Consider the following 54,182-nt stretch of genomic DNA (forward strand, 5'->3'; position numbering starts at 1 on the left):
AAGGGGGGGGGATTCATCGATATCGATGAGTCCCGCCTCTTTGTCTGTGTCAGCTGCGACGCGTGTCGGCGAGCTCGCTGTCGGCGTCGGCAGCCGGGTCCGTGACGGGGGCGGATTCGTCCACGACCTCGGGGTCGGCCTCCGCCGCAGTCGTGCGCTCTGCGGCCTCATCCAGCGGGGCGTCGGCGGCGGGCGTGCTCCAGTCGATCGGCTCCAACGGCGCCGGAGCGGCGGCCGGGATGATCGAGCGCACGGCGACGAGCGCCAGGGCGATGAGGATGCCGAGGACGCCGGCGCCGATGAGGGCCGACCCCAGCACGGCGAGCGACTGGCCGACGTAGACCTCGACGCCGGTCGCGGTCCCGTCGAGGATTGTGGTGGTCATCCTGGTCAGCTGCGAATTGACCAGCCAGCCGCCCACGGCGCCGGTGGCGAGGGACAGGACGATGAGCAGCCAGAAGCCGATGCTGCGAGTGAGGGACTTGTTCATGTCCACCACTGTGGCGGACGGATCATGGCGTCGCCGATGAGCGAGCTATGCGTCGGCTGAGCCGCTCAGCTGTTCTCCGCCACCGGGCGCTTGAGGTTCAACACGACGACGGTGTACGCCGCAGCGGAGAGCGAGGCCAGGATCATGTGGATCCCGACGAGGATCTCGGGGAGTCCCTCTCTGGCCTGCCATACGCCGACGCCCACCTGCACGAGGATCGCGACGACGAGGGTCAGGAGCCACCTGCGCGGCCTCAGCCTGAGCATCCACGCAGCGACAGTGAGCACGGCGACCAGGGTGGCGAGGATGTAGCCGGGCCATGAGTGCACGTGGGCGAGAATCGTGGCGTCGAAGCCCACGCGCTCGATGTTCGCGTCGCCCGAGTGCGGTCCGTTGCCCGTCGTGAGAACGCCGAAGAAGATGGTCGCGGCCAGCGCGACCCCTGTCACATGAGACATGACCGCGAACCACGTCGGCACCGCGCTTTCACGCCGGCCGGGCTCGGCGTACATGCGCACGAGATAGGCGGCGGTCACGCATACGAGCAGCAGCGAGGATGTGTAGTGGAAGCCGACGATGAACGGATTCAGATCGCTGATCACCGCGAACCCGCCGACGACGGCCTGCATCATGATCCCGACCAGCGTCACCCAGGCGAGCACCGCGAGATCGCGGCGCCGGGTCGTACGGCGCAGGGAGTCGACGGCGCCGGCGAGAACCGAGAGCAGCAGCGCCGTGGACATCAGAGCCGCACCGAGGACGGGACCCATCGCCGCGGAGGCGATGTAGACCACGACGGCGAGGACGATGCCGCCGAGCGCGAACCACAGGGCGCGCACGAGGAGGCGGCGTCCGCCGATCGCGTGCAGCGTCAGCAGCAGGACTGCGAGTGCGAGGAGTCCGACCACGCCCGTCATCGTGCGGTTGCCGAATTCGATCAGGCCGTGCACGCCCTGGTCGGCGTAGATCGGCACGAGGGAATCGGGCGTGCACAGGGGCCACTCCGAGCATCCGAGTCCCGACCCGGTGAGGCGTACTGCGCCCCCGGTGCCGATGATCACGACCTCGGCGAGGAACGACAGCCAGGCGAGGACCCGCAACGGCGTTCCGAAGGCACGAGGACCAAGAATCTGGACTCGACCCAGGAATCCGGCGTCGGTCGCGGTGGATTCGGGAGCGGCTGCGTCGGGCATGGCACCTCCGGAACCCTCTGGACGCAGACACGGCGGCCCGGATGTCAGAGGGAACCTGTAGAATCGGGATGTTGGGATGGCCGCGAGACTGCGGTACTCATCCCTGACAGTTTAGGCGCGATGGAAGCGCCGGTGATGAGGGCCCACCAGCGGCACCCGCTCCCGCAGACTCGACGGGGATCAGGTGTGTCGGGGCGGATGACACCGTTTGGGACCTAAAAGGAGAGTGTGTGATGTCGGATGTGCTGATCGACCGCCCGGAGCTCGAAAGCCTGGGGGTGTATGAATTCGGCTGGCATGACGAAGATGCGGCTGGAGCCATCGCCAAGCGCGGGATCTCTGAAGAGGTGGTCCGCGGGATCTCGGCTCTCAAACACGAGCCCGAATGGATGCTGAAGACCCGCCTCAAGGGGTACCAGCTCTTCGGCCGCAAGCCGATGCCCACCTGGGGTGCAGACCTCAGCGAGATCGACTTCGACAACATCAAGTACTTCGTCCGCTCGACGGAGAAGCAGGCGCAGTCCTGGGAAGACCTTCCTGCTGAGATCCGCGAGACGTACGAGCGCCTCGGCATCCCCGAGGCCGAACGCCAGCGTCTCGTCGCCGGCGTCGCCGCGCAGTACGAGTCGGAGGTCGTGTACCACCAGATCCGCGAGGACCTGGAGCAGCAGGGCGTCATCTTCATGGACACCGACACGGCCCTGCGCGAGCATCCCGAGTTCTTCGAGGAGTACTTCGGCACCGTGATCCCGGCGGGCGACAACAAGTTCGCCGCCCTGAACACCGCCGTCTGGTCGGGAGGATCGTTCGTGTACGTGCCCAAGGGCGTGCATGTCGAGATCCCGCTGCAGGCGTACTTCCGCATCAACACCGAGAACATGGGCCAGTTCGAGCGGACCCTGATCATCGCGGACGAAGACAGCTACGTGCACTACATCGAGGGCTGCACGGCGCCGATCTACAAGTCTGACTCGCTGCACTCGGCCGTCGTCGAGATCATCGTGAAGAAGAACGCCCGCGTTCGGTACACCACGATCCAGAACTGGTCGAACAACGTCTACAACCTCGTCACCAAGCGCGCGGTCGCCCACGAGGGCGCCACGATGGAGTGGGTCGACGGCAACATCGGCTCCAAGGTGACGATGAAGTACCCGTCGATCTACCTGATGGGCGAGCACGCCAAGGGCGAGACCCTGTCGGTCGCCTTCGCGGGTCCCGGTCAGCACCAGGATGCCGGCGCGAAGATGATCCATATGGCGCCGTACACGCAGTCGTCGATCGTCTCGAAGTCGATCGCCCGCGGTGGCGGTCGTGCAGGTTACCGCGGCGAGGTGCGAGTGGACGCCAACGCGCACCACTCCGCGAACACGGTGCGTTGCGACGCGCTGCTGGTCGACACCAAGTCGCGCAGCGACACGTATCCGGCGATCGACATCCGCGTCGACGACGTGCAGCTCGGCCACGAGGCTACGGTGTCGAAGGTCAGCGAGGAGCAGCTCTTCTACCTGCAGTCCCGAGGCATGCCGGAGGACGAGGCCATGGCGATGATCGTGCGCGGCTTCATAGAGCCGATCGCGCGCGAGCTGCCGATGGAGTACGCGATGGAACTGAACAAGCTCATCGAGATGGGCATGGAAGGCAGTGTGGGATGACCGTCCCTCTGACGATGATTGGAAGTGTCGGCTAGTGACGGCCCCTACGACCGCGCCCATCGAGGCGCAGCACGACAACGCCCATGTGGACCCCGCCGCTCAGGTGGCCGATGCCGGATTCGTACCGGTGCAGACGCGCTCCGAGCGGCCGCACTCCTTCGAGCCGGCCGACTTCGGTTCTCCCTCCGGTCGCGAGGTCAATTGGAAGCACACCCCTGTGGCGAAGCTCGCCCCGCTCTTCGCGGTGTCGGAGGCGAACGACGGCGTGAGCTACACGTTCACCTCGGGTGAGCAGTATCTCGCCGCGCCCCTCACGGCCGCCGACGCGCCCCGTGGCGAGGTCTTCCTCGCCGAGGACGTGACTGCGGCAGTGGCGTGGCAGGGAGCGAAGGATGCGCTGCACATCCGGATCCCGCGCGAAGAAGAGGTCGCAGAGCCGATCCTCCTCGAGATCGCGGGACTCGGAGCCGACCGTCGCGCCGACGCGCACATCGTGATCGAGGCGCTCGAGCACAGCTCGGCCACAGTGGTGCTCCGGCACACGGGCGCGGCGCAGTACGCGCAGAACGTCGAGATCATCGCTCGCGACGGGTCCACGCTGTCCGTGGTGAGCCTGCAGCAGTGGCAGGACGAGGCGATCCACACGGCGGCCCACCAGGCCCGTGTCGGCGCCGACGCGACCCTCAAGCACTTCGTCGTCAGCTTCGGGGGCGGCATCGTCCGCGTGAACCCGAATGTCGAACTCGCGGGGAACGGCGCGGAGGGATACCTCTACGGTCTGTCCTACGCGGACGCGGGGCAGCACCTCGAGAGCCAGGTCTACCTGCATCACAAGGGCGCCCACACCAAGGGCGACGTGCTGTACAAGGGTGCGCTGCAGGGCGAAGGCGCGCACAGCGTCTGGATCGGCGACGTGCTGATCGGCAAGGACGCGACGGGCACCGATTCGTACGAGGCGAACCGCAACCTGGTGCTCACCGAGGGTGCGCGCGCGGATTCGATCCCGAACCTCGAGATCGAGACAGGCGACATCCTGGGCGCGGGCCACGCCAGCGCCACCGGTCGCTTCGACGACGAGCAGCTGTTCTACCTGCAGGCACGCGGCATCACCGAGGAGGAGGCACGCCGCCTGGTCGTGCTCGGCTTCCTCACCGACATCGTGCAGCGCCTCGGCATCCCCGCCCTCGAGGGCGAGCTGCTCGCCGCTATCGAGACGGAGCTCGCGGAGGTGAGCGCGTGAGCGCCGAACGCGTCTGCGGCGTCGCCGATCTCGAGACCGATACGCCTCTGCGGGTCGATCCCGCCGGCGTTCCCATCACCGTCATCAAGGACTCCGAGGGCGTCATCCACGCGATCGGCGACACCTGCACGCACGGTGACATCTCCCTGTCCGAGGGCTTCGTCGAGGGTGACACGGTCGAATGCTGGGCTCACGGCTCCGCGTTCTCGCTGCTCACCGGCAAGCCCCAGAACCTCCCTGCTTTCGAGCCCGTCCCTGTCTACGTCGTCGAGATCGACGGCGACGACGTGCTCATCGACCCGACTGTCACGAAGGAAGTCTGAATGTCTGTTCTCGAGATCCGCGACCTGCACGTCACGGTTGAGACCGAGGCGGGGACCACCCCGATCCTCAACGGAATCACCCTCACCATGAGCACGGGCGAGACCCACGCCATCATGGGCCCGAACGGCTCTGGCAAGTCCACCCTGGCCTACACGATCGCCGGTCACCCCAAGTACACGGTGACCTCCGGCTCCATCACCTTCGACGGCCAGGACGTGCTCGAGATGACGGTCGACGAGCGCGCACGCGCGGGACTCTTCCTCGCGATGCAGTACCCGGTCGAGATCCCCGGGGTCACGGTGACCAACTTCCTGCGCACCGCGAAGACCGCGCTCGACGGCGAGGCGCCCTCGATCCGCTCCTGGACCAAGGACGTCAAGGCTGCCATGGGCAACCTTCGCATGGATCCGAAGTTCGCTCAGCGCAACGTGAACGAGGGCTTCTCCGGCGGCGAGAAGAAGCGCCACGAGATCCTCCAGCTCGAGGTGCTCAAGCCGAAGTTCGCGATCCTCGACGAGACCGACTCCGGTCTCGACGTCGACGCGCTGAAGATCGTCTCCGAGGGCGTCAACCGCGCCAAGGAGTCCACCGGCCTCGGTGTGCTGCTCATCACGCACTACACGCGCATCCTCCGCTACATCCGCCCCGACTTCGTGCACGTCGTCGTCGCAGGGAAGATCGTGGAAGAGGGCGGACCCGAACTCGCGGATCGCCTCGAGGAAGAGGGATACGACCGCTTCCTCGACCCCGCCGCTCCGATCGAAGCGTAGGCTGATCGCATGACAGCCACCCTCACGGACCAGAAGTACGACGAGGTCACCGAGGCTCTCAAGGACGTCATGGATCCCGAGCTCGGGATCAACGTCGTCGACCTCGGACTCATCTACGATCTCGCATGGGATGACGAGAACGATGCTCTCGTCATCCACATGACGCTGACCAGCGCAGGCTGCCCGCTCACCGACGTGCTCGAGGAGCAGACGGCGCAGGCTCTGGACAACGTCGTCGACCGCTTCCGCATCAACTGGGTGTGGATGCCGCCGTGGGGTCCGGAGAAGATCACCGACGACGGGCGCGACATGATGCGTGCGCTCGGTTTCGCGATCTGACGCCGAGCAGCCCTTTGCCGCACAGCGGCCTCGGCGCTCTGGCGTCCCGAGGCCGGTCCGGCTGTGGCGAGTCGACACCCGGAGGAACATGCACGAGGTCACAGCGCTGACGCTCGCCGAGCTCCGCGAGCGCAGCAGCGAGAAGTGGCGGGAGTATCCCGCAGACGTTCTGCCGCTGTTCGTCGCCGAGACGGACTTCCCGTTGGCGCCCCCTGTGGCGGCTGCATTGCAGCGTGCGATCGACACGGGAGACACGGGCTACATCGCCTCTCGCAGTCCGCTTGCCGAGACCTACGCGGCGTTCGCGAAGCGCCGCTTCGATTGGGATGTCGATGCGGGCCGCATCCGCTCGACCGCGGACGTCAGCATGGGGATCGTCGAGATCCTGCGGCGGGTCGTCCAGCCGGGGGAGCGTGTGATCGTGACGCCGCCGGTGTATCCGCCCTTCTACGACCTGGTCGAGGAGGCGGGCGCGGAGGTCGAGCGCGTGCCCCTGCGCGACACCGGCACCACCTGGAAACTGGATCTCGACGGCATCCGCACAGCGTTCGAAGACGGAGCGCGCGCGATGCTGTTGTGCAACCCTCACAATCCGACCGGGACGGTGCACGACCGGAGCTCGCTCGAGGCCCTCGCGGAGCTCGCCGCGGAGTTCGACGCGATCGTCGTCTCCGATGAGATCCACGCGCCTCTTGCGCAGCCGGGCGCCGGTTTCACCCCGTTCCTCTCTGTCGGAGCCGCCGCCCAGCGCGTTGGCTATGCGGTCGTCAGCGCCAGCAAGGCGTTCAACCTCGCCGGTCTCAAGTGCGCGCTCATGGTGGCGGCGCACGAAGACAGCGCTGCCGTGCTGCGCGGCCTTCCCGTCGAAGTCGTCTGGCGCACCGGTCAGTTCGGGCTTCTCGCGGCTGTCGCGGCTTTCAGCGAAGAGAGCGACGCCTGGCTCGACGGCCTGTTGCACACGCTCGACCGCAACCGCGTGCTGCTCGAAGATCTTCTCGTCAGGCACCTCCCGGAGGCTCGCTATCGGATTCCGGACGCCGGCTATCTGGCCTGGATCGACGTATCGGCTCTCGGACTCGGCGACACCCCCGCCCGACGCATCCTGAAGGAGGCGAAGGTCGCGCTCAACGACGGGAGCGCGTTCGGCGCCGAGGGTGAAGGTTACGTGCGGCTCAACTTCGGCACGAGCCCCGAGATCATCACCGAGGCCGTCGAGCGCATCGCGTCGCTCACACGTCGATGAGTGGAGTGCAGAGCGCCGCATCGATCTGGGATCGGGAGCGCATCTGGGTCACAGCGGGTGCCTCGGCGCTCATCTTCTTCGCAGCGATCGAGGCCCTGGCGGTCACCACGGTGATGCCGGTCGTGAGCGACGCACTCGACGGCGATGCGCTGTACGCCGTCGCTTTCGCGGGAACGCTCGCGACGAGCGTGATCGGCATGGTCGCCGCCGGTGCGTGGTCGGATGCGCGCGGCCCTCGTGGCGCGCTCTATGTGGCCGTCTCGCTGTTCATCGCCGGCCTGCTGATCTCTGGATTCGCGACGACGATGCCGCAGTTCCTGATCGGGCGCCTCGTCCAGGGGCTCGGCACCGGTGGTCAGACGGTCGCTCTGTACGTCGTGGTGGCTCGTCTGTATCCGCCGCAACTGCACGGACGGGTGTTCGCCGCATTCGCCGCTGCCTGGGTCGTCCCGTCGATGATCGGGCCCTTCCTCGCCGGCGCCGTCGCCGAGTATCTCGACTGGCGCTGGGCCTTCCTCGGAGTGGCGGTGCTGACAGCCGTCGCGTTCCTCGTGATCGTGGTGCGCCTGCGCCACCTCGACCTCGGGCACGGCGCCCCGCAGGACCGGCGCGCGCTGCGCCGACGGCTGCTTCTGGCGGTGGTCGTGGCGGCCCTCGCGGTCCTCGTCGGCTTCTCGGCCGACATGGCGCCGCAGGTCGGCTGGCCTCTGGCGCTCGGGTCGCTCGTCGTCATCGGGTTCGCCGTCGTGCCCCTTCTTCCACGACGCACTCTTCGTGCGGCTCCCGGCCTGCCGAGCGTTGTGCTCACCCGGGGTCTGGCCGCGGGTGCGTTCTTCGCCGCAGAAGCATACGTGCCGTACCTGCTGATGGAACGGTTCGGATTCACGTCCACCTGGGCGGGCATCGCGCTGATGCTCGCGGCGTTCGCCTGGGCGGGAGCGTCCGACCTGCAGGGGCGGATCGGGGATCGCCTCGGCAACCGCCGCATCGCCGCCATCGGACTGGGATCGATCGTTCTGGCTCTGGTGTGCGTCCTGCTCGCGGCGCTCTTCGGCATCTCGCCGCTGCTCGTCATCGTCGGGTGGGGATTCGGAGGGGGCGGGATGGGTCTCCTCTATCCGCGCCTGACGGTGCTGACCCTCGCGTACTCGGGCGAGGGCGACCAGGGGTTCAACTCATCGGCGCTCTCGATCGCCGAGAACACGGGCTCTGCCCTGGCTATCGCCGTGGCAGGGCTCGGGGTCGCAAGTCTCGGCGGCGGAGCGGGAGCGTTCAGCGCCGTCTACGCGTTGTGCATCGCACTCGCGCTGCTGGCCGTCGTCCCCGGCCTCAGGCTCGGTCACGCGGCTGAGAAGCGCTGATCCCAGCGATAGCAACGACTCCCAGGTCGAAGACGCTGTCAAGGCCCGCGGTGGGATCGATCTCCTCTGCTGCTGCAGCGGCGGCGGCCCCGTGGCTCTCGGCATGCATGCGCAGCTGGGCGAGGGTGGTGTGCCCAAGGATGAAATGAAGCAGGGCGGTGGCGCGGTCAGTGCTCTGCGGGCCTAGCGACGCCTCGAGTGCGATCTGGGCGTGAGAGGAGCCCAACCGCAGAGCGTAGGTGCTGAGAACCAGCTCGGCACCGTCGCGGTACGCGAAGAGAGCATCGCGGATGCTGCGGGCGGTCGTGAGGACGTCGTCGTCGGTCACCGGGATCCGGGCCGTGATGCGGTCGGCCAGCTCTGCGAGAAGCTCCTGCTTGTTCGCGAAGTGCCAGTACAGGGCGCTCGGCTGCACGTCGAGACGCGCGGCGATGCGTCGCATGGACAGATCCGCGAGCCCGACCTCGTCGAGCAGCGCCAGAGCGGCACGGGCGACGCTGTCGCGATCGTGACGGGCCGGGTTGTGATCGGGGCTCATGGACTCACTATAGTGAACACCGTTCAGGTGAACAGTGTTCAGGAAGGAATCCGCATGCCAGACAGCGGCCGCAGCATCGCCCGCATCGCCATCTTCGCCGCACTCATCGTGGTGCTGGGGATGGTGACGATCCCCCTCCCCGGCGGAGTGCCGATCACCGCGCAGACCCTGGGGGTGATGCTCGCGGGCACCGTTCTCGGCCCCCGACGAGCCCCTCTTGCCGTGCTTCTCGTGCTCGTACTGGCTGCGATCGGCTTGCCCGTGCTCGCCGGGGGCCGAGGCGGTCTGGGCGTCTTCGTGGGTCCGACCGCCGGATACCTCCTGGGTTGGATCGCAGGAGTCGTCGTGATCGGTCTGATGACCCGCTCCGCGGGGATCACGTGGGGGCGTACGGCGTCGGCGGTCGTGGTGGGAGGCATCCTCGTCGTCTACCTCTTCGGCATCCCCGTTCAGGCGCTCGTCCTCGGCATCGATCTCGCTCCCGCCGCACTGTCCACGGCTGTCTTCGTTCCTGGCGACCTCCTGAAGGCTGCCGCCGCGACCGTGCTCACCCTGGCGCTGAGCCGGGCGTATCCGCCGGCGTTCGGTGATTCACCGCGCATCGAGCGGGCGACGACAGATGCGCGGACTGCGGCCTGACACAGCGCACCGCGGCATCGCTCTCGACGGTGTCACGGTGCTCGGCGGCGGACACCGCATCCTGTCGAACGTGAGCGTCGGACTCGATGCGGCGCGCATCGCCGTGATCGGCGCCAACGGCTCGGGGAAGTCGACCTTCGCCCGCCTGCTCGACGGACTGGTCGAGCCGACGTCGGGAAGCGTCCATGTGCACGGGCTGGACGTTCGACGTCATCGAACCGAGATCCGCCGGCGCGTCGGCTTCGTGTTCACGGATCCGCAGGCGCAGATCCTCATGCCGACGCCGGCAGAGGATCTCGCCTTCTCGCTCCGCGGTCTGCCGCGCGACGAGGTGAGAGCCCGGGTGGCGGAGACACTCGCCCGGCACGGCCTGACGGACAGAGCGGACGCCCCGGCATCCGCTCTGTCCGGAGGGCAGAAGCAGCTGCTCGCCATCGCCTCGGTGCTGATCACCGACCCCTCTCTCATCATCGCCGACGAGCCGACCACTCTGCTCGACCTCCGCAACGCGCGCCGCATCGGCGACCTGCTGCTGTCGCAGGCCGCGCAGGTCGTGCTCGTCACGCACGATCTCGAACTCGCGGCACGGTGCGACGCGGCACTGCTCTTCGACGGCGGCGAGATCGCCGCCGTCGGGGAAGCGGATGACGTCGTCTCGCACTACCGGAGACGGTGCGAGTGATCCAGCTGTACTCGCCGGGGACGAGCGCCGTGCACCGGCTCGGAGCGGGCGTGAAGCTTCTGATCCTGGCCGCAGCGGCACTCGCGCTCTCCCTCGTGCCGCCCTCTGAGTGGAGCATCGCCGGGGCGCTGGCGGCGGCGAGCTCGCTCTATGCGCTCGCGCGTCTTCCGCTGCGCGTGCTGGTCGGGGAGATCTGGCGGCTGCGATGGCTCGTGCTCGTCCTGGGCGGCGCGCTGCTCGTGTTCGTCGGCCCGGTCGCCGCGTGGATCAGCACGGGCCGCGTGATCGCGATCGTGCTGCTGGCGAGCCTGCTGACCCTCACCACGCGGACGGGCGAGCTGATCGAGGTGCTGCGCGGTCTGCTCGCTCCGGCGCGGCGATTCGGCATCGACCCGGAGTCGGTGACGATGACGATCGCCTTGACGATCACCATGATCCCGGTCGTCGCAGGGTTCGCCGCCCAGGTACGAGAGGCTCAGCGTGCACGCGGAGCACGCTCGGGTCTGCGCGGCGTCGTGCCGCTCATGGTGCGCACGCTCCGCCACGCCGACGAGGTCGGTGACGCGCTGGCCGCTCGCGGTGCAGTCTGATCGTGCGCCACGAGGCGCTGAGCCAGCAGCATGGCCGCGACAGCCGCTGTCGCTGTGAACGGGGTCGTGCCCACGACCAGGAGGAGTGCGACGGCGCCGACGCCGAGACCGACGGCGCCGACCGATCGGCTGATGCCGTGGGAGAAGGCGGGTGCCGCCTTCTCCTCGAAGCGTGAGAAGGCGACGGCGACCGCAGCGGTCAGGGCCAGCGCGGTCAGGAGCCAGAGGGGGCGGCCGAGCCACCACAGGGCACTGCCGGGATCCGGGAGCACCACACCGTGGTTCATCGCGAAGATCGCAGATGCTCCGGCCATCGCGAGAAGCACCGGCATGTGCCAGAGATAGATCGTCATGGTCCGGCGATTGACGAAAGCGCTGACCGCGGCGATGCGAGGACGCGTGCTGAGCAGCGCGATGCGCTCGCGGAACAGCGACAACAGGCTGAGATGCACCAGCCCGACCAGCAACAGTGCGCCTGTCGGCGGATTGATGTTCGCGATGAGATCGGGTGAGTAGACACCTGTCGCGAAGGAGAGGAGGAGGGTCGCCGCGGCGCCCGCCGCGATGAGGCCCCTGGTTCTCGGGCGGAAGGCGTCGACGCTGCCGTCGGCGAAGAAGAACCCGAGCTGTTGCAGTGCGAGCCAGACGAAGGCGAGATTGACGAAGCCGATCCCGTCGATCCCGGTCACTGACCGCGCGAGGTCGACGGCGAGTGCGAGGCCGGCGAAGACAGCGATCGTGCGCAGCGGGGCACGATCGTGCAGAGCGGAGAGTGCGGGAAGGAGTGCCTGGCAGAACAGGAACACTCCGAGGAACCAGAGAGGCTGCCCGTACCGGAACCCGGCGACGGCCACCAGATCGAGCGGAACGCCGGCCAGAGTCAGCACGGCGAGCGTGGCGCCGACGACTCCGATCACTATCATCGCCGGACGCAGGAGCCGATGGATTCGGGCGGCGACGAAGGCCGACGCGGTACCGCCGCGTTCGCGCTGTCGGCGGTAGGCGACGAGGCCGGCGAAGCCGCCGATCACGAAGAACAGCGGCATGACCTGCAGCAGCCAGCTCAGGGGCACGATCCACCAGGCTCCGTCGCTCGCGTTCGCGAAGACCGGGCCGGTGTCGGTGACGGTGACGCCCACCATGATGGCGTGCAGCAGGACGACACCGGCGACGCACACGGCGCGGACGAGGTCCACACCGGTGTCGCGGACGGGGATGCGGGGCGCGGTTGGGACTCCGGTCGACGGTGCGTGCACGATGGCCATGGTTCCTCCTCGGAAGCGGTGTCCTCGGAGACTATGGACGTGGTGTCCATGCAGACATCACACCGCGGTGCGGTTTCGCCCCCTACCGTGGAGGGACATCGCGCCGGAACAGGCCATGGCGGTTCAGGCGGAGGGCTCGACCAGACCCGTGTCGTACGCGAGGATCACGGCGTGCACCCGGTCGCGCAGGGAGAGCTTCGCGAGCACCTTGCCGACGTGGGTCTTCACCGTCTGCTCAGCGATGAAGAGGTCTGCAGCGATCTCGGAGTTCGATCGGCCTTTCCCGATCAGGACGAGCACCTCCCGCTCGCGTTCTGTCAGATCGTTCAAAGCCGAGTTCGCACGTGTTGTCCGAGGGCGTCGACCGGCGAACTGCTCGATCATGCGACGGGTCACGCTCGGGGCGAGGAGTGCGTCTCCGCCGGCGACGACCCGCACGGCGTGCACGAGCTCCTCCGGCAGTGCGTCCTTGAGGAGGAAGCCGCTGGCGCCGGCCTCGAGCGCGTCGTAGACGTAGTCGTCGATGTCGAAAGTGGTGAGCATGATGATCCGCGGCACGTGGGCGGCCGGATACGACGGACCCAGGATGCGGCGGGTCGCCTCGATGCCGTCCAGCTCCGGCATCCGGACATCCATGAGGATGACGTCGGGATCGAGTCGTGCCGACAGGGCGACCGCTTCGGCGCCGTCGGCCGCCTGGCCCGCGACGCGGATGCCCTCGTGCGCGCCAAGCAGGGCGGCGAAGCCGGCTCGCACCATGGCCTGGTCGTCGGCGATGAGGACGTTGATGGTCACGAGGTCTCCTGGCGGGTGGTGTCGGCGGTTTCGGTGAGAGGGAGCGAGGCGCTGACTTCCCAGCCGCCGTCCGGGGTCGAGCCGGCGATCAGGGTGCCACCGAGCAGTTCGGCCCGTTCGCGCATCCCGCGAAGGCCATGTCCCGGACCGGTCGAGATGTGAGACGAGGCGGCGGGCGGCGGTGCGTTTCGGACGCGGATGCCGACGGCCGCAGCATCGGTCTGGATCCGCACGGTGACGAGTGCGCCAGCGGCGTGACGGACGGCGTTGCTCAGAGCCTCCTGAGTGATCCGGAAGGCGGCGATCTGCACGGTGGGCGGCACCCGCGCGCTGTCGCCCGTGATCTCCAGTCCCACGGTGACGCCGGCACGTCGCACGGTGTCGACGAGGGCGGGTACATCGGCGATGCCCTGTTGCGGGGCGAGCTCTGCCGTCTGATCCTCGGTGCGGAGCACCCCGAGCATCCGTCGCATCTCGGTCAGCGATTCCCGGGCGGTCGCGGCGATGCTGTCGAACTCCGTCGCGGCTTCTGCGCTGATCTCAGGCAGGCGATAGCGAGCGGTCGACGCCTGAACCTGCACCATCGACAGGCTGTGGGCGATGACGTCGTGCAACTCCCTCGCGATGCGGGTGCGCTCTTCGACCAAGGCGCGACGGGACTGCTCGAGCGCCGCATGCTCGCGTTCTCTGGTGAGCTCGGCGCCGATGCGCACCCGACCCGCGAGCAGCGCTGCGATCGTGAACATGGCGGAGGCGACAGATGCCGTCACGATGAGGTCAGCGGTCACGCTTCCCGCGGTCGCCGCAGTAGCGACGATCTCAGGTCGCAGCAGCGGGGCGATGAGCGACGACACGACGCCGATGACGAGCGGGAACGCGCCGTACCGGGCGCCGTGTCGGAAGGTCACGATGCCGACGAGGAGCACGAAGGTCAGCAGGGCAGGAACCGACCACGGCCAGGGCGCGGCGATCGCGAGCGTCGGCGACACGATCAGAGGCAGGACGAAGGCGGCCCCGCAGAAGAGGGCGACAGCCGGGCGAGGGCGAGTGATCGCCAGCAGCGGCGAGACGCAGAGCGCGGCACCCAGAATGAACGAGAGCGGCAGGGGAGTGCCGTACAGGACCGTCTGGACCGGCACCAGCACGGCGAACAGCACGACGACGGCCGCGCACACAGCGACGAGGGATGCTGTGCGGCGGCTGATCCGCGGTGTGCGCGGTTCGCGTCTGCGGCGTCGTGCCATGCCTGTCATCCTGCCATCTGCACCGCAGCGGTGCGTCGCCGACGAGCTGTCGTCACGCGGTCGATCACGAGTCCGATGATGAGCGCGACCCCGATGCCGACCGCCGCGCTGAGCAGAGGCTGGTCCTTGATCCACGAACCGGCGAAGAGTCCGATCACGAGGCTCAGGGCGCTCCAGCTGATTCCGGCGAGCACGCTGAGCGGCAGGAACCGACGCCACCGGAACCCGAGGGCTCCGGCCGACATGTTCACGGCCACTCGTCCGACCGGGATGTAGCGGGCGCCGAGGATCAGTGCGGCGCTGCGCTGGTCGAGCGCGCGTTCTGCGTGCCCGAACGCGGCCTTGACGCGGGGTCGCCGCATCCACGAGAAGCGGGTCGTGCCCACTCGCCGGCCGATGGCGAAGGCGATGTTGTCGCCGATCACGGCGCCGAGTGCGGCGATCAGACCGAGGGGCGCGAGCATCCAGAGGTCGCCCGTGGAGACGGCGACGGCCGCGGCCGCGACGAGCACCGTCTCACTCGGCACCGGGGGGAAGAACCCGTCGATGATCGTGACCGCGAGCAGTACGAGGTAGAGCCACGGCGAGGCGACGGTCTGCAGGATGAGTTCGTTGATGACGTCCACATCTCGACGTTAGAAAGCCCGTACCGTCCGGGGCATCACTCTGAGGTATCGACCGCATCCCTCCCCGGAGTGACATCCGAGCCAGGGCGGTGGACCTCGAGGCGTGGGCCGAACGCACAGCCGCGGCGATCTATACTGGGAGGTCGGCCGCTCGGCCTGTCAACCACCCCCTGAACGATCGGACGTCCCGCTGTGCTCGCCGTGCACGAACTCGAGATCCGCGTTGGCGCACGCCTGCTCATGGAGAACGTCTCGTTCCGCGTCTCCGATGGCGACAAGATCGGACTCGTCGGGCGCAACGGCGCCGGCAAGACCACGCTGACCAAGGTGCTCGCGGGTGACCTGCTCCCCTCGGGTGGAAGCGTCACGAGGTCGGGAGAGCTCGGCTATCTTCCGCAGGATCCGCGTTCGGGCGATCCGGAGATGCTGGCACGCACGCGCATCCTCGATGCTCGAGGTCTCGGCTCACTCGCGCTCGGCATGGCCGAGTCGACGGTCGCCATGGGCTCGGATGATCCGGCTGTGGCGGAGAAGGCGATGAAGCGCTACGCGCGGCTCACCGAGCAGTTCGAGGGGCAGGGCGGGTACGCCGCCGAGGCAGAGGCGGCGTCGATCGCCAACAACCTCTCGCTGCCGGACCGCATCCTGGACCAGCCGCTGAAGACCCTCTCGGGAGGCCAGCGGCGCCGCATCGAACTGGCGCGCATCCTGTTCTCGGACGCCGACACCATGATCCTCGACGAGCCCACCAACCACCTCGACGCCGACAGCGTGGTGTGGCTGCGAGAGTTCCTGAAGAACTACAAGGGCGGCCTGATCGTCATCAGCCACGACGTCGAGCTCGTCGGCGAAACCGTCAACCGCGTGTTCTACCTCGACGCCAACCGCCAGATCATCGACACGTACAACATGAACTGGAAGAACTACCTGCGCCAGCGGGTGGCCGACGAGGAGCGCCGCAAGAAGGAGCGCGCGAACGCCGAGAAGAAGGCCACCACCTTGCAGCAGCAGGCTGCGCGCTTCGGTGCGAAGGCGTCGAAGGCGGCCGCAGCCCACCAGATTATCGCCCGTGCCGAGAAGCTCCTCGCGGGTCTCGACGAGGTCCGTCAGGAGGACCGCGTCGCGAAGCTGCGCTTCCCGAAGCCCGCCCCCTGCGGCAAGACGCCGCTCATGGCGTCGGGACTGTCGAAGTCGTACGGTTCGCTGGAGATCTTCACCGACGTCGACCTCGCGATCGATCGCGGATCGAAGGTTGTGGTGCTCGGCCTCAACGGTGCCGGCAAGACGACGCTGCTGCGCATGCTCGCGGGCGTCGACCAGCCTGACACCGGCCAGCTCGAGCCCGGCCACGGTCTCAAGGTCGGGTACTACGCGCAGGAGCACGAGAACCTCGACGTGAACCGCTCGGTGCTCGAGAACATGGTCTCCGCCGCTCCTCACATCACCGAGACCGAGGCCCGCAAGGTGCTCGGCTCGTTCCTGTTCACCGGGGACGACGTGCTCAAGCCCGCAGGCGTGCTCTCGGGCGGCGAGAAGACGCGCCTGTCGCTGGCCACGCTCGTCGTGTCATCCGCCAACCTGCTGCTGCTCGACGAGCCGACGAACAACCTCGACCCCGCGTCGCGTGAGGAGATCCTCGGCGCGCTCGCCCACTACGAGGGCGCCGTCGTTCTCGTCTCGCATGATCCGGGCGCCGTGCAGTCGCTGAATCCGGAGCGCGTCCTGATCCTCCCCGACGGCGTCGAGGACATCTGGAGCCAGGAGTATCAGGATCTGATCGAGCTCGCGTAGTCCGCTCGCACGCGGATGGTCGCATGTCGTCCGAGCGGTGTCCGCGCTCGGTGGCATAGTCGTGAGGGTGACGCCCGAGCCTGAACCCGCCCGCCGATACACCGCTGACCGGCTGCGTGCGCTGCCTTCGCTCATCGGCAGCGCGCCGCCCCTCGACATGGCCGCTCTGCCGCGCGACCCGGTCACGCTCTTCGAGACCTGGCTGTCGGAGGCGATCGAGCTCGGCGTGGCTGAACCGCTCGCGGCGACTCTGGCCACCCTGGACGTCGACGGGCTGCCGGACGCGCGCACGCTGATCCTGAAGGGCGTCGACGACCGGGGATGGGCGTTCGCCGGTCCGCGGTCCTCGCGCAAAGCCGCTCAGCTCGCCGCGCATCCCGCTGCCGCGCTGAACTTCTGGTGGCAACCCCTCGTACGGGCCGTGCGCGTACGAGGACACGTCGTCGAGGCGGATCCGCACGAGAGCGCGGCCGACTTCGCGGCCCGATCGTCCGCGGCTCGAGACGGACTCGATCCCGGCGACTGGACGCTGTGGCGGATCGTTCCTGTGCGCGTCGAGTTCTGGCAGGGAGAGACCGATCGACGTCACTCCCGGATCGTCTACGGGGCCGCAGCCGATCGTTGGACGCGCGTAATCACGGGCAAAGCGGCTGACGACGCTCGGGAAGGGGTGCAGGAATGAACGGATTCCAGGTCATCGAGATCGGAGCGCTCGACGAATGGCGCGCGCACCACGGCGGCTTCGATGCCGCACGTGCGCGTGACGGGCGCCGTGTCGTCGATCACGAGCTGACGATGCAGTACATCGGACTCACGGCGAACGCTCTCCAGCCGGGCGAGGAGGCCGGGTACTGGCATGTCCACTCCCGAGTGGAAGAACTGTACGTCTTCCTCGAGGGTCGGGGACAGATGGGCTTAGACGATGAGATCGTCGAGGTCGGTCCCGGAACCGTGATCCGCGTGGGTCAGGGCGTCGCACGCACCTGGCGCGCGCGACCCGACAGCGCCGGTGAGCTGCGCTGGTTGTGCATCCGGGCCGGAGGAGACGAGCTGCCGCACCTGCCGGACGACAGCGCTCGTCTGCCCGAGAGGCCGATGCCGTGGACCGAGTGAACCGTGCGTGAGCCGCTCCCGCCCGCTCCGTCGCATCTGCCGTCATTCGACGACGACTTCGCGGGAGGGCTCGACACCGCGAAGTGGATCCCGCACTATCTCCCGCACTGGACCACGCCTGAGCGATCCGAGGCTCGCTACGGCGTCACAGCCGAAGGGCTCGAGCTGCGGATCGAGGAGGATCAGCTCGACTGGCGTCCGGAGGACGCGCCGCTACGGGTGTCCAACCTGCAGACGGGGGAGTACTCCGGCCCGCTCGGCTCCCATCGGGGCACGCACCGCCATCGCCCCGACGGGCTCGTCGTGCGCACCGAGACGCCCTGCCGGTTGATGTTCGCGCCGCACCGCGGACGCATCGACATCACGGTCTCGGCCGGTGCCGACGAACGCTGCATGCTCGCCGCCTGGCTCGCGGGCACCGAGCATCTCTCCGAGCTCGATTCCGGGGAGATCTGCGTGTTCGAGATCGACGGGTCCGCGGTCGGGCCGACGACATCTGCCCGGACCGGCATCAAGGCGCACCACGACCCCCGGCTGAGCACCGACATGGCCGAGGTGCAGCTGCCCTTCGACGCACGCGAGGCGCACACGTGGACGGTGATCTGGGGTGACGGCGAGACGATCATCGGATGCGAGGGCGTCGTGCTGCGACGGATCCTCCAGGCGCCTGACTACCCGATGCTCCTTCTGATCGACCTCTTCGAGATCGGTCGGGCGAGCGGTTCGTACCCGAAGGCCGCGACTGTTCGACGGGTGACCGCCTGGACATCGTGAAGATCAGCGCGCGTCGAGCAGCTGGTCCTCGATGTCGGCGTCGCGGTCGCGGCTGCGCTTCTTCTTCACTCTGACGGGAGCGCCCTCGACGTCCTCGCGGTGCTTCACGATCTCGGTGCGGATGATGTAGCCGATGAAGATGAAGCCCATCAGCGCGAACAGGATCCACTGGATCGCGTACGACAGATGCGGACCGGGGTCGTCGGTGGGGGAGTCGAAGGAGCCGAGGGCCGGCGCCGCAGGATCTTCGCTCACCAGCTGCCCGTAAGCGCTCGTCACGACGTCACCACCGACGATGTCGGCGACGGCTGGCAGGTCGATCGTCGCCACCTGACCCGGGGGAGCGCCTCGCGCAGGTGCGGCTGCTTCGCCCTCGCGCAGTCGTACGACGACGTCGACCGTCCCGCTCGGCGGTGCGGCGACGGCGTCGGGCGCGTCACCCGAACCGGGGGCCACCCATCCGCGGTCGACGACGAACACCCGACCATCGTCGGTCTGGAAGGGCACCAGCACTTCGAAGGCGCTCGTGCCGCCGTGCGGCCGGTTGCGGACCAGGAGCTGCTCGTCGGTGAGATACTCGCCGTGCAGAATCACGGGATGCCACTCGTCATCGGCGTGGAAGACGCCATCGATGCCGATCAGATCGTCGAGCGGGACCGGTTCGGCATCGTAGTTCGCTTCCACGAGGGCGATCTGCTCGCTGCGCGAAGCGTTCCGGTCGAACTGCCAGTGCGACAGGAACACGCAGGCCACGGCGAAGCCGATCGCGACCAGCACGTACACGCTCCAGCGCAGCATCCGCTCTCTCATGCGGGAACCCCGTCGCGCACCGTCACCGGGAAGTCGCGCGCTGCCAGGTAATCGCGCAGGAACTCGACGTGGTCATCGCAGGCCAGCCAGATCTTCTCACGGTCGGCCGCGTGGATCCGCGGATTGCGCCACACCACGCGCTTCGTCGCCGCATTCCGGCACCCGGCGCGCGAGCACACCAGTTCGTTCACTCGCGGTCCTGCCGGCTCTCGTGGATCGTGATGATCGAGGGATCGTCGTCTCCGGCCGGTGAGTCGGCGACCGCAGGCGCCTCGAGTTGCTGCAGCGGCGACTCGGCCGTCGTCTCGGTGCTGTCGCTGCCGGCGTTCGCGAAGACCACGGCGATATAGGGCAGCACGGCCGCGGCGATCGCGAACACCCAGGTGTACCAGCCGTACGGCTGGATGAACACCATGAGCCCGAAGCACAGGATGCGGATCGTCATCGTGAGGGCGTAGCGGCGCACACGATGGTCTGCCTCGTCCCGCGGCGACTGCGGAAGGGAGGTGACAGCGGGCACCAGGCGCTTGTTCTTCACGATGCATCCAGCCTACGCCGCCGAGCGCCCCGCGGCGCGCCCTGACGCGTCAGCTGTAGTCGACGAGGAAGGGGATCGTGAAGGCTCCGAAAGCGAGGAAGACCGCGAGACCGATGAGGATCTGGGCCACCATGAGGCCCACGCCGATGTAGCCGGTGATCAGACCGCCGATCGCCATGCCGCGACCGCCGAGCGCCGGGTTGTTCTTCGTCTGCTTGAGCCCCATGTGTCCGGTGATCACAGCCACGACCGAGGCGACGACCGGAAGCCAGAGCCAGAAGAGCACGAGTCCTGCGATGCCGCAGATCAGAGAGGTGATCGCGAGTCCGCTGTTGGGGCGCGGCGGGGCGTAGGCGACCGGTGCGTACTGCTGCGGGTAGCCGCCGTACTGCTGCGGTGCGGCTCCGTACGGCTGCACAGCGCCATAAGGCTGCACTGCGCCGCTGGGCTGGGCGGTGCCGTAAGTCTGCGGTGCAGTGCCGTAGGGCTGAGGTGCACTGCCGTAGGGCTGAGGCGCAGCGCCGCCGGGCGGCGGAACGGCTGCGTCAAACTGCTGCGGCGCGACGCCGTAGGTCGGAGGCGGTGGCGGCACGGCGGGCGCGGCAGGTGCCGGGGGCGCGGGAGGCGCCGGAGGCTGGACCGCGAACCGCGGGTCCGAAGCGTTCGGGGGGATGCTGCTATCGCTCACGTCGGCGCCTTTCGTCGGGTTCAGCGTTCCAGTCGGGTCTGGTTCTGTCAAACTTCGGCACCGGTCGGCTCACTGCATCCTCGATAGGATCGATCCGACCGGCCGTCGGCCGTTGCACGGTCAGATCAGGAGTGGAAATGAGTTCTCAGCGCGTGGTCCTCGTCACCGGAGGAAACCGAGGCATCGGCTTCGCGATCGCGGAGCGCTTCGTGCGCGACGGTTACAAGGTCGCGGTCACGGCGCGCAGCGGTGAGGGCCCCCAGGGCACTCTCACAGTGAGGGCCGACGTGACGGATGCAGCGTCACTCGACGCCGCCTTCACCGAGGTCGAGCAGCAGCTCGGACCTGTGGAGATCGTGGTCGCGAACGCCGGCATCACCAAGGACACACTGCTTCTGCGCATGAGCGAAGACGACTTCGACAGCGTGGTGGCCACCAACCTCGGCGGGACGTTCCGGGTCGTCAAGCGCGCGTCGAAGGGCATGCTGCGTGCGCGCTTCGGCCGGGTCATCCTGATCTCGAGCGTCGTCGGACTGTACGGCTCGGCGGGTCAGGTCAACTACTCGGCCTCGAAGAGCGCGCTGGTCGGATTCGCCCGCTCGCTGACACGCGAACTCGGCGGTCGCGGCATCACCGCCAACGTCGTCGCCCCCGGGTTCATCGAGACCGACATGACTGCCGAGCTTCCCGAGGAGACGCAGAAGCAGTACAAGGCGAGCATCCCCGCCGGGCGCTTCGCGACGCCCGACGAGGTCGCCGGCGTCGTCACCTGGCTGGCGGGAGACGACGCCGGCTACATCTCCGGCGCGGTCATCCCTGTCGACGGCGGTCTCGGGATGGGGCACTGACGCTCAACGAGCGATCGCCTCGTCGATGAGCTGTGCGAGGCGCGCAGGCGTCGAGAACTGCGGCCAGTGGCCCGACCCGATCCTCACGACCTCGACCTCGTCGATGGCACGGAACTCGTCGGCGTACGGTCCCCACTGGTCGAGCTCCGACTCGAGGGTCTCCTGATCGAGCCCTCCCATCAGCAGCGTGGCAGGGACGCGGTAGCGCGCGCCGTCATCTCCGAGCTCGATGGGATCGGTCGGCACGCGTGCGGGAACGCTGTGCACGAGAGACGCCGTGCGAGCACGGGTCGCGTCGTCGAGGTCATCGACGTCTTCTGCGGGGAAGAAGTCCCACCCGGGGAACGGGATGACTCCGTCGACGACATCGAACTCGCTGATGCCGTGGCCGGACGGCGGCGGAACGGTGTCCACGAAGATCACGCGCGACACCAGGTCTGCCCGAGCGTCGACGACGCCCCATGCGACGTTGCCCCCTCCGCTGTGCCCCACGACCACTGCCTGGCCGCCGACGGCGTCGACCGCGGCGACACCGGCGGCGACCCACTCGGCTATGCCGATGGCGCCTGATTCGGCGGACGGGGCGCCGAGGCCAGGGAGAGTGAGGGGATGCACGCGGTGCCCGGCGCGTTCGAGCGGCGGGATCACCTCGTTCCAGCTGGAGGCGTCGAGCCAGAGTCCGGGGATGAGGATGATGTCCATGGAGCTGAGGGTAATCGGGGCTCCGGACATCCGCTACGGAAGCAGCGCGATGACTTCGCCAAGGTTCTGAGGGCCGATCACGAGGTTCGCGGCCGCGCGGACCGCGGGCTTCGCGTTGAAGGCCAGGCCGAGACCCGCGACCGCCATCATCTTCAGGTCGTTGGCACCGTCGCCGATGGCGATCGTCGCCCGCGGCGCAATGCCGAGTTCGGCAGCCCAGGCGAGTAGAGACGATGCCTTGGCCTCGGCATCCACGATCTCCCCGTCGACCCGCCCTGTGAGCGCACCGTCGGCGACCTCGAGCCGGTTCGCCCGCCATCGGTCGACGCCGAGTCCGGGGGCGATGCCATCGAGGATCTCGTGGAATCCGCCCGACACGACGGCCACCACGCCACCGCGCCCGTGCACGGCCGCGGTGAGATCGCGCACACCCGGCGTCGGCTCGATGCGAGCGCGCACGCGCTCGAACGCCGACGTCGGCACCCCCTGCAGGGCTGCGACCCGGCTGCGCAGACTGTCGGCGAAGTCGACCTCGCCGCGCATGGCAGCCTCGGTGGCCGCCAGGACCTCTTCGCGCCGCCCGGCCTCGTCGGCGAGAAGCTCGATCACCTCGTTGCGGATGAGCGTGGAATCGGCATCGAGGACGACGAGGAAGCGCGCGGCAGTCACAGGTTCGAGCCTAGCGACCGCCGCGCGTCTCGCGCGTCGGATGACGTCAGCGGTCGACGAAGACGCCCTTGCCGACGACGGTGATCCCCGAATCGGTCACAGTGAATCCTCGCGCCAGGTCGCGCTCGCGATCGACGCCGACCGTGGCGCCGTCGGCGAGCACGACGTTCTTGTCGAGGATCGCGCGGTGCACACGCGCACCCGCACCGACACGGACGTGGTCGAACAGCACGGAGTCGGTGATGGTCGAGCCGCCGCCGGCGAGAGTCCACGGACCGACGACGCTGCGTTCGACGTGGGTTCCGGAGAGAACGCAGCCCAGGGAGACGATCGAGTCGATGGCATTGCCGATGCGCCCGACCGAATCCCGCACGAACTTGGCGGGCGGCGAGTTCACGGCCTGCGAGTGGATCGGCCATTCCATGTTGTACAGGTTGAAGACCGGCAGCGTGGAGATCAGGTCCATGTGGGCGTCGAAGAACGAGTCGATCGTACCCACGTCGCGCCAGTACGAGCGGTCGCGCGGCGAGGAGCCAGGGACCTCGTTCTGCTTCATGTCGTAGTAGCCGGCCTCGCCACGCTCGACGAAGTACGGCACGATGTCGCCGCCCATGTCGTGTCCGGACGTGGGCGACTCGCCGTCGGCCTCGACGGCGGCGATCAGCGCGTCCGCATCGAAGATGTAGTTGCCCATCGAGGCGAGGACCTCGTGCGGTGCGTCCGGCAGTCCTTCGATCTCCGTCGGCTTCTCGAGGAACTGTTTGATGCGGCCGGATTCCGTGTCGGCGTCGATCACGCCGAACTGGGAGGCGAGGGCCAGCGGCTGGCGGATGCCGGCGACCGTCGCCTTCGCGCCGGAGGCGATGTGCGCGTCGAGCATCTGCTGGAAGTCCATGCGATAGACGTGGTCGGCTCCGATCACCACCACGATGTCGGGCTTCTCGTCGTTGATCAGGTTGAGGCTCTGCAGGATGGCGTCGGCCGAGCCTGAGAACCACCGCTTGCCGAGTCGCTGCTGCGCCGGAACCGAGGTGACGTACGAGTCGAGCAGAGCGGACATCCGCCAGGTCTGCGAGATGTGACGGTCGAGGCTGTGGGACTTGTACTGCGTGAGGACCACGATCTGTCTGAGACCGGAGTTTATGAGATTCGAGATCGCGAAATCGATCAGTCGGTACTGTCCGCCGAACGGCACTGCAGGTTTTGCGCGGTCTGCCGTGAGGGGCATGAGTCGCTTGCCCTCGCCGCCGGCGAGGATGATGCCGAAGATCTTCTTTGGTGCGGACATGGCTCCACCCTAGAGGGCCATTCCCGTCGTGTACTAGCGTTTCGAACATGCGAGTTGAAATGATCACGAAGGAGTACCCGCCGGAGATCTACGGCGGTGCCGGGGTGCATGTCGCGGAGCTGGTTGCAGCCCTCCGCGAGCGCATCGACGTGAGCGTCCGCGCATTCGGCGCGCCTCGCGACGAGACCGGCACGTACGCGTACCGGTCTCCTTCGGAACTCGCGAACGCGAACGCGGCACTGCAGACTCTCGGCACCGATCTCGAGATCGTGTCGGCGATCTCGGATGCCGATCTCGTGCACAGTCACACCTGGTACGCGAACTTCGCCGGTCACATCGCCTCGCAGCTGCACGGCATCCCGCACGTGCTCACGGCGCACAGCCTCGAACCTCTGCGCCCGTGGAAGGCCGAGCAGCTGGGAGGCGGATACGCGGTGTCCAGCGGCATCGAGAAGCTCGCCTACGAGAACGCCGCCGCCGTGATCGCGGTGAGCGCGGGGATGCGCAACGACATCCTGCGCAGCTATCCGAACGTCGACCCGGCCAAGGTTCGGGTGATCCACAACGGCATCGACGTCGAGCGTTGGCGTCCCGTGCACAACCCCGAGTTCCTCGCGTCGATCGGCATGGACCCGAACCGCCCTTCGGTCGTCTTCGTCGGTCGCATCACCCGCCAGAAGGGCCTGCCGTATCTGCTGCAGGCCGCGAGCCGATTGCCGGCCGACGTGCAGCTCATCCTGTGCGCAGGCGCTCCGGACACGCCGGAGATCATGGCCGAGGTGCAGGAGGGGGTGCGTCTGCTGCAGCAGACGCGGGAAGGCGTCATCTGGATCGAGCGGATGCTGCCGCGCGATGAGCTCTCGGCCATCCTCACGGCCGCCACGACCTTCGTCTGCCCGTCGGTCTACGAGCCGCTCGGCATCGTGAACCTCGAGGCCATGGCATGCGGCGCCGCGGTCGTCGGCACCGCGACCGGCGGAATACCGGAGGTCGTCGACGACGGCGTCACCGGCCGCCTCGTTCCGATCGAGCAGGTGCAGGACGGCACGGGCACCCCGGTTGATCCGGAGACGTATGTCGCGGACCTCGCGGCGGTGCTCACCGAGGTCGCTGCGGATCCGGTGAAGGCCGAGGCCTACGGAGAAGCCGGTCGAGAGCGCGCCAAGGAGGAGTTCAGCTGGGGTGCGATCGCCGACACTACGCGCGCCCTCTACGAGGAGTTGACCGACTGAGCAGATAGGCTTGGCAGCATGCCACGCGCTCTGGAATTCACCGACGTCGTCGTGCGCCGCGAAGGGCGCAACATCATCGATCACGTGACCTGGCAGGTGCAGGACGACCAGCGCTGGGTGGTGCTCGGGCCCAACGGCGCCGGCAAGACCACGCTGCTCCAGCTGGCCGACACGCTCATGCATCCGACGTCCGGCACCGTCGAGGTGCTGGGGGAGACCCTGGGCCGCACCGACGTGTTCGAGGTGCGTCCGCGCATCGGATTCGCCTCCTCGGCTCTCGCCAAGCGCATCCCGCGTGACGAGACGGTGCTGAACTCCGTGCTCACGGCTGCGTACTCGGTTCTCGGACGTTGGAACGAGGAGTACGAGGGCATCGACGACCGTCGCGCGCTGCGCGTCCTCGCCGAGTGGAAGCTCGATCACCTCGCCGATCGCCTGTTCGGGACGCTCAGCGATGGCGAGCAGAAGCGCGTGCAGATCGCCCGCGCGGTGATGACCGACCCGGAGCTGCTGCTGCTCGACGAGCCGACCGCATCGCTCGACCTCGGCTCGCGCGAAGAGCTGCTCGCGCTGCTCAGCGGTTACGCCTCGTCGCCGTCGACACCGGCGATGCTCATGGTGACGCATCACGTCGAGGAGATCCCGGTCGGCTTCACCCACGTGCTGCTGATCCGCGAGGGCAAGGTCGTCGCAGCTGGTCCGATCGCCGAGTCGCTCACCGCCGAGTCGCTCACCGAGGCGTTCGGCATGCCGATCGTGCTCACCGCCGACGGCGGTCGCTACGCCGCGCGCGCAGCATCCTGACTCTGCTAGACTCGACCCTTGGTGCTCTCTGCACCGCAGACTTCCCCGACCCTGGCACAATCCAGGGCATCAGCTAAGGAATCCCATGAAGACTGACATTCACCCCGACTACCAGGCCGTCGTGTTCCGCGACCTCGGCTCGGGCGAGACCTTCCTCACCCGCTCCACCGTCACCAGCGACAAGACCATCGAGCTGGACGGTGTGGAGTACCCCGTCATCGACGTCGAGATCTCCTCGGCCTCGCACCCGTTCTACACGGGCAAGCAGCGCATCATGGACTCGGCCGGTCGCGTCGAGAAGTTCAACCAGCGCTTCAAGGGCTTCGGCGGCTCCAAGTAAGGACCGTCACGACGAAGGCCCCGTTCTCCTCGGAGAGCGGGGCCTTCGTCGTGATGTCGGAGGGTCAGATGTCGATGACGATGTGATCGCCATCTATCGTGCTCGGGGGATCGCCAGGTGCAGGGGCCGGTGCCGTCCGACGCGTCTGACGGTCGCGCTCCATGCCGGCCTCGTATGCCGACGGCATCCAGATCGCGTCGAAGGCGCCGCCGAGTCCACCGCCCGCGTTCTCGTACTTCTTCTCGAGCGGCGTCTTCGAGTATGCGATCACGACCACGACGATGACCGCGCTCGCGATCAGCAGGAGGATCGCGACGGTCACGAGGTATCCCAGCACGTCGCCCACGAGACCAGGCTAGACGCAGGCCGCAGAGCGTGGCATCCCCCGTGAGAGGGATCCTCAGCGGATGCTGCGACCGTGCGCGAGGTCGATGAGGCGGGTCAGCACGGGGCCCGACCGCACGCCGTTGTGCTCGTGCTCGCTGGTCACCCACGTCTGAACGCCGGGCAACAGGGAAGCGGTCTCCAGCGAGAACTCGAGCGGCACGTACACGTCGTTGACGTACACGGCGGCGGCTCCCGTCGTCCCGGAGGCGGCGATGGCCTCGGAATCGTAGATCGCAGGCCATTCGAACTCGGCGAGTGCGAATGCCACGTCACACCAGGGCCGGAAGGCGGGGACGGTCTCGGTCCACTCCCGACGGATGTGCTCGCCGGTGAACAGCGTCACGTCGTCGCGGAAGTCGTCGGGCTCGACCCGCTCGGCTGACCATCGTGTGGCCTGACCGCTCGCGTAGCTTGATTCGTGGAACGCGAAGTACATCGGGTTGCGGCCGCTGAACGGCATGGCGAGCATCAGGTCGTGTCGGAAGGCGTTCGATGAGGGATCCCGCTCGAGCAGCGACCAGAGCATCTGCCAGCCGTCGTTCGTGCCGAGCGCCGAGCCGACCGAGCGCAGGCGGGACGCGGAGACGACCTCGCCATCGGGCAGCACGATGCCGCCGGCATCCGCGCGGTCCACCAGACGACGCATGACGTCCCTGTGCTCGGGGAAGCGACGATAGTACTTTTCGGATGCCGTGCGCATCTTGTCGTAGCAGAGCGCATAGACATCGTCGGCCGGGCGGCTGACGGTGCTGAGGCCGCCGGTGATGAAGACGTCGTCGAGGGATGCGGCATCCGTGGTCAGATAGGCCAGGGTGGTGAATCCGCCGAAGGACTGACCGAGGACGCTCCACGAGGCTGCGCCCAGGTGCTCTCGAACGGCCTCGCAATCGCGCACGATCGCGTCGGCGCGCAGGTGGGTGAGGTGCTCGGCGACGAACGCCGACCCCTGTTCGAGATCAGCATCGCCGACGGGGGAGGACAGCCCGGTCCCGCGCTGGTCGAGCATGACGACACGGTAGTGCGCGAGCGCCTCGTCGAGCCAGGCCGGTGAGGTCGACGAATGGAACGGGCGAGGCGCCTCGTGACCGGGGCCACCCTGAAGGAAGACCAGATAGGGGAGTGCTTCGCCGCCGTCGCGCGACACGACACGCGCGAAGATGTCGATCGTGCGCTGGTCGGAAGGATCCGACCAGACGAGCGGGACGGTGAGAGTGTGCTCTTCGACGGTCAGATCCAGCATGCGACGGACAACGGTGCTCACCCGTCGAGCCTAACGCCCCGGGTCGCAGTTTCTGCCGTCGTCGCCGACTACATCACGTTCCCGATGTAGGAGTACTTGACGAACACCTCGGCTGCCAGACCGGACTCCTCGAGCACGCCCTGCACGGCGTTCATCATGTAGTTGGAATCCCAGCCCATGTAGAGGAAGTGCGACTCGTCCAGCTCGTCCCACTGTCCCTTCCACGCCATCTCGCTGTAGATCGGACCGCCGTGCTTGGCGCAGTACGACAGCGCCGCCTCTCGCGTGTCGGTCCACGCGCGGCGCATCACCCGGTTGAAGAGGTACCTGACATCGGGCACCTCCCACCGCTCGCCGCGGTACTCGACGTAGTCGAACTCGCGCTCCCATCCCGCGGGCCAGCCCCGACGACGGACCGCATCGAGGATGGGGGTGAGCCCGTCGTCGTCGATCTCGGGCAGCGCCGGTCGTGCCCAGATCCGCAGCAGTTCGGCGGTCAATCGGATCGTGCGCCGCGTGATCGCAGCGGAGTTCCAGACCTCGACGGAATCCAGCTCCCGCGTGGCGGGTACGGCGCTGCGTGCGTATGCCTCGACGCGCTTCACCGGATAGGCGGCGCCGAACACGCGCTCGGCGAGCCGCGGCTCGAGCAGCGTCAGGTTGCCGAGTGTCGGGGCGAGGGCGCGCAGGCTGTTCTGTTCGTCGTCGCCGTACTCGGACCAGGAGCGGATGCCGTCGCCCGACCAGCTGTCGCCGGGGACGGCGGGCACGAGCTTCTCCACGTCGTAATCCAGCGGCTCGTCGACTCCTTCGAGGCGCCCCAGCACATATGCCGCGTGGGGGAGCTCGGAGTACTTGAGCACCGCGCTGACGCGTTCATCCGACGGCGTGATGCGGGCCACGGCGCGCGCGAGCGACTCCCGCCCCTCGGCGCGGGCGCGGCACAGGCGCGCGATGAGACGCTCGTTCGGCAGGTTCACCAGGGTGCGACGCAGGTACAGGGCCTGGATCCACTCGAGGGTCTCGATGAACTCGTCGCGGTCGATGACTCCTCGCACGTGATCGCTGTACACGCTCAGCACGAGCGGATACGCGGCACGGCCGAAGGTGTTCACGAAGCGCAGCTGCTGAGCGATTCCGGCATCCGGTTCCTTCGACGGATCGAGCAGGACGCCGTAGATCTCCGCGAAGTGGCGCCAGATCTCGGCATCCGCCTGCAGATGCTCGACGTCGACGCGAGGGAAGGACTGACGGAAGGCGCTGTACACGCCGTGCTCGCCGTTCGCGGCGACTTCGCGCCCGGTCGTCATCACGAGGTAGTGCCGCCAGAAGGCGCCGATCGCCTCGCCGGTGTGCTGCTCGATGGGAAGCCAGAAGCGCGCTTCGACCTCGAGCTGCTCGGCGTGGGTGAGTCCCATCAGGATGTAGTTGTGGATGAGCTCGTGATCGCGCAGCGGCTCTCCGGTCGAGTTGAGGCTCTCGAAGATCTGCTGGGCGTTCGCCTCGGCTCCGAGCGTGATCGACACGTGCTCGAGACGCTGCAGACCGCGCCAGATGCGCGGCACCTCGCCGACCTGCACTTGGCTGCGGAAGAAGGCGTAGTTGTCGTCGAAGCGGGATTCCCGGTCGGCGCCCGCACGGCGATCGAGCACGACCGACTCGTAGAGGTCGGCCCAGGCGTCGTGGGGGCGCAGACGCGTGCGCGCCGGGTCGTCGGCGCGCACCAGAACCCGTCCGAGTTCGTCCGCGAGCGTCGGATCGCTCTCGCGCACGGCGTGCTGGAGAGCTGCGACCAGCAGCATCAGGGTCGTGATGCGCTGTTGCCCGTCGATCAGGATGAGGTCGGATGCCTCGGACGAATCATGCGCGGAGAGGATCGATCCGATGAAGTGGCGGTGCCCGTCGTCTTCGTCGGCGACGGCGCGGATGTCGGCGAGGAGCCGCTCGCATCCGCCGATGTCCCAGCGGTACTGACGCTGGTACACGGGCACCAGGATCGTGGTGGATCCGGCGGATAGCCACTCGATCGTGTTGACAGCCGTCGCCTCGACATTGGTGGCAGTGCTCATGCGAAAAAGTCTATGCGGATAAACCCGGCGACCATCCGGGGCGCTCCGAGGTCGCGCTGTTAGGCTTGCCTTATCAGGGCCTGTTAAAACGTGCTGGCCCCCGATGAGAGGATCTGGTTCAGATCATGGGATACATTAAGTCCGCCGCCCTCGAAGAAAAGGGTTTCGTCATCCTCGACAGCTACGGCGAGGAGGTCGACCCGCGGGAGTGGCTCGACATCGAGTACGTCGACTGGAAGTCGTCCGGTGACACGCGCTTCTCGCCGCTGGCCAGTGCCAAGGGCGAGATCGAGTGCAACGGCTTCTGGAACCACAAGCCGCCGCGCACCGACAAGGATGGCGTCTGGATCGACTCGCAGACCGCGCTCGCGCCGACCCTGACCGCCCGTGCCAAGGAGCCCGGCGCCAACGTCGGCCGCTGCCGCGTCATCGAGCTGCAGCCGACTCCGTACGGCGAGTGCCTCTACAACCTCCACCAGGACGACAACAACCGTCTGAACCCCGACGGCACCGGCTGGGTCGTGCGCGGATTCTTCAACCTGACGGACGACAAGGACAGCTACTTCGTCCTGCGTGAGAACCGCACGGACCCCAGCATCGAGTACCGCATCGCCCTCCCGGCCGGTGCGCAGCTCATCGTGGACACCCAGCGCCTGTGGCACGCCACCACGCACAACGGCACCGAGCCGCGCTACTGCCTGATCACGTCGTGGGAGTCGGGCCCCGAGCTCGACGCGTACATCGAGAAGTACCACGGCACCGACCAGCACGAGCAGGTCGAGGTGCCCCAGGAGGTCCTCGAGGCCGGCTACGCCGAGCAGGCTCAGCGTGACGCGGCCCGTGCCGCTTACTACGCGGCCAAGGGGCAGCAGGTCAAGCAGGCCATGAGCGAGGCCTGACCCTCTTTCGGGTCGCCGAGCCTGTCGACACGCACGAAGGCGGGAATCACATCCTTGTGATTTCCGCCTTCGTGCGTGAGAATAGGCGCATAACCGCATATCGCGCCACACTTCGTTGGTTTCAGGTCGTTGGGGAAGACGCACCTGATGAAACGGAGAGATCATGGCGACGGCTTACGCACGTGGAGTGGTGTTCATCCACTCTGCGCCTCGCGCGCTCTGCCCGCACCTCGAGTGGGCGGTGGGTCGCGCTATCGGGCGTGCGGTGAACTTCGACTGGGCCGACCAGCCGGTGCTCGACGGTGCCCGCCGGGCGGAGTTCTACTGGGATGGCCCTGTGGGCACAGGTGCGGCCCTCGCGACCGCCATCCGAGGGTGGGAGCACCTGCGTTTCGAGGTCACCGAGGATCCCACGCCGCGCAGCGATGGCGGACGCTGGATGCACACACCCGATCTCGGCATCCACTACGCCCAGACGGATGCCGCAGGCAACGTCGTGATCGGCGAGGATCGGATCCGCTACGCGATGGAGATCGCGGCGGGAAACGTGGTCGAGCTGCAGCGCGAACTCGATATCGCGCTCGGCTCGGCCTGGGACGAAGAGCTGGAGCCGTTCCGCCACGCGAGCGATGACGCGCGTGTGGTGTGGCTCCACAAGGTCGGATGAACCATGGACCTGGAGTGGGAAGGCGTGAGTACCGGATGCCGGTGAGTCGCCCCGGACGCTGAGAAGACGTATCCCACTCCAACGACGAGAACCCCGCCTCTGCGCACAGGAGGCGGGGTTCCCTCGTCGTCGCGGCAGCTCAGATGACGGCGGTACGCGTCTGCTCGGCGGCGGCGCTGGCGGTCGCGCCGCCGAGGACCTCGTCCCATGCGCGGCGCAGCCGCGACATCGCCTCCGACATCCGGTCGGGGGTCAAGGTGATCGGGATGCGCACGCGGCGCTCCAGCACGCCTCCTGTCGAGAACCGCGGGCCCGGGGGGAGGATGAGCCCGTGTTCCCGCGCGGCCAGCGACAGAGTGGTCGAGATCGGTGCCTCCAGATCCACCCACGCCGACAATCCGCCATGCGTGGGCGGCATCGCGAGGCCGATCGTCTCCAGCCCGGCGGCCGCCGCCGCGCGACCTGCGTGCAGGCGCGAGCGCACGTGCGCGGAGAGCGCCGGCATGTCTTCGAGCAGATCGACCGCGATGCACTGCTCGAGCAGTGCGGTACCGAGCTCGAATGACGGGCGTACGGCGAGCAGCCGCTCGATCAACGATCGCTCCGCTCTGATCCAGCCGATCCTCATTCCGCCCCAGGCGATCTTCGACATCGAGCCCACGGTGATCACACTCGGGCTGTATGCCGCCATCGGCAGTGGTGACCAGCCCCGGTCGATGTCGAGCTCCGTCGTCGTCTCGTCGACGACCAGACGTGTTCCCGAACTGCGAGCCGTCGTCGCGATGCGAACGCGCTCCGGGTCCGACAGAGTCGCACCTGTGGGATTGTGGAAGTCCGGGATGAGGTACGCGACGTGCGGACGACTGCGCAGGAGAATGTCCGTCAGATGCCCCTGATCCCAGCCGTGCCCATCGACGGGGGTCGGCAGGAGTCGATAACCGTGGTGGCGCAGCGCCTCCAGTGCGTGCGGGAACGTCGGCTGTTCGACGAGTGCGCGCTCTCCGCGGCGTCCGACTGTGGCCAGCACGAGGTGCAGAGCGTTGAGCGCACCGGAGGTGATGATGATCTCATCAGGATCGGTGTCGACGCCCCGCTGCACGAAGCGCTGGGCGACGGCTTCGCGCAGCTCGGGCATGCCTCGCAGCGAGTAGCCGCTCGTCGCTCGCAGTGCGGCGAGCCGGGGGAGCGAGCGGACCGTCGCGTCGTAGAGGCCGGGAGTGGAATCCATCGATGCGATCGAGAGGTCGATCGCGGAGTCATCATGATCTGCGGATGCGGATCCGCGTGCGTAAGGCAGCGCGACGCGTGTTCCCCCGCCGTGCAGACGGCTCACGTAGCCGCCCTCTTCGAGAAGGTCGTAGGTGCGCGTCATGGTCGAGCGGGACCGCCTGAGCTCGAGAGCGAGCGAGCGCTCGCTGGGCAGACGCTCTCCGACAGTGAGCCGTCCGTCGAGGATCAGGGCGCGGATGTGCTCCGCGAGCGCCGCCGCGGTCGCACCTGCGACGGTCTGCGCGTCGAGCTGCTCGACGAGTCGTGAAGCCATGCATCCATTCTGCCCCCGAAGTGGACTGAATTCACCAGGCCACTTTCCCTCGAGTGGCCCGCGGATTCGACGGGGCGAGAGCGTGAGGATGGCCGTATGTCGACGTCCCGCACCCGAACCTCCCTGTCGAAGATCTTCCTGCCGATCGTCGTGACGAGCCGCCGTGACCTCGCCGAGCGTCTGCTCCAGCTCGTCGTCGGCCTGTTCCTGTACGGCGTGGCTCTGGCGTTGATGATCCGCGGAGGGATCGGTGTGTCGCCGTGGGACGTGCTGGCGATCGGAGTGTCCGGAACGGGCGGCATCGGCTTCGGTCTCGTCACCAATCTCATCGCCGCCGTGGTGCTCCTGCTGTGGATCCCGCTTCGCCAGCGGCTGGGGCTCGGCACCGTGATCAACGCACTGCTGATCGGCCCGAGCGCTGACCTCGCGCTCGCCCTGATACCGCCGATGCCGTCGATCTGGGTGGGTGCTCCGGTGTTTCTCCTCGGTCTCGTGCTCCTCGCCTTCGCGACCGGCCTCTACATAGCGGCTGACTTCGGTCCGGGTCCTCGCGACGGGCTGATGACGGGGCTCGTGCGCAGGACCGGCTGGCCCGTGTGGATCGTGCGCACCCTGATCGAAGGCACCGTGCTCGTGATCGGGTTCCTGCTCGGCGGCCCCGTCGGCGTCGGCACCGTGATCTTCGCTTTCGGCGTCGGACCGCTCATCGGATGGTTCCTGCCGCGCATCACCCGGATGCGACAGGAACGTTCGCGCGTGCTCGCAACGGCCTGACCCCTTCACGACGAAGCGGCCCCCGGATCCGATCCGGGGGCCGCTTCACGTGTCAGGCGCGCTCAGTCAGCCGCGCTCAGTCCTCCGCGCCGGCGAACGCGACGACCGCGTTGTGACCGCCGAAGCCGAAGGAGTTGCTGATCGCGTACAGCGTGCCCTCGCCGAGCGGCTGGGACTCGCCCGACAGCTTGAACGGCACTGCCGGATCGGGCTCGGTCATGTTGATCGTCGGCGGGGCGACGCGGTCACGCAGGGCGAGGAGCGTGAAGATCGCCTCGAGTGCTCCCGTCCCGCCGAGCAGGTGTCCGGTCGACGCCTTGGTCGCCGAGACGGGGATGTCCTTGAGGCGATCGCCGAACACGCGCTGGAGGGCGACGTACTCGTTCGGGTCGCCGACCGGGGTCGACGTCGCGTGGGCGTTGATGTGGGCGATCTGGTCGGGAGTGATGCCGGCCTCTTCCAGGGCCTGAGTGACGGCACGCGCGGCGCCGGAGCCCTCGGGGTCGTTCCCGGTGATGTGGTAGGCGTCAGCGGTCACGCCGCCGCCGAGCACATAGCCGTAGATCTTGGCGCCGCGGGCCTTTGCGTGCTCCTCGGTCTCGAGGATGAGGACCGCCGCGCCCTCGCCCATCACGAAGCCGTCGCGGTCGATGGCGCCGGGGCGCGAAGCGGTGGCGGGGTCGTCGTTGCGGCGGGACAGGGCCTGAGCCGAGGCGAAGGACGCCATGGTGATCGGGTGGATCGCCGACTCGGTGCCGCCGGCGATCACGACGTCGGCGAGCCCCTCCTGCAGGTGATGGAAGGCGTGGAGGATCGACTCGGTGCTCGAGGCGCACGCGCTGACGACGGTCTGCGCGTAAGCCCGCGCGTGGAACTGCAGCGACAGGTTGCCCGCGGCGGCGTTCGGCATGAGCATGGGCACCGTCAGCGGCATGACCCGGCGCGGTCCCTTCTCGCGCAGCGTGTCCCAGGCGTCGAGAAGCGTCCACAGGCCGCCGATGCCGGTGGCGAAGTCGACGCCGAGGCGCTCAGGCGCGACCTCGGGGGATCCGGCATCCTCCCACGCCTCGCGAGCCGCGATCAGAGCGAACTGCGACGAAGGGTCGAGGCGCTTCGCCTCGTGGCGGGGGAGCACCTCTTCAGGGCGGACGATCGCCTCGGCCGCGAAGGTGACGGGCAGCTCGTACTGCTTGACCCAGTCGTGCTCGAGCGTGCGGGTGCCGGACATCCCGGCGAGCAGGTTGCTCCAGTTGTCGGGAGCAGTCCCGCCGATGGCGGACGTGGCGCCGATGCCGGTGACGACGATGCGCTTGGTCATGGTGTGGTTCCTTGTCGTACGGGTTACGTGCGAGATGAGGGCAGAGTGGAGGATGCCACGCCCCGCGGATGGCGGGGGTGGCATCCCGCCCGGATTACTCCTGGCCTGCGACGATGAAGCTGACGGCGTCGCCGACGGTCTTCAGGTTCTTGACCTCGTCGTCGGGGATGGTGACGCCGAACTTCTCCTCGGCGTTGACGACGATCGTCATCATCGAGATCGAGTCGATGTCGAGGTCGTCGGTGAACGACTTCTCGAGGGCGACCTCGGAGGCGTTGATGCCGGTCTCGTCGGTGATCAGCTCTGCGAGGCCAGCGAGGACCTCGTCGTTGGTGAAAGCCATGTGGTCTTCCTCTTTCTTGCGGGTTGTTTTCGGAACCGTGGAACAGTCTAGAGAAGGTCGGGGCGTTCTCAGGGGAGGACGACGACCTGTGCGGCGAACACGAGCCCGGCGCCGAAGCCGATCTGCAGGGCGAGGCCACCGGAGAGCTCGGGGTGCTCGGCCATCAAGCGGTGGCTTGCAAGCGGGATGGAGGCGGCGGACGTGTTGCCCGTGGTCTCGATGTCGCGGGCGATCACCGTCGTGTCGGGGAGCTTGAGCTGCTTGGCGAACTCGTCGATGATGCGCATGTTCGCTTGGTGCGGGATGAACGCGGCGATGTCGGCCGGTTCGACACCCGCCTTGTCGAGCGCCTCCCGGGCGACCTTGGCCATCTCCCACACGGCCCAGCGGAAGACGGTCTGACCCTCCTGCCGCAGCGTGGGCCACGGCACCTGGCCGTCGCGGAACTCGGTCAGCGTGCCGTTCATGCCCACGGCATCCGCCTTCGAGCCGTCCGATCCCCAGACGGCCGGCGCGATGCCCGGCGTGTCGCTCGGGCCGATCAGCGCGGCGCCGGCTCCGTCGCCCAGCAGGAACGAGATGCTGCGGTCGGTCGGGTCGACGATGTCGGACAGCTTCTCGGTGCCGATCACGAGCGCGTACTTCGCCGCGCCGGCGCGGATGAGCGCGTCGGCCTGAGCCACGGCGTAGGCGTACCCCGCGCAGGCCGCGTTGATGTCGTAAGCGGCGGCGGGGTTCGCGCCCACGCGGTCTGCGACGATCGCCGAGACAGACGGCGACTGCTTCGGGTTGCTGATCGTCGCGACGATCACCAGGTCGACCTGGTCGGCAGGCACGCCCGACTTCTCGATGGCCTCGAGACCGGCGATGGCGGCGAGATCGATGGCGTCCGTGTCTTTGTCGGCGCGCACCCGCGTGATGATGCCGGTGCGCTGACGGATCCACTCGTCGCTCGAGTCGATCGGGCCCACGAGGTCGTCGTTCGGGACGGCGTTCTCACCGCGCGCCGCTCCATAGGAGTAGATGCGCGTGTAGGCGGGACCGGTGAGCTGGTTGAGAGTGGCGCTCATGCGGCGTCTCCGTTCAGCAGCGCGACGGCTGCGTCGAGGTCTTCAGGGGTCTTCACGGCGACGGTGGGTACGCCCCGCAGCCCGCGCTTGGCGAGGCCGACGAGAGCGCCCGCGGGGGTGAGTTCGACGAGGCCGGTGATGCCCTGTTCGGCGAAGGACGCCATGCACAGGTCCCAGCGCACGGGCGACGACACCTGGTCGACGAGGAATTTCAGCGCGGTGGCGCCGTCGGACACGGTGGCGCCGTCGCGGTTGGTCCAGAGCGTGACGTCGGGATCGGATGCCTCGACGCCGGCGACCGCATCGCGGAGGGCGGCGACGGCGGGCGCCATGTAGGGGGTGTGGAACGCGCCGGCGACCTGCAGCGGGATCACGCGGGTGCCGCGCAACGGCTCCTCGGCGAGGGCGGCGAGTGCGGGAAGCGCACCGGCTGCGACGATCTGCCCCCCGCCGTTGTAGTTCGCGGGCGTGAGGTCGAGTTCCGCGAGTCGTGCCAGCACGGCGTCCTCATCGCCACCGAGCACGGCGCTCATGCCGGTCGGCGTCTGCGCGGCGGCATCTGCCATCGCCCGTCCGCGCACGCCGACCAGGCGCATCGCGGTGTCGGCGGAGATCACGCCGGCACCCGCCAGCGCGGCGAGCTCGCCGACGGAGTGCCCGGCGATGCCGTCGGGGCGGCGGCCCGCGCGTTCGAGCAGCTGGCGCTCGGCGATGAGGGACGCGGCGACGATCAGCGGCTGCGCGATGCGCGTGTCGCGGATGGTGTCTGCATCGGACTCGGTGCCGTGGAGGAGGAGGTCGACCTCCGCGGCTTCGGAGTAGGCGGCGAGCTGCTCTGCCACACCGTCGAGTTCGAGCCAAGGGGAGAGGAAGCCCGGGGTCTGAGAACCCTGACCGGGGCAGGCGTAGACGATCACCTCACCATCTTGCCAACGTTTGGGCGTGCGCGGTGGATGAACCATCACAAGATTCGCGAGAACGCTTGTGTGTGGCGCACAGAGTCAGCGTGCCGTACGACGCTGCGGAGGGCGCCGACGGATCTGATCGGCGGCCCCGATCGACCCGAGCACCAGTGCGGTCTGCAGGATCAGCGCCTCGCGGGGACCGGTCGCGTCCCACCCGATGACCTCGCTGACGCGCTTGAGACGGTAGCGCACCGTGTTCGGATGGACGAACAGCTCGCGTGCGGTGGCCTCGAGGGACCGGCCGTTGTCGAGATAGCTCCACAGCGTGGTGACGAGATCGGTCGAGTGCGCCTGCAGCGGTCGGTAGATCCGCTCGATCAGCGTCTGCTTGGCGAGCGGATCGCCGGCGAGGGCGCGCTCGGGGAGCAGATCATCGGCCTCCACGGGGCGCGGGGCGTTGCGCCAGGCGCGCGCGACCGCGAACCCAGCGAGCGCGGCGCGGGCGCTCTGACTCGCGTCGACCAGCGCCGCGACGGCGGGACCCAGCACGACGTACCCGGGGCCGAAAGACGGCTCGAGCCGCGTCGCGATCTCCTGGAAGCCGAGTTCGTCGTCTTCGCCGTCCTGACCGGCGACGCGGGCGCGTCCGAGCACGAGGACGAGCCGCGAACCCTGCACTCCGATGAGCACATCGACGCCGAGCTTCCTGGCAGTGCGGCGGACGAGATCGACGTCGAACTGCGGGGGAGTCGTGCCGACCAGCACGGCGACCTCGCCATGTCCGTGCCAGCCGAGCGCCGCGATGCGGCTGGGCAGCTCCTCGTCGGCCTCGCCCGTGAGGATCGAATCCACGACGAGCGCCTCGAGGCGCGCATCCCAGAGGCCTCGCGCCTCGGCGGCACGGGCGTAGACGTCCGCGGCGGCGAAGGCCACATCGCGGGAGTACAGCAGGATCGCCTCGCGGAGATCGTTGCCCTTGCCGGCGACGCGCTCCTCGGTCACCTCCACGGTGACGCGGATCAGCTGCAGCGTCTGCTGCAGGCTCACGCTGCGCAGCAGCTCGCGTGGAGCGGCGGCGAAGATGTCAGCGGCGATCCATGGCGTCGAGGTCGGGTCGTCGTACCACTGGATGAACGAGGTGATGCCCGCCTGGGCCACCAGCCCGACCGCGGAGCGGCGGGCTGGTGGCATGTCGGCATACCAGGGGAGCGTGTCCTCCAGCCGCTTGATCGTCACCGAGGCGATGTCGCCGGAGATCCGGCGCAGCCAGGTGAGAGTCGCGGCCTTGTCCATGCCGGTGGGAGACGAGTCTGTCACCGATGGCTCAGCTTTCGCCGCCCGCGTTGCCGCTGGTGCCCGCGTTCACGTCGTGCAGGCTGTACTTCTGGATCGCCTGCGCGGCGAGCGAGCGGTCGACGACGCCGTCTTCAGCGAGTGCCTGCAGCGTGCGCACGACCATCGACGGCCCGTCGATCTTGAAGTAGCGACGAGCGGCGGCGCGCGTGTCGGAGAAGCCGAAGTCGTCGGCGCCGAGCGTCGCGTAGCGGTTCGGGACCCACGGACGGATCTGATCCTGCACGGCGTGCATGAAGTCGCTGACCGCGACGACCGGGCCCTCGGCGCCCTGCAGCTTCTGGGTGAGGTAGGCCGTGCGGGGCTCCTCCTCCGGGTGCAGGAAGTTGTGCTCGTCGGCGGCGAGGCCGTCGCGGCGCAGCTCGGTCCACGAGGTGACCGACCACACGTCGGCGACGACGCCCCAGTCGTTCTTCAGCAGCTCCTGAGCCTCCAGAGCCCAGGGCAGGCCGACGCCCGAGGCGAACAGCTGGGCGCGGGGGCCTTCACCTTCGCCGGCGGACACGCGGTGGATGCCGCGGACGATGCCGTCCACGTCGACGTTCTCAGGCTCGGCCGGCTGCACATAGGGCTCGTTGTACAGCGTGATGTAGTACATCACGTTCGGGTCGGGGTGGTTGCCGCCGTACATGCGCTCCAGGCCGTCGCGCACGATGTGCGCGATCTCGTAGCCGTAGGCCGGGTCGTACGACACCGTCGCCGGGTTCGTCGACGCCAGCAGGTGCGAGTGTCCGTCGGCGTGCTGCAGGCCTTCGCCGGTCAGCGTGGTGCGACCGGCGGTGGCTCCCATGATGAAGCCGCGGGCCATCTGATCGCCGGCGGCCCACTGGGCGTCGCCCGTGCGCTGGAAGCCGAACATCGAGTAGAAGATGTAGATCGGGATCAGCGGTTCGCCGTGCGTCGCGTACGACGTGCCGATGCCGGTGAACGCCGCGAGGGCGCCCGCCTCGTTGATGCCGACGTGCACGATCTGTCCCTGCGGGCTCTCCTTGTAGGCGAGCAGGAGCTCCCGGTCGACCGAGGTGTAGTGCTGGCCGTTCGGGTTGTAGATCTTCGCCGTCGGGAAGTACGCGTCCATGCCGAAGGTGCGCGCCTCATCGGGGATGATCGGCACGATGCGGTGACCGAAGTCCTTCGAACGCAGCAGGTCTTTCAGCAGGCGGACGAACGCCATGGTCGTGGCGATCTCCTGCGTGCCGGAGCCCTTCTTGGGCAGGGCGTACGCCGAGTCATCCGGCAGCGACAGGCCGACGTGCGTCGAGCGGCGCTCGGGCAGGAATCCGCCGAGGCTGCGGCGGCGCTCGAGCATGTACTGGATCGTCTCGTCCTGGGGTCCCGGGTTGTAGTACGGGGGCAGGTACGGGTTCTCCTCGAGCTGCGCATCCGTGATCGGGATGTGCATGGTGTCGCGGAACGTCTTGAGGTTGTCCAGCGTCATCTTCTTCATCTGGTGGGTCGCATTGCGGCCCTCGAAATGCGGGCCGAGGCCGTAGCCCTTGACCGTCTTCGCCAGGATGACGGTCGGCTGCCCCTTGTGCTCGGCCGCGGCCTTGAACGCCGCGTAGACCTTTCGGTAGTCGTGGCCGCCGCGCTTGAGGTGCCAGATCTGGTCGTCGGTGTAGTCCGATACCAGGGCCGCTGCGCGCTCGTCCTTGCCGAAGAAGTGCTCGCGGATGTACGCGCCGGACTCGGCCTTGTAGGTCTGGTAGTCGCCGTCGGGCGTGGCGTTCATGATGTTGAGCAGGGCGCCGTCGGCATCGCGGGCGAGCAGGTCGTCCCACTCGCGGCCCCACACGACCTTGATGACGTTCCAGCCGGCGCCGCGGAAGTACGACTCCAGCTCCTGGATGATCTTGCCGTTGCCGCGCACGGGGCCGTCGAGGCGCTGCAGGTTGCAGTTGATGACGAAGTTGAGGTTGTCGAGACCCTCGTTCGCTGCGATCTGCAGCTGACCGCGGCTCTCGATCTCGTCCATCTCGCCGTCGCCGAGGAAGGCCCACACCTGCGAGGACGAGGTGTCCTTGATGCCGCGGTTCTCGACGTAGCGGTTCGCCATGGCCTGGTAGATCGCGTTGATCGGGCCGAGGCCCATCGACACGGTCGGGAACTGCCAGTAGTCCTGCATCTGGCGCGGGTGCGGGTACGACGGGATGCCGAACGGCGCCTGCGACTGCTCCTGGCGGAAGCCGTCGAGGTGCTGCTCGCTCAGGCGGCCCTCGAGGAACGAACGGGCGTAGATGCCGGGGGAGGCGTGGCCCTGGATGAAGATCTGGTCGGCGCCACCGGGGTTGTCCGCACCGCGGAAGAAGTGGTTGAAGCCGACTTCGTAGAGGGCGGCCGACGACGCGTAGGTGGAGATGTGCCCGCCGACCCCGATGCCGGGGCGCTGTGCGCGGTGCACCGTGACGGCGGCGTTCCAGCGGATCCAGGCGCGGTAGCGGCGCTCGACCTCTTCGTCACCGGGGAACTCCGGCTCGTTCTCCGGAGCGATCGTGTTGATGTAGTCGGTGGTCGGGACCATCGGCACACCCAGATGCAGCTCCTTGGAGCGCTTGAGCAGGCTCAGCATGATCTCGCGGCCACGTCCGTGGCCCTTCGCGTCGACGAGCTCGTCGAGCGACTGCTGCCACTCGCCGGTCTCTTCGGGATCGCTGTCGAGGGGGCCCTGGGAGTACGGATCCTGGTCGTGCACGGTCACGGGGTGGAACCTTTCGTCAAGCTGGCGGGTCACGCCAAGAATCGGAGAGCGACGCGGGCAGCCTTGTCGGGAGTGCACAACGCGCGCCGATGTTTACCCTATCCCCGATCACGGAGGAGCGGATGCCGGGGACGATCGCAGAGCCAGGTGTCACATCCGCGAACCGGGCGGTGTCTCCATGTCGAGGCCGGGAATACCGGACCCGTAGGAAAGGGAGACACGAACATGAACAGCAGCACGACACGCATCCCGGCGGCCGAGGTCACCGGTGTCTACGGCGCCATGGTGAAGATGTTCGCGAAGAAGATGATGGGCCGTGTGCCCGAATCGGTCGGGGTGCTCTGGAACCACCCGGCGGTGATGAAGGACGCCATGGGCATCGGGCGCAAGGCCGAGGGATGGAAGGAACTCGACCGGGATCTCGCCTCTTACGCGGCGATGGCGGCGGCGGCCACGATCGGCTGCAGCTTCTGCCTCGACTTCAACTACTTCATGGGCCACAACCACGGACTGGACGCGAACAAGATCCGTCAGGTGCCGCGGTGGCGCGAGGCCACCGTGTTCACACCGCTCGAGCGCAGGGTCATGGAGTACGCAGAGGCGGCGAGCCAGACGCCGCCGGCCGTGACGGACGAGCTCTCCGACGCTCTGCTCGCGGATCTCGGACCCGCCGCGCTCGTCGAGCTCGCCGCCAGGGTCGCGTTCATGAACATGAGCGCCCGCATGAACGTGGCGCTCGGCATCCGTTCCGAGGAGTTCGCGGACGCCTGCGGCCTGCCTCCGCTCGCCGAGCGATCTGCGCTCCGCGACTCGGCGCCGACGTCCGCGTAGGCTCGCCGTCATGGAAAGCGCCGAGACCGCCGCAGACGATCCGTTCGTCGTCCACCGCAACCTGCTCTTCACCGTGGCGTACGAGATCCTCGGATCCGCTGCGGATGCCGAAGATGTGCTGCAGGAGTCGTGGTTGCGCTGGGCGGCGGTCGACCGCGACCGGGTCGCAACGCCCAAGGCGTATCTCGTGCGCATCGTGAGCAGGCAGGCGCTCAACCACATCCGCTCCGTGTCGCGACGCCGGGAGGACTACGTCGGCGAGTGGCTGCCCGAACCGCTGCTGACGGCTCCGGATGTGGCGGATGACGTCGAACTAGCCGACAGTCTGTCGATCGCCATGCTGACCGTGCTCGAGACGCTGAGCCCGGCCGAGCGGGCGGTGTTCGTGCTGCGTGAGGTGTTCGACGTGCCGTACGACGAGATCGCGGATGCCGTGGCCAAGACGCCCGCAGCGGTGCGGCAGATCGCGCATCGCGCGAAGGACCACGTCGCGGCGCGGCGGCCGCGTGTCACCGTGGTGCGCTCTGAGCACGAGCGCGCGGTCGATCGACTCGTGGCCGCCCTGAACACCGGAGACATCCAGGGGCTGATGGATGTGCTCGCGCCGGACGTCGTGTCGGTCGCGGATGGCGGCGGCAAGGTCCGCGGCGCGGCACGCCGGCCGCTGATCGGCGCGGCCACGATCGTCCGTTACCTGGCCGGGAGCCTCGCGAAGGTCGTCGGAACCATTCATGCGACAGCCACCACGATCAACGGCCAGCCGGGGATCCGGGTCGAACTGGACGGACAGCTGGCGGGAATCGTGACGGTGACGGTCGAACAGGGGCGGATCACCCGCATCTACTCGGTCGCGAACCCCGACAAGCTCGGCCGGGTCGATCACGAGGTCACGCTGGAGCGGTGACGCTCACGGCGGCGCTCGGGCATGGTTAGGATGATCAGGAAGGGCCTTTAGCTCAGCTGGTAGAGCGCCACGTTTACACCGTGGATGTCGTCGGTTCGATCCCGGCAGGGCCCACCGGATTCTCCGCACGCAACGATGGCGGCCTCGCGCAGCGGACTCTACACTCGCGTCATGGGACTGCTGACCTTCAGTATCAACGTCACCCTCGACGGATGCGTCGATCATCGAGAGGGAATCGCCGACGATGAGACGCATGCCTTCTTCACGCGTCTTATGGACGGTGCCGGCGCCATGCTGTGGGGACGGACGACCTACGAGATGATGGAGAGCTCCTGGCCCGCCATCGCTCGTGGCGAGGAGGACGCCCCGCCGGCGTTGCGAGAGTGGGCGCTCAAGCTCGAAGCGAAGCCCAAGTACGTGGTGTCGTCGACGCGCCACGATTTTCCGTGGAGCAACAGCCACCACCTCGTCGGTGCTCTGCGCACGACCGTGCAGGCGCTCAAGGACAGGACACCGGACGGCGTGCTACTCGGCAGTGGCAGACTCGCGACGGAACTTGATCGCCTGGACCTGATCGACGAGTACAGGTTCCTCGTCCACCCGAGGATCGCGGGCCACGGGCCGACGCTGTACGAGAGCGGGCTTGCGAGCACAAGACGACTCGAGCTGATCTCGGCGGAACCGCTCAGCTGCGGTGCGGTCGCCATGCACTACCGGCGCGCGGGCTGAACAGACTCTCGCCGTGTGCGCCTGAGCAGAGGGCTCCCTCAGCTGAAGGCGGTGTCCACGGCGTGCTGGACGACACGGACGATACGCGCCGGCACGCCGTCGCGACCCCGGACCCGCATGCGCACGGGCGGAGGCTCGGGGAGGCCGAGCACGGGACGCAGCCCTTCCAGCCCGCGATCGACGACGGGAAGCAGGATCGCGCCGAGGCCCGAGCGGGCGGCCGATTGGCCGCCCGCGAGGTCGCCAACCTCGACGACGGTGTGAAAGGGTCGCCCGCTCGCGGCCATGAGCTCAAGAACAGCGGGGCGCATCACGCATGGCGGATCGAACTGGACGAGCGGAACCGGGCCATCGGAAGGCGCAGTCCATTCGGGCGACGCGAACCAGCCGAGCCGGAGCTTCGGCTGGAGGGGGCTCGCCGTGCCGATCTCGAGGATCACAGCGAGATCCAGTCGGCCTGCCTCGAGGGCTTCGGTCACTCTGGCGGTTCGATCCAGGCGGAGTCTCACCTCCGTGCCAGGCGCGGCATGCCGCAGCGAGGCGATGATCTCGGGGAGCATCTGTTCGGCGCCGTGCTCGGTGGACCCGAGCACCAGGGTATCGGTCTCATGGGGAACCCGAACCGTTCGAAGCACTTCGTCGTGCACGTCGAGGATCCGGCGAGCTTCTGACAGGAGGATCTCGCCTCTCGGGGTGAACATCATGAGCCGTCCATTGCGTTCGACGAGCGGCGCTCCGACGACCTGTTCCAGGCGCCGGACGTGCTGGCTGACGGCCGATTGGCTGAGGTGGAGCGCAGCGGCCGCGCGGTGGAATCCGCCGCACGAGGCGATGGCGAGGAAGGATCGCAGCGGAATGACATCCAAGGTGTCCATAGGGGAACTCTATTCCGATCTCTTTTGTCTATCGATCGCGATTGCTAATCGTTGTTGGACGGCGGCCGGTCGGCACGACGAGCGTCGAAGACATGAACCTCCGCACGAGTCACGTGATTCTCATCGTCCTGCTATACGGGCTCGGGTACCCGCTCGGCGCGATGGCGCTGGGAGAACTGTCGGCGCCTTGGGTGCTGAGCATCCGGTTCGTGCTGGCCGCCCTCCTTCTCGCGGGCGTCGCCGCCCTCGGGCGCCGACGCTGGCCGAGGGGCCGTGAATGGGGGCACGTCGTCGTCGTCGGCGTTCTCACTCAGGCCGTGCAGTTCGGGTGCGCGTACGAAGGGATGAGGCTCGGCGTCCCGCCGACGCTGACAGCGCTCGTGATCGCGATGAACCCGCTCGTGACGGCCGTGCTCGCGGCGTCGTGGCTGGGCGAGCGCCCGACCAGACGAGGCATCGTCGGTCTCGCGCTCGGGCTTGCTGCGATCGGTGTCGCATTCGCGGGAAGGGTCTCTGCCACCGGCATCGACGCAGCCCTCGTCCTGACGCTGCTCGCTCTACTCGGGATGTCTGCGGGTGGCGTGTATCAGCAGCGATTTCTCGCGGACGTGGATCCGCTGCCCGCGAGCGCCGTCGGGCAGTCCGTGTCGGCCGTTCCCATGATCATCTGGGCCGCCGTCTCACCACCCGACCTCGGCGACCTGCCGCGCGCGCTCGTGAGCATGGGGGCGATGATCGTGTTCAGCGCCGCGGTCGGCACCACGGTGTACATGGCGGCTGTCCGCCGGAGCGGGGCGGCCCGGGTCTCGCTGCTCTTCGCGCTGATCCCCTCCGTCGCCGCACTCTTCGGATGGCTGCTGCTCGGCCAGATGCCGAGCCAAGGAGTGCTGCTGGGCCTCATCATCGGTGCGGTCGCGTGCGTGGTGGGCGGGACCGGAGCCGGAGGTGCTGCGCGCACGAAGGTCTCGCTTCCGCACTCGGCCGGAGCACCTGAGGTCTGAGTGCCGCCGGCCGGTTTTGCATTCTTCCGGTCGCCATTGCTGGAGTGCGATACGCCAGCCCTGCGAGACTGGCCGCATGGCAATCATCGAGAACTCGAAACTCACGGTCGTCGGCGCGGGGAGCGTGGGTTCGAGCGTCGCCTACGCAGCCCTCATCCGAGGTTCTGCACGTCACGTCGCCCTGTACGACATCGCGACCGAGAAGGTCGATGCCGAGGTGCTCGACCTCGCGCACGGCACGCAGTTCACGGGCTCGAGCGACATCACCGGCGGCAGCGACCTGTCGGTGGTGCGGGGCTCGCACGTCGTCGTGATCACCGCCGGTGCGAAGCAGAAGCCGGGTCAGACGCGCATGGAGCTCGCCGACGTGAACGCCCGGATCATCCGCACGATGCTGCCGCAGCTGCTCGAGGCGGCGCCGAACGCCGTCTTCGTCATCGTGACGAACCCGTGCGACGTGCTCACCGTGATCGCGCAGGAGGCGACCGGGCTTCCGCCCGAGCGCATCTTCTCCTCCGGGACCGTTCTCGACACCTCGCGACTGCGATGGCAGCTCGCACAACGCGCCGGCGTGTCGACGAGCAGCGTGCACGCCTACATCGTCGGCGAGCACGGCGACACCGAGTTTCCGCTGTGGTCGCACGCCTCGATCGGCACCGTGCCGATCCTCGACTGGTCGACCCCGCAGCATCCGCCCTTCACTCTCGACGAGCTCGGGTCGATCGCGGTCGACGTGCGCGACGCCGCCTACAAGGTCATCCAGGGAAAGGGCGCCACGAATTACGCGATCGGTCTGTCGAGTGCCCGCATCGTTGAGGCGATCCTGCGCGACGAGCACGCGGTCATGCCCGTGAGCACCGTGCTGCACGACTTCCACGGCATCGACGGCATCGCCCTGTCGGTCCCGTCGATCGTGAGCGCGGCAGGAGCCGTTCCGGTTCGGAACACGCCGTTCTCCGACGCCGAACTCGCTCTGCTCCGGCGATCGGCCGACGCTCTCGAGGCCGCGGTGGGTGAGCTGCGATGAAGGTGATCATCAGCGGGGCGTCAGGCCTGATCGGCACTGCACTGAACGCATCCCTGCAAGCCGACGGCATCGAGGTGACGACGCTCGTGCGTCGATCGGCGCGGAACTCGCAGGAACAGCAATGGATGCCGGGGGAGAGGCCGCTCGACCCCGATGTGCTCGCGGGAGCGGAGGCCGTCGTCGCCCTCGGCGGCGCGAGCGTCGGGCGGCTGCCTTGGACCCGCGGATATCGCCGTGAGCTCGTGCAGTCGCGCCTGCAGACCACCAAGACCCTCGCGACAGCGCTGCGGGCATTGGGAGCGGATGCACCGGCGCTGCTGTCGGCGTCTGCCGTCGGCATATACGGATCGGCGCCCGGCGCGGTGCTCGACGAGACGTCACCGGCTGGAAGCACGTTCCTCGCGCGGCTCTGCGTGGCCTGGGAGGACGAGGCCCGTCGCGCAGGCGACGACGCCCGCGTGGCGCTGCTGCGCACGGCGCCCGTGATCCACCGACGCGGGGTGCTGAAACCGCTGATCCAACTCACGCGCTTCGGTGTGTCGGGGCCGCTGGGCCCCGGGACCCAGCTGTGGCCGTGGATCTCTCTCGATGACGAGGTGCGGGCGATTCGTCACGTCATCGACGAGAAGCTCGTGGGGCCGGTGAACCTCACCGGCCCCACGCCGGCCACTGCGAACGACACCGGTCGCGCTCTGGCCGAGCGCATGCACCGGCCGTTCTGGCTGCCTGCTCCGAGCTGGGCGCTGCGTCTGGCGCTCGGCGACGCGGCGGATTCGCTGCTGCTCGCCGACGCCGACGTGCGCCCCGCCGCCCTCAGCAGGTCCGGGTTCCACTTCGAGCACGAAACCGTGCAGGACGCGGTCGCCGCGTCGGTGTGAACTCAGTGACCGTGCGGGTCGAGCCGGTTCAGCGTCGCAACCACCTGGGGGTAGTCGCCACGGGCTTCGCCGTACCGGAGGAACTTCACATTCTCGACCTGGATCTCGGTGGCCTCCGGCTGCGTCTCGATCAACGCCATCACCTCGGAGATGAAGTCGTCGAGCGGCATCGCGAACTCGCTCTCCTCCTGCCCTGGCATGAGCGCGGTGCGCACCGCCGGCGGCTCGAGCTCGACGACGCTCACGGACGACCCGTCGAACTGGAGCCGCAGCGATTCGCTCAGCATGTGGATCGCGGCCTTCGTGGCGTTGTACGTGGGCGTGACGCGCAGCGGCGCGAAGGCGAGACCCGACGACACCGTCATGATGGTGGCCGCGGGCATCGAGCGCAGATGCTCGATGAACGCGGCGATCAGCCGGATCGGGCCGAGCAGGTTCGTCGTGACGGTGGCCTCGGCGATGTCGAGGAAGCCGGCGGGTGTCGTCCAGTCCTCGACTCGCATGATGCCCGCCATCGTGATGAGCACGTTCAGTTCGGGGTGCTCGGCGAGGACCGTCGCGGCGGCCGCGCGGATGCTGTCGGCATCCGTCGTGTCGACCTGGACCGTGCGCAGACTCGGGGTCTCCCGGGCGATGCTCTCGAGGAGGTCGGTTCGTCGGCCGCCGATGATCACGGTGTTGCCTCGTGCGTCGAGCGCTCGGGCCAGGGCGAGCCCGATGCCGCTCGTCGCGCCGGGGATGAAGATGGTGTTTCCGCTGATGTTCATGCAACCAGCGTGTGACGGCCGATCGATGCGCGGCAGAGAGCGGTCATCCACGGACTGGCGGTCCCTGGATGCGACGCCGGAGTGGAGGGATACTTCGAGGATGGATCGTGATGCACTCGCCGACTTCCTGCTCCGACGACGGCGGGAGCTGAAGCCCGCCGACGTGGGGCTCAGCGCCGGTCCCAGACGCCGGACGTCAGGGCTCCGACGAGAAGAGGTCGCCATGCTGGCGGCGATGTCGACCGACTACTACGCACGACTCGAGCAGCGCCGTGGCCCACAGCCGAGCGTGCAGATGCTCGCCGCCCTCGCCAGGGCACTGCGCCTCACTCCCGATGAGCGCGACTATCTCTATCGGATCTCGGGCCACAGCGCACCCGACCGTGCGGCCTTCACCGACTACCTGCCGCCGTCGCTGCTGCGCGTGCTCGACCGGCTGCACGACACACCGGCTTTCGTGGTCTCGGCGATCGACGAGGTGCTCGTGCAGAATGACGCGTCCCGCCCTCTCATTGGCGATGCGACGGGTCGCGCGGGCATGGAACGCAGCGGAATCTACCGCTGGTTCGCGCATCCCGAGACGGAACGCGCACGCTACCCGGTCCGCGATCACGAGCGCCAGGGGCGCACGTTGACGGCATCCCTTCGCGCCGCCCTCGGCGCCTGGGGCCTCACCTCGCGGGCCGCCGACATCGAGAAGGCGCTGCGCGCGGCCAGCCCGGAGTTCGTCGGTTACTGGGAGGACCACGAGGTTCGTCGACGGTTCGAGGATCACAAGGTCCTCGTGCACCCCGAGCTCGGCGAGATCGAGGTCGACTGTCAGGCGCTGATCACGCCTGACGAGTCGTGCGCGCTGATCGTGCTCACGGCGGCGCCGGGCAGCGAGGCTGCAGGAAAGCTCGATCTGCTCCGAGTCCTGGGGACGCAGCGGGTCGGCTCAGCCTGATTTCAGAGCTTCTCGAAGACCAGCGTGGCCTGGATGCGGTCGCCGCCGCCGAAGCCGGTGCTGCCCGACGACGACGTGGTGATCGTGTGCAACCGGTAGCCGAGGGCCGCCTGGGTGTTGATCGCGTACTCGAGCTCGGTGAGGTTGCCCGACCCGGAGCCGAAGAACTTCTCCTTGAGCACGACCTGCAGCACCACGTAGCTCATGCCCTGCGCGGCCGGGCGCGGCTGCGCACCGGCGACGGCTTCCGCCTGCGCGCGTTCGATGAACCCGCCGATTCCGGGTTCGGGAGCGGCGGCAGGCTGAACGTTCTCGGTCCAGTTCTGTCCGTCCCACCAGCGCTGAGTTCCGGTGCCGTCGTCGTACCAACCGGCCTGAGTTGTGCTCACAGGTGTCTCTTCTCGCTTCGATTCGCCATGATCCTCAACGTCATGAGCTGATCGATTGTATGGCCTGGCATCCTCACGCGCGGCGGGTGAGCCGCGGTACCCAGCACGGCACGCGACGGCGGTACTCGTCGAACTCGGCACCGAAGCGGCTCTCGAGATCGGCTTCTTCCTGTGGCCTCACGAGCGTGTTCCAGATCAGCGAACCGCACAGGGCATAGGCGACGACCAGCCAGGAACCGAGTGCCAGGCCGACGGCGACGCCCTGGGCGATACCGGCCACCGCCATCGGGTTGCGCACGTACCGATAAGGCCCGGTTATCACGAGGCGGCGGGCCATGTGCGCCGGAAGCGGCGTTCCCTCGCCGACGACGAGCACCGACACGGCAGAGCGGATTCCGAGAGCGGATGCCGAGATGAACAGCAGTCCGCCCGCGACCCGCACGGGCACCGGGACGTCCATGCGCAGCATCCATCTCGCCTCGACAGCGGCGATGCCGACCGGCAGCACACCCAGGAACAGCACCCAGAACAGCAGCATCTGGCGTACGGTCCGCGCGGCGAGGCGCGCGCGCCCCTCGTTGCGGGCGGTCCGGAACGCGAATGGACCTCTGACGATCCACTCGACCGGTGCGCGACCGCAGACGATCACGATGCCCGCGGCCACGCTGCCCATCGCGGAGAGTGCCATGAGCAGCGCACCCCAGCCGGCCAGAGTCGTGGCCGTCGAGTACACGGCCATCCCCGCCGCGACCAGCACCGTCCAGGGGACGGCGATCCACACCGCCTGACGGATGCCCCAGGCCACCAGAGCCGAGGCGAGCACGAACAGCGGGATGTCGCCGATCGCGATCACCCCTGCCGGAAGGTCGCCGAGCGTCGCGAGCCGCGCCGCATCAGTCGTGAAGACGGCGATCCACCAGAGCGCCCCGGCGAGCGCCTGGAACCCGAAGTACGCCCGTGCCGTGCGTGGCGTGACCCTGATTCCGGCGACCGTGATCCGGTCGATCTCAGGACTCCTCGTGCGTCGCCGGATCGGCGTCGAACAGCCGCCCGTCCGCCCGCCCGAGTGCGGTGATGGCATCCACCTCGGCCGCGTCGAGCACGACGGCACCCGCGGCGAGGTTCGCGGCCTGGTGCTCCGCCGAAGACGCCTTCGGGATCGCCACGGTCTCGCGCGCGACGTGCCAGGCGAGCACCGTCTGGGCAGGGGTGATCCCGTGCGCGGCCGCGACCTGGGCGATCACCGGCTCCGAGAGCAGGGCGGCCGCCCTTCCGATCGGACTCCACGCCTCGGTGATGATGCCCCGCTCACGGTGATACGCCAGCTGCTCGCTCTGCGGGAAGTACGGGTGCACTTCGATCTGGTTCACGACCGGACGGACACCGGTCTCGCTCTCGATGCGCTCCAGATGCTCGGGGAGGAAGTTGGAGACCCCGATGTGACGCACCACCCCGCGCTGCTGCGCGTCGACGAGCGCTTCCCATGCCTGCACGTACTCTCCCTGAGAGGGATTCGGCCAGTGGATCAGATGCAGGTCGATCGCATCGACGCCGAGCCGTGATCGGCTCTCCTCGATGCTGATGCGGGCCTTCGACGAGCTGTGGTGCCGGCCCGGGAGCTTGCTCGTCACGACGATCTCGCTGCGATCGACCCCTGACGCGGCGATTCCGCGGCCGACGGAGCCCTCGTTCTCGTAGTTGAACGCCGAGTCGATCAGGCGGTATCCGGCGCCGATCGCGGCAGCGACGGCATCCGCTCCCTCGTCGCCCCAGAGCGCGTACGTTCCGAATCCGACGGCGGGCAGGGAGAAGCCGTTGTGGGCGGTGAACCGGGGAAGTGCTGTCATGCCGTCAGCGTACGCTGGAGCCATGACGGCAGGGGAGAACGCGACGGCGGGTGACCGCATTCCTGATGAGGACTCCCGCTGTCCGTGCGGATCCGGTGACGTCTACGGCGGATGCTGCGGGCCGCTGCACCGCGGTGCAGCGGCGCCGACGGCCGAGCGTCTCATGCGATCGCGGTACACCGCGTTCGCGATCGAAGACGCTCGCTACCTGCATGTCTCATGGCATCCGTCCACCCGGCCGCGCTCGATCGAGTTCGAGCCCGGCCTGCAATGGCGCCGGCTCGCGATCGTCGACCGGGTCGCGGGTGGCCCGTTCGATGACGAAGGCGTGGTCGAGTTCGAGGCGTACTGGCATCAGGACGGCGCCCGGGGTTCGCTGCGCGAGCGCAGTCGTTTCGTGCGCGAAGACCGTCGCTGGCTCTATCTGGATGGCGAGGTGCAGTGATGCTCGGCATCCCGCACCGGCTAGATTTGACAGTGTGAACGCCTCCCCGGAACACCAGCGCATCCTGCTCGACGTCGCCGATCTCGATCGGCGCATCCTCCAGGCGGAGCGTGCACGCACCAAGCCCGTGCAGGGCCCCCGCATCACCGAGCTCGTCGCTGTCCGCCAGGACCAGTTGCGTGAGCTCACCGCCCTCACCGGAACCCGGGACGATGTCCGCATCGAGCTCTCGCGTCTGGAGTCCGACGTGAAGCTCGTCGAGCAGCGGCGAGCGCGCGACGCCGAGCGTCTGGCGACCGCGACCAACTCGAAGGAAGCACAGGCGCTCGAGCACGAGCTCGACAGCCTGGCCAGGCGTCAGAGCGACCTCGAGGACGCCGAACTCGACGTGATGGGGCGCCTCGAGGAGGCAGAAGCCGCCGTGGCCGCGCAGCAGGCGCTGCTCGACGCCACGACCGCCGAGGGCTCGACGCTCACGACTCAGGCGAAGGCCGACGTCGCCTCGGCCACCGAGCTCGGTGCTCAGCTCGCGCGCGATCGTGCGGCCGTGACCGAAGCGCTCCCCGCAGCGCTGCTCGCCGAGTACACCCGTCGTGCAGGCAACAGCGCCGGCGCAGCGCTCCTCACCCGCGGCACCTGCGAGGGCTGCAACATGATGCTTCCGGGCACCGACCTCAACGACATCCGTCGTGCTCCCGAAGACGCCGTCGTCTCGTGCCCCGAGTGCGGATGCATCCTCGTGCGCACCGAGGAGTCCGGGCTGTCATGAGCATGCCCCGCTCACGACAGCGGTGACCTCGCGACATAGCGCCGAGAGCCGCATCGCGCTGATCGCGGTCGGCAGGTCCGGCTACCTCGCGGTCGATCTCGACGACGGCGGCGGCGAGGGCGCTCGGCGCGCCCTCTCCGCGAGCGAACTGGCCACTTTCGTCGCGGCCCGCGAGCGCGAAGCGGCGCCTCGCTGGGTGATCCGCAGCGCCCGTGACGTGTACCCCGCGCTGCTCGACGCCGGAGTGCTCATCGGTCGCGCGCACGATCTGCTTCTCTGCCACGCGATCCTCCGTGACACCGACAAGGTCGCCAGGCCTCTGGCGCCGTCGGAATGGTGGGTACGTCGCGAGCCGACCGCGGAGGCGCCTGCGCTCTTCGACGTCGCCGAGGAACGGGCCCCCGATGATCCTGTCGCGGAGATGCTCGCGCAGTACCGCGAGCAGCGACGGGTGATCGCAGACAGTAAAGACGGACGTCTGGCCCTCCTGTGCGCGGCGGAGTCCGCGGGCGGCTTGATCGCGGAGGAGATGCGGGCCGCAGGGCTGCCCTGGAACGAGGCCGTTCACGACCAGATCCTCACCGAGATCCTCGGAACTCGCCCGGTCGCCGGTGGTCTGCCGAGCCGGATGTCCGCCCAGGCCGAGCGGGTGCGCTCGATCCTCGGCGACGCCTCCGTGAACCTCGAGAGCCAGCCGAAGCTCCTACGGGCCCTGCACCGCGTGGGCGTGCAGGTCGAGTCCACGAGCAAGTGGGAATTGTCAGAGCACAGCCACGCGGTGGTCGAGCCTCTCCTCGCGTACAAGAAGCTCTCACGTCTGCTCAGCGCGAACGGGTGGGCATGGCTGACGGAGTGGGTCCATGACGGCAGGTTCCGGCCCGTCTACATACCGGGTGGAGTCGTCACGGGCCGATGGGCCT

General features: G+C 68.2%; 60 protein-coding genes and 1 tRNA gene (1 of these 61 running past the window's edge). 32 read left to right on the forward strand and 29 right to left on the reverse strand.

Going from position 1 to position 54,182, the window contains the following annotated elements; translation table 11 throughout:
- Positions 1-49: 49 nt before the first annotated feature.
- The gene (locus ACI3KT_RS02400; protein ID WP_404902316.1) at positions 50-490 is read right to left on the reverse strand and encodes a hypothetical protein; all 441 of its coding nucleotides are present in this window, start codon (positions 488-490) and stop codon (positions 50-52) included.
- A gap of 65 nt (positions 491-555) precedes the next feature.
- Entirely contained in the window at positions 556-1,683 is a 1,128-nt protein-coding gene (locus ACI3KT_RS02405; RefSeq protein WP_307297265.1) for a heme A synthase, read from the reverse strand.
- Between the two features lie 233 nt (positions 1,684-1,916).
- Between ACI3KT_RS02405 and sufB the strand changes: the two genes are divergently transcribed.
- The 7 genes from sufB to ACI3KT_RS02440 all read left to right on the forward strand — a co-directional run bounded on the left by sufB (position 1,917) and on the right by ACI3KT_RS02440 (position 8,612).
- The gene (gene sufB, locus ACI3KT_RS02410) at positions 1,917-3,335 is read left to right on the forward strand and encodes a Fe-S cluster assembly protein SufB (RefSeq protein WP_292909663.1); all 1,419 of its coding nucleotides are present in this window, start codon (positions 1,917-1,919) and stop codon (positions 3,333-3,335) included.
- A gap of 34 nt (positions 3,336-3,369) precedes the next feature.
- Positions 3,370-4,575: a Fe-S cluster assembly protein SufD gene (gene sufD, locus ACI3KT_RS02415; RefSeq protein WP_404902317.1), complete on the forward strand. Its 1,206-nt coding sequence runs from the start codon at positions 3,370-3,372 to the stop codon at positions 4,573-4,575.
- Complete coding sequence (locus tag ACI3KT_RS02420) at positions 4,572-4,898, forward strand: non-heme iron oxygenase ferredoxin subunit (protein WP_292909667.1); 327 nt, start codon at positions 4,572-4,574, stop codon at positions 4,896-4,898. The genes sufD and ACI3KT_RS02420 overlap by 4 nt, the downstream gene beginning before the upstream one ends.
- Complete coding sequence (gene sufC / locus ACI3KT_RS02425) at positions 4,899-5,669, forward strand: Fe-S cluster assembly ATPase SufC (RefSeq protein ID WP_292909669.1); 771 nt, start codon at positions 4,899-4,901, stop codon at positions 5,667-5,669.
- A 9-nt stretch (positions 5,670-5,678) separates the two neighbouring features.
- Positions 5,679-6,008: a metal-sulfur cluster assembly factor gene (locus ACI3KT_RS02430; protein WP_292909671.1), complete on the forward strand. Its 330-nt coding sequence runs from the start codon at positions 5,679-5,681 to the stop codon at positions 6,006-6,008.
- 88 nt (positions 6,009-6,096) lie between these two features.
- On the forward strand, positions 6,097-7,251 hold the full coding sequence (locus ACI3KT_RS02435; RefSeq protein WP_404902320.1) for a MalY/PatB family protein: 1,155 nt from the start codon (positions 6,097-6,099) through the stop codon (positions 7,249-7,251).
- Entirely contained in the window at positions 7,248-8,612 is a 1,365-nt protein-coding gene (locus ACI3KT_RS02440; protein WP_404902322.1) for an MFS transporter, read from the forward strand. Before ACI3KT_RS02435 ends, ACI3KT_RS02440 begins: the two co-directional genes overlap by 4 nt.
- Here ACI3KT_RS02440 and ACI3KT_RS02445 read toward each other — a convergent pair.
- Positions 8,581-9,150, reverse strand: coding sequence for a TetR family transcriptional regulator (locus ACI3KT_RS02445; RefSeq protein WP_404902324.1), 570 nt, complete (start codon positions 9,148-9,150; stop codon positions 8,581-8,583). The genes ACI3KT_RS02440 and ACI3KT_RS02445 overlap by 32 nt on opposite strands.
- Positions 9,151-9,204: 54 nt before the next feature.
- On the opposite strand from ACI3KT_RS02445, the gene ACI3KT_RS02450 reads away from it, so the two are divergent.
- The 3 genes from ACI3KT_RS02450 to ACI3KT_RS02460 are packed head-to-tail and all read left to right on the forward strand — an operon-like array spanning position 9,205 to position 11,061.
- On the forward strand, positions 9,205-9,789 hold the full coding sequence (locus ACI3KT_RS02450) for a biotin transporter BioY (protein ID WP_404902327.1): 585 nt from the start codon (positions 9,205-9,207) through the stop codon (positions 9,787-9,789).
- A complete protein-coding gene (locus ACI3KT_RS02455) occupies positions 9,770-10,471 on the forward strand; it encodes an energy-coupling factor ABC transporter ATP-binding protein (protein ID WP_404902330.1) in 702 nt (233 codons plus the stop codon). The genes ACI3KT_RS02450 and ACI3KT_RS02455 overlap by 20 nt, the downstream gene beginning before the upstream one ends.
- Positions 10,468-11,061 (forward strand): energy-coupling factor transporter transmembrane component T, encoded by a 594-nt coding sequence (locus ACI3KT_RS02460; protein WP_404902333.1) that lies wholly within the window; start codon positions 10,468-10,470, stop codon positions 11,059-11,061. The genes ACI3KT_RS02455 and ACI3KT_RS02460 overlap by 4 nt, the downstream gene beginning before the upstream one ends.
- Here ACI3KT_RS02460 and ACI3KT_RS02465 read toward each other — a convergent pair.
- From ACI3KT_RS02465 to ACI3KT_RS02480, 4 genes are all read right to left on the reverse strand, one after another.
- The gene (locus ACI3KT_RS02465; RefSeq protein WP_404902335.1) at positions 10,947-12,326 is read right to left on the reverse strand and encodes an acyltransferase; all 1,380 of its coding nucleotides are present in this window, start codon (positions 12,324-12,326) and stop codon (positions 10,947-10,949) included. The two genes, ACI3KT_RS02460 and ACI3KT_RS02465, sit on opposite strands and share 115 nt — an antisense overlap.
- 123 nt (positions 12,327-12,449) lie before the next feature.
- Complete coding sequence (locus tag ACI3KT_RS02470; RefSeq protein WP_292909687.1) at positions 12,450-13,121, reverse strand: response regulator transcription factor; 672 nt, start codon at positions 13,119-13,121, stop codon at positions 12,450-12,452.
- A complete protein-coding gene (locus ACI3KT_RS02475) occupies positions 13,118-14,365 on the reverse strand; it encodes a sensor histidine kinase (protein ID WP_404902338.1) in 1,248 nt (415 codons plus the stop codon). The genes ACI3KT_RS02470 and ACI3KT_RS02475 overlap by 4 nt, the downstream gene beginning before the upstream one ends.
- 5 nt (positions 14,366-14,370) lie before the next feature.
- Positions 14,371-14,991, reverse strand: a complete 621-nt coding sequence (locus ACI3KT_RS02480) for a DedA family protein (protein ID WP_292909691.1) — start codon at positions 14,989-14,991, stop codon at positions 14,371-14,373.
- A 192-nt stretch (positions 14,992-15,183) separates the two neighbouring features.
- Here ACI3KT_RS02480 and ACI3KT_RS02485 point away from each other — a divergent pair, with 192 nt between their 5' ends.
- The 4 genes from ACI3KT_RS02485 to ACI3KT_RS02500 all read left to right on the forward strand — a co-directional run bounded on the left by ACI3KT_RS02485 (position 15,184) and on the right by ACI3KT_RS02500 (position 18,669).
- Entirely contained in the window at positions 15,184-16,782 is a 1,599-nt protein-coding gene (locus tag ACI3KT_RS02485) for an ABC-F family ATP-binding cassette domain-containing protein (protein ID WP_404902341.1), read from the forward strand.
- A gap of 67 nt (positions 16,783-16,849) precedes the next feature.
- Positions 16,850-17,464, forward strand: coding sequence for a pyridoxal 5'-phosphate synthase (locus ACI3KT_RS02490; RefSeq protein WP_404902344.1), 615 nt, complete (start codon positions 16,850-16,852; stop codon positions 17,462-17,464).
- Complete coding sequence (locus ACI3KT_RS02495) at positions 17,461-17,895, forward strand: cupin domain-containing protein (RefSeq protein ID WP_404902347.1); 435 nt, start codon at positions 17,461-17,463, stop codon at positions 17,893-17,895. Before ACI3KT_RS02490 ends, ACI3KT_RS02495 begins: the two co-directional genes overlap by 4 nt.
- Positions 17,896-17,898: 3 nt before the next feature.
- Positions 17,899-18,669, forward strand: coding sequence for a hypothetical protein (locus ACI3KT_RS02500; RefSeq protein ID WP_404902350.1), 771 nt, complete (start codon positions 17,899-17,901; stop codon positions 18,667-18,669).
- A 3-nt stretch (positions 18,670-18,672) separates the two neighbouring features.
- Here the strand turns inward: ACI3KT_RS02500 and ACI3KT_RS02505 are convergent, their stop codons facing one another.
- From ACI3KT_RS02505 to ACI3KT_RS02520, 4 genes are read right to left on the reverse strand one after another with little or no spacing between them, the layout of a single operon-like run.
- Positions 18,673-19,479 carry an SURF1 family protein gene (locus ACI3KT_RS02505; protein WP_404902352.1) on the reverse strand — a complete coding sequence of 269 codons (807 nt, stop codon included), beginning with the start codon at positions 19,477-19,479 and terminating at the stop codon, positions 18,673-18,675.
- Positions 19,476-19,670 (reverse strand): hypothetical protein, encoded by a 195-nt coding sequence (locus ACI3KT_RS02510; RefSeq protein ID WP_292909703.1) that lies wholly within the window; start codon positions 19,668-19,670, stop codon positions 19,476-19,478. Before ACI3KT_RS02510 ends, ACI3KT_RS02505 begins: the two co-directional genes overlap by 4 nt.
- Positions 19,667-20,017, reverse strand: coding sequence for a DUF3099 domain-containing protein (locus ACI3KT_RS02515; protein ID WP_292909705.1), 351 nt, complete (start codon positions 20,015-20,017; stop codon positions 19,667-19,669). The genes ACI3KT_RS02510 and ACI3KT_RS02515 overlap by 4 nt, the downstream gene beginning before the upstream one ends.
- A gap of 49 nt (positions 20,018-20,066) precedes the next feature.
- Positions 20,067-20,609, reverse strand: a complete 543-nt coding sequence (locus ACI3KT_RS02520; protein ID WP_307297225.1) for a DUF4190 domain-containing protein — start codon at positions 20,607-20,609, stop codon at positions 20,067-20,069.
- A gap of 233 nt (positions 20,610-20,842) precedes the next feature.
- Between ACI3KT_RS02520 and ACI3KT_RS02525 the strand changes: the two genes are divergently transcribed.
- A complete protein-coding gene (locus tag ACI3KT_RS02525) occupies positions 20,843-21,553 on the forward strand; it encodes a beta-ketoacyl-ACP reductase (RefSeq protein WP_292909709.1) in 711 nt (236 codons plus the stop codon).
- A gap of 3 nt (positions 21,554-21,556) precedes the next feature.
- On the opposite strand, the gene ACI3KT_RS02530 is transcribed toward ACI3KT_RS02525, so the two are convergent.
- From ACI3KT_RS02530 to glgC, 3 genes are read right to left on the reverse strand one after another with little or no spacing between them, the layout of a single operon-like run.
- A complete protein-coding gene (locus ACI3KT_RS02530; RefSeq protein ID WP_292909711.1) occupies positions 21,557-22,255 on the reverse strand; it encodes an alpha/beta fold hydrolase in 699 nt (232 codons plus the stop codon).
- A 33-nt stretch (positions 22,256-22,288) separates the two neighbouring features.
- Positions 22,289-22,924, reverse strand: a complete 636-nt coding sequence (gene serB / locus ACI3KT_RS02535) for a phosphoserine phosphatase SerB (RefSeq protein WP_404902354.1) — start codon at positions 22,922-22,924, stop codon at positions 22,289-22,291.
- A gap of 46 nt (positions 22,925-22,970) precedes the next feature.
- Complete coding sequence (gene glgC, locus ACI3KT_RS02540) at positions 22,971-24,212, reverse strand: glucose-1-phosphate adenylyltransferase (protein WP_292909715.1); 1,242 nt, start codon at positions 24,210-24,212, stop codon at positions 22,971-22,973.
- 47 nt (positions 24,213-24,259) lie between these two features.
- On the opposite strand from glgC, the gene glgA reads away from it, so the two are divergent.
- From glgA to ACI3KT_RS02555, 3 genes are all read left to right on the forward strand, one after another.
- Complete coding sequence (glgA, locus tag ACI3KT_RS02545; RefSeq protein WP_307297219.1) at positions 24,260-25,444, forward strand: glycogen synthase; 1,185 nt, start codon at positions 24,260-24,262, stop codon at positions 25,442-25,444.
- Between the two features lie 18 nt (positions 25,445-25,462).
- Positions 25,463-26,248 carry an ABC transporter ATP-binding protein gene (locus tag ACI3KT_RS02550; RefSeq protein WP_292909719.1) on the forward strand — a complete coding sequence of 262 codons (786 nt, stop codon included), beginning with the start codon at positions 25,463-25,465 and terminating at the stop codon, positions 26,246-26,248.
- An 85-nt stretch (positions 26,249-26,333) separates the two neighbouring features.
- The gene (locus ACI3KT_RS02555) at positions 26,334-26,588 is read left to right on the forward strand and encodes a type B 50S ribosomal protein L31 (protein ID WP_045258427.1); all 255 of its coding nucleotides are present in this window, start codon (positions 26,334-26,336) and stop codon (positions 26,586-26,588) included.
- Positions 26,589-26,652: 64 nt separating this feature from the next.
- Here ACI3KT_RS02555 and ACI3KT_RS02560 read toward each other — a convergent pair whose 3' ends face one another.
- The 3 genes from ACI3KT_RS02560 to ACI3KT_RS02570 form a co-directional block, all read right to left on the reverse strand.
- Entirely contained in the window at positions 26,653-26,934 is a 282-nt protein-coding gene (locus tag ACI3KT_RS02560; RefSeq protein WP_404902357.1) for a hypothetical protein, read from the reverse strand.
- 54 nt (positions 26,935-26,988) lie between these two features.
- Complete coding sequence (locus tag ACI3KT_RS02565; RefSeq protein WP_404902864.1) at positions 26,989-28,215, reverse strand: alpha/beta fold hydrolase; 1,227 nt, start codon at positions 28,213-28,215, stop codon at positions 26,989-26,991.
- Positions 28,216-28,283: 68 nt separating this feature from the next.
- Positions 28,284-30,284 carry a DUF262 domain-containing protein gene (locus tag ACI3KT_RS02570; protein ID WP_404902360.1) on the reverse strand — a complete coding sequence of 667 codons (2,001 nt, stop codon included), beginning with the start codon at positions 30,282-30,284 and terminating at the stop codon, positions 28,284-28,286.
- Between the two features lie 125 nt (positions 30,285-30,409).
- On the opposite strand from ACI3KT_RS02570, the gene ACI3KT_RS02575 reads away from it, so the two are divergent.
- Both ACI3KT_RS02575 and ACI3KT_RS02580 read left to right on the forward strand, forming a co-directional pair.
- A complete protein-coding gene (locus ACI3KT_RS02575) occupies positions 30,410-31,183 on the forward strand; it encodes a hypothetical protein (RefSeq protein ID WP_292909727.1) in 774 nt (257 codons plus the stop codon).
- Positions 31,184-31,346: 163 nt separating this feature from the next.
- Positions 31,347-31,850, forward strand: a complete 504-nt coding sequence (locus ACI3KT_RS02580; RefSeq protein WP_292909729.1) for a DUF3145 domain-containing protein — start codon at positions 31,347-31,349, stop codon at positions 31,848-31,850.
- Between the two features lie 139 nt (positions 31,851-31,989).
- Here ACI3KT_RS02580 and ACI3KT_RS02585 read toward each other — a convergent pair whose 3' ends face one another.
- Positions 31,990-33,393 carry a PLP-dependent aminotransferase family protein gene (locus tag ACI3KT_RS02585; protein ID WP_404902363.1) on the reverse strand — a complete coding sequence of 468 codons (1,404 nt, stop codon included), beginning with the start codon at positions 33,391-33,393 and terminating at the stop codon, positions 31,990-31,992.
- A gap of 96 nt (positions 33,394-33,489) precedes the next feature.
- Between ACI3KT_RS02585 and ACI3KT_RS02590 the strand changes: the two genes are divergently transcribed.
- Positions 33,490-34,167, forward strand: a complete 678-nt coding sequence (locus ACI3KT_RS02590; protein WP_404902367.1) for a YitT family protein — start codon at positions 33,490-33,492, stop codon at positions 34,165-34,167.
- A gap of 76 nt (positions 34,168-34,243) precedes the next feature.
- Here ACI3KT_RS02590 and ACI3KT_RS02595 read toward each other — a convergent pair whose 3' ends face one another.
- The 6 genes from ACI3KT_RS02595 to aceE all read right to left on the reverse strand — a co-directional run bounded on the left by ACI3KT_RS02595 (position 34,244) and on the right by aceE (position 41,854).
- Entirely contained in the window at positions 34,244-35,485 is a 1,242-nt protein-coding gene (locus ACI3KT_RS02595; RefSeq protein WP_292909735.1) for a beta-ketoacyl synthase, read from the reverse strand.
- A 94-nt stretch (positions 35,486-35,579) separates the two neighbouring features.
- A complete protein-coding gene (locus ACI3KT_RS02600; protein ID WP_017830435.1) occupies positions 35,580-35,828 on the reverse strand; it encodes an acyl carrier protein in 249 nt (82 codons plus the stop codon).
- Positions 35,829-35,896: 68 nt separating this feature from the next.
- Complete coding sequence (locus tag ACI3KT_RS02605; protein WP_307297163.1) at positions 35,897-36,898, reverse strand: beta-ketoacyl-ACP synthase III; 1,002 nt, start codon at positions 36,896-36,898, stop codon at positions 35,897-35,899.
- Positions 36,895-37,815, reverse strand: a complete 921-nt coding sequence (locus tag ACI3KT_RS02610) for an ACP S-malonyltransferase (RefSeq protein ID WP_404902370.1) — start codon at positions 37,813-37,815, stop codon at positions 36,895-36,897. Before ACI3KT_RS02610 ends, ACI3KT_RS02605 begins: the two co-directional genes overlap by 4 nt.
- Positions 37,816-37,899: 84 nt before the next feature.
- Positions 37,900-39,096 carry a CdaR family transcriptional regulator gene (locus ACI3KT_RS02615; protein ID WP_292909783.1) on the reverse strand — a complete coding sequence of 399 codons (1,197 nt, stop codon included), beginning with the start codon at positions 39,094-39,096 and terminating at the stop codon, positions 37,900-37,902.
- Between the two features lie 31 nt (positions 39,097-39,127).
- Entirely contained in the window at positions 39,128-41,854 is a 2,727-nt protein-coding gene (gene aceE, locus ACI3KT_RS02620) for a pyruvate dehydrogenase (acetyl-transferring), homodimeric type (protein WP_404902866.1), read from the reverse strand.
- Between the two features lie 225 nt (positions 41,855-42,079).
- Between aceE and ACI3KT_RS02625 the strand changes: the two genes are divergently transcribed.
- From ACI3KT_RS02625 to ACI3KT_RS02640, 4 genes are all read left to right on the forward strand, one after another.
- Positions 42,080-42,685 carry a carboxymuconolactone decarboxylase family protein gene (locus ACI3KT_RS02625; protein ID WP_292909741.1) on the forward strand — a complete coding sequence of 202 codons (606 nt, stop codon included), beginning with the start codon at positions 42,080-42,082 and terminating at the stop codon, positions 42,683-42,685.
- A 10-nt stretch (positions 42,686-42,695) separates the two neighbouring features.
- On the forward strand, positions 42,696-43,589 hold the full coding sequence (locus tag ACI3KT_RS02630) for an RNA polymerase sigma-70 factor (RefSeq protein ID WP_404902373.1): 894 nt from the start codon (positions 42,696-42,698) through the stop codon (positions 43,587-43,589).
- A 41-nt stretch (positions 43,590-43,630) separates the two neighbouring features.
- Positions 43,631-43,703 (forward strand) — tRNA-Val (locus tag ACI3KT_RS02635).
- Between the two features lie 57 nt (positions 43,704-43,760).
- Complete coding sequence (locus tag ACI3KT_RS02640) at positions 43,761-44,318, forward strand: dihydrofolate reductase family protein (protein ID WP_404902376.1); 558 nt, start codon at positions 43,761-43,763, stop codon at positions 44,316-44,318.
- 38 nt (positions 44,319-44,356) lie between these two features.
- Here the strand turns inward: ACI3KT_RS02640 and ACI3KT_RS02645 are convergent, their stop codons facing one another.
- The gene (locus ACI3KT_RS02645) at positions 44,357-45,193 is read right to left on the reverse strand and encodes a LysR family transcriptional regulator (protein WP_404902379.1); all 837 of its coding nucleotides are present in this window, start codon (positions 45,191-45,193) and stop codon (positions 44,357-44,359) included.
- 92 nt (positions 45,194-45,285) lie between these two features.
- Between ACI3KT_RS02645 and ACI3KT_RS02650 the strand changes: the two genes are divergently transcribed.
- From ACI3KT_RS02650 to ACI3KT_RS02660, 3 genes are all read left to right on the forward strand, one after another.
- Positions 45,286-46,194, forward strand: a complete 909-nt coding sequence (locus tag ACI3KT_RS02650; protein WP_404902382.1) for a DMT family transporter — start codon at positions 45,286-45,288, stop codon at positions 46,192-46,194.
- Between the two features lie 76 nt (positions 46,195-46,270).
- The gene (locus ACI3KT_RS02655) at positions 46,271-47,221 is read left to right on the forward strand and encodes an L-lactate dehydrogenase (RefSeq protein WP_292909751.1); all 951 of its coding nucleotides are present in this window, start codon (positions 46,271-46,273) and stop codon (positions 47,219-47,221) included.
- The gene (locus ACI3KT_RS02660) at positions 47,218-48,099 is read left to right on the forward strand and encodes a TIGR01777 family oxidoreductase (protein WP_404902385.1); all 882 of its coding nucleotides are present in this window, start codon (positions 47,218-47,220) and stop codon (positions 48,097-48,099) included. The genes ACI3KT_RS02655 and ACI3KT_RS02660 overlap by 4 nt, the downstream gene beginning before the upstream one ends.
- 2 nt (positions 48,100-48,101) lie before the next feature.
- Here the strand turns inward: ACI3KT_RS02660 and ACI3KT_RS02665 are convergent, their stop codons facing one another.
- Complete coding sequence (locus tag ACI3KT_RS02665; RefSeq protein ID WP_404902388.1) at positions 48,102-48,866, reverse strand: SDR family oxidoreductase; 765 nt, start codon at positions 48,864-48,866, stop codon at positions 48,102-48,104.
- 100 nt (positions 48,867-48,966) lie between these two features.
- Between ACI3KT_RS02665 and ACI3KT_RS02670 the strand changes: the two genes are divergently transcribed.
- On the forward strand, positions 48,967-49,812 hold the full coding sequence (locus tag ACI3KT_RS02670) for a helix-turn-helix transcriptional regulator (RefSeq protein WP_404902390.1): 846 nt from the start codon (positions 48,967-48,969) through the stop codon (positions 49,810-49,812).
- A 2-nt stretch (positions 49,813-49,814) separates the two neighbouring features.
- Here the strand turns inward: ACI3KT_RS02670 and ACI3KT_RS02675 are convergent, their stop codons facing one another.
- The 3 genes from ACI3KT_RS02675 to ACI3KT_RS02685 all read right to left on the reverse strand — a co-directional run bounded on the left by ACI3KT_RS02675 (position 49,815) and on the right by ACI3KT_RS02685 (position 52,048).
- Entirely contained in the window at positions 49,815-50,201 is a 387-nt protein-coding gene (locus ACI3KT_RS02675; protein WP_292909759.1) for a DUF2510 domain-containing protein, read from the reverse strand.
- Positions 50,202-50,274: 73 nt separating this feature from the next.
- Positions 50,275-51,282, reverse strand: coding sequence for a methyltransferase family protein (locus ACI3KT_RS02680; RefSeq protein ID WP_404902393.1), 1,008 nt, complete (start codon positions 51,280-51,282; stop codon positions 50,275-50,277).
- Positions 51,209-52,048 (reverse strand): aldo/keto reductase, encoded by an 840-nt coding sequence (locus tag ACI3KT_RS02685; RefSeq protein WP_404902396.1) that lies wholly within the window; start codon positions 52,046-52,048, stop codon positions 51,209-51,211. Before ACI3KT_RS02685 ends, ACI3KT_RS02680 begins: the two co-directional genes overlap by 74 nt.
- A 22-nt stretch (positions 52,049-52,070) precedes the next feature.
- Here ACI3KT_RS02685 and ACI3KT_RS02690 point away from each other — a divergent pair, with 22 nt between their 5' ends.
- The 3 genes in view from ACI3KT_RS02690 to ACI3KT_RS02700 are tightly spaced (at most 34 nt apart) and all read left to right on the forward strand, a layout consistent with a single transcriptional unit that may run on beyond the window.
- Entirely contained in the window at positions 52,071-52,493 is a 423-nt protein-coding gene (locus tag ACI3KT_RS02690) for a YchJ family protein (RefSeq protein WP_404902399.1), read from the forward strand.
- A gap of 34 nt (positions 52,494-52,527) precedes the next feature.
- Complete coding sequence (locus tag ACI3KT_RS02695) at positions 52,528-53,262, forward strand: zinc ribbon domain-containing protein (protein ID WP_404902402.1); 735 nt, start codon at positions 52,528-52,530, stop codon at positions 53,260-53,262.
- Positions 53,263-53,284: 22 nt separating this feature from the next.
- Positions 53,285-54,182, forward strand: partial view of a bifunctional 3'-5' exonuclease/DNA polymerase gene (locus tag ACI3KT_RS02700; protein ID WP_404902405.1) — the 5' portion only. Its footprint extends 800 nt past the window's final position; 898 of the gene's 1,698 nt are visible here — the first part of the coding sequence; it begins with the start codon at positions 53,285-53,287; its stop codon lies off the right edge, out of view.

The organism is Microbacterium sp. ZW T6_19, assembly GCF_044987465.1.
Classification (GTDB): domain Bacteria; phylum Actinomycetota; class Actinomycetes; order Actinomycetales; family Microbacteriaceae; genus Microbacterium; species Microbacterium natoriense_A.

Excerpts from the sequence above, each read along its gene's own strand:
- ACI3KT_RS02565 (WP_404902864.1), bottom strand. The coding sequence starts at position 28,215 with ATGCTGGATCTGACCGTCGAAGAGCACACTCTCACCGTCCCGCTCGTC.
- ACI3KT_RS02440 (WP_404902322.1), top strand. The coding sequence starts at position 7,248 with ATGAGTGGAGTGCAGAGCGCCGCATCGATCTGGGATCGGGAGCGCATC.
- ACI3KT_RS02680 (WP_404902393.1), bottom strand. The coding sequence starts at position 51,282 with ATGCCATCACCGCACTCGGGCGGGCGGACGGGCGGCTGTTCGACGCCG.
- sufB (WP_292909663.1), top strand. The coding sequence starts at position 1,917 with ATGTCGGATGTGCTGATCGACCGCCCGGAGCTCGAAAGCCTGGGGGTG.
- ACI3KT_RS02655 (WP_292909751.1), top strand. The coding sequence starts at position 46,271 with ATGGCAATCATCGAGAACTCGAAACTCACGGTCGTCGGCGCGGGGAGC.
- sufC (WP_292909669.1), top strand. The coding sequence starts at position 4,899 with ATGTCTGTTCTCGAGATCCGCGACCTGCACGTCACGGTTGAGACCGAG.
- ACI3KT_RS02660 (WP_404902385.1), top strand. The coding sequence starts at position 47,218 with ATGAAGGTGATCATCAGCGGGGCGTCAGGCCTGATCGGCACTGCACTG.
- ACI3KT_RS02580 (WP_292909729.1), top strand. The coding sequence starts at position 31,347 with ATGGCGACGGCTTACGCACGTGGAGTGGTGTTCATCCACTCTGCGCCT.
- glgA (WP_307297219.1), top strand. The coding sequence starts at position 24,260 with ATGCGAGTTGAAATGATCACGAAGGAGTACCCGCCGGAGATCTACGGC.
- ACI3KT_RS02615 (WP_292909783.1), bottom strand. The coding sequence starts at position 39,096 with ATGGACAAGGCCGCGACTCTCACCTGGCTGCGCCGGATCTCCGGCGAC.
- ACI3KT_RS02405 (WP_307297265.1), bottom strand. The coding sequence starts at position 1,683 with ATGCCCGACGCAGCCGCTCCCGAATCCACCGCGACCGACGCCGGATTC.
- ACI3KT_RS02505 (WP_404902352.1), bottom strand. The coding sequence starts at position 19,479 with ATGAGAGAGCGGATGCTGCGCTGGAGCGTGTACGTGCTGGTCGCGATC.
- ACI3KT_RS02495 (WP_404902347.1), top strand. The coding sequence starts at position 17,461 with ATGAACGGATTCCAGGTCATCGAGATCGGAGCGCTCGACGAATGGCGC.
- glgC (WP_292909715.1), bottom strand. The coding sequence starts at position 24,212 with ATGTCCGCACCAAAGAAGATCTTCGGCATCATCCTCGCCGGCGGCGAG.
- ACI3KT_RS02525 (WP_292909709.1), top strand. The coding sequence starts at position 20,843 with ATGAGTTCTCAGCGCGTGGTCCTCGTCACCGGAGGAAACCGAGGCATC.
- ACI3KT_RS02570 (WP_404902360.1), bottom strand. The coding sequence starts at position 30,284 with ATGAGCACTGCCACCAATGTCGAGGCGACGGCTGTCAACACGATCGAG.
- ACI3KT_RS02465 (WP_404902335.1), bottom strand. The coding sequence starts at position 12,326 with ATGGCCATCGTGCACGCACCGTCGACCGGAGTCCCAACCGCGCCCCGC.
- ACI3KT_RS02685 (WP_404902396.1), bottom strand. The coding sequence starts at position 52,048 with ATGACAGCACTTCCCCGGTTCACCGCCCACAACGGCTTCTCCCTGCCC.
- ACI3KT_RS02645 (WP_404902379.1), bottom strand. The coding sequence starts at position 45,193 with ATGGACACCTTGGATGTCATTCCGCTGCGATCCTTCCTCGCCATCGCC.
- ACI3KT_RS02600 (WP_017830435.1), bottom strand. The coding sequence starts at position 35,828 with ATGGCTTTCACCAACGACGAGGTCCTCGCTGGCCTCGCAGAGCTGATC.
- ACI3KT_RS02595 (WP_292909735.1), bottom strand. The coding sequence starts at position 35,485 with ATGACCAAGCGCATCGTCGTCACCGGCATCGGCGCCACGTCCGCCATC.
- ACI3KT_RS02650 (WP_404902382.1), top strand. The coding sequence starts at position 45,286 with ATGAACCTCCGCACGAGTCACGTGATTCTCATCGTCCTGCTATACGGG.
- ACI3KT_RS02665 (WP_404902388.1), bottom strand. The coding sequence starts at position 48,866 with ATGAACATCAGCGGAAACACCATCTTCATCCCCGGCGCGACGAGCGGC.
- ACI3KT_RS02670 (WP_404902390.1), top strand. The coding sequence starts at position 48,967 with ATGGATCGTGATGCACTCGCCGACTTCCTGCTCCGACGACGGCGGGAG.
- ACI3KT_RS02530 (WP_292909711.1), bottom strand. The coding sequence starts at position 22,255 with ATGGACATCATCCTCATCCCCGGACTCTGGCTCGACGCCTCCAGCTGG.
- ACI3KT_RS02585 (WP_404902363.1), bottom strand. The coding sequence starts at position 33,393 with ATGGCTTCACGACTCGTCGAGCAGCTCGACGCGCAGACCGTCGCAGGT.
- ACI3KT_RS02435 (WP_404902320.1), top strand. The coding sequence starts at position 6,097 with ATGCACGAGGTCACAGCGCTGACGCTCGCCGAGCTCCGCGAGCGCAGC.
- ACI3KT_RS02590 (WP_404902367.1), top strand. The coding sequence starts at position 33,490 with ATGTCGACGTCCCGCACCCGAACCTCCCTGTCGAAGATCTTCCTGCCG.
- ACI3KT_RS02640 (WP_404902376.1), top strand. The coding sequence starts at position 43,761 with ATGGGACTGCTGACCTTCAGTATCAACGTCACCCTCGACGGATGCGTC.
- ACI3KT_RS02455 (WP_404902330.1), top strand. The coding sequence starts at position 9,770 with ATGCGCGGACTGCGGCCTGACACAGCGCACCGCGGCATCGCTCTCGAC.
- ACI3KT_RS02445 (WP_404902324.1), bottom strand. The coding sequence starts at position 9,150 with ATGAGCCCCGATCACAACCCGGCCCGTCACGATCGCGACAGCGTCGCC.
- ACI3KT_RS02575 (WP_292909727.1), top strand. The coding sequence starts at position 30,410 with ATGGGATACATTAAGTCCGCCGCCCTCGAAGAAAAGGGTTTCGTCATC.
- ACI3KT_RS02550 (WP_292909719.1), top strand. The coding sequence starts at position 25,463 with ATGCCACGCGCTCTGGAATTCACCGACGTCGTCGTGCGCCGCGAAGGG.
- ACI3KT_RS02630 (WP_404902373.1), top strand. The coding sequence starts at position 42,696 with ATGGAAAGCGCCGAGACCGCCGCAGACGATCCGTTCGTCGTCCACCGC.
- ACI3KT_RS02605 (WP_307297163.1), bottom strand. The coding sequence starts at position 36,898 with ATGAGCGCCACTCTCAACCAGCTCACCGGTCCCGCCTACACGCGCATC.
- ACI3KT_RS02690 (WP_404902399.1), top strand. The coding sequence starts at position 52,071 with ATGACGGCAGGGGAGAACGCGACGGCGGGTGACCGCATTCCTGATGAG.
- ACI3KT_RS02450 (WP_404902327.1), top strand. The coding sequence starts at position 9,205 with ATGCCAGACAGCGGCCGCAGCATCGCCCGCATCGCCATCTTCGCCGCA.
- ACI3KT_RS02625 (WP_292909741.1), top strand. The coding sequence starts at position 42,080 with ATGAACAGCAGCACGACACGCATCCCGGCGGCCGAGGTCACCGGTGTC.
- ACI3KT_RS02475 (WP_404902338.1), bottom strand. The coding sequence starts at position 14,365 with ATGGCACGACGCCGCAGACGCGAACCGCGCACACCGCGGATCAGCCGC.
- ACI3KT_RS02555 (WP_045258427.1), top strand. The coding sequence starts at position 26,334 with ATGAAGACTGACATTCACCCCGACTACCAGGCCGTCGTGTTCCGCGAC.
- ACI3KT_RS02430 (WP_292909671.1), top strand. The coding sequence starts at position 5,679 with ATGACAGCCACCCTCACGGACCAGAAGTACGACGAGGTCACCGAGGCT.
- ACI3KT_RS02400 (WP_404902316.1), bottom strand. The coding sequence starts at position 490 with ATGAACAAGTCCCTCACTCGCAGCATCGGCTTCTGGCTGCTCATCGTC.